This is a genomic window from Polynucleobacter sp. JS-Safj-400b-B2 (assembly GCF_018881975.1).
Taxonomy (GTDB): Bacteria; Pseudomonadota; Gammaproteobacteria; order Burkholderiales; family Burkholderiaceae; genus Polynucleobacter.
This window is the reverse complement of the sequence record NZ_JACVPJ010000014.1, coordinates 1-52,565: the sequence shown is the minus strand read 5'-3', so window position 1 is coordinate 52,565 and position 52,565 is coordinate 1. Positions and strand designations below refer to the sequence as shown.

Genomic DNA, 52,565 nt, shown 5'->3' with positions numbered 1-52,565 from the left:
AACTTGGGTGAGTGGGTACGTCTTGGTCGTCTTGCCATTTACTCTCTCTACTTTCTGGCCCATAGGGCCCATCAAAATAGCAGAGAATTCACTTATCGGGGTGTTCAGATTTGCTGAGCCACTTCTAACCCTGGTAACTGAGCTTAAGAAGAACGGTTATGACACATTTGAATACAAGCGCTATTCGAACCCAGAAGTCACTGGATTTATCAAAGATGGTGAGAAGTATTCTGTCTCTTTATACGAAGCAAGTACAAAGCTTGATAAGCCAATTAAAAAGAAGAAAACTTGGTCGCACAACGGTACTAGTCATGACTACTATGAAACCATTGAATATGGATCGGGTGGCAAATTAGAGCTTCATCTATCTCATGATGATCTTTACGGCAGAAGAACGATTAAAGATACATCCAGGGCTAGCTTAGAAAGTCAGTTAGGAAAGGCTTTAGTTATTTTTAGCGAAATAGCTGTTGAGGCTAAGGCAGCCAGAGAGGAGCGAGAAAAGCGCGAACTTGAGCAGAAGATTCGAACTCAAAAAAGACTAGACAGAGCTTGGGCTATTAAAGTCAAAGAATGGAAGTGGGAGCAGTTAAGTACTATTTCTCAAGAATGGGATCAACTACAAAAGATTAGAAGATTCATTGCAGAGGTTCAATCTAACGAGAGTATTCGCAATGCAAATGAAGACCTTAAGGATTGGCTGACGTGGGCAAAAGAAGAGGTAGATCAAAGAGACGCTATTAAGATGGCAGAGGAGGGTGAGCCTCTACCCGGGCAAGGTGAGCCAGATCGCGATGGCTTTAAGGTTGCCTATGATTGGATGGATGAATATGACGACGAAGAGGATGATGAGTAAATCCAAAGCCTTCTGCTCTCATAACCAGAGAACCTAAACTCAACCTAAAGCACACAAAAAGCTAGCTTTTGAGACTAAAGGTGAGGTTTGGTCATTTGAGCGTTACTTTAAGTAACGCTGGGCATGCTCGAAAGTGTGTAGGCAATTACTGCACATTTTCAATGGTTATCACATTAAATGTTGAGATCTATCAACGGGGTGACTTTCTTGTTTGCGCTTGCAGCAAATGCTCCGATATCGTGCCATCTTTCTAAGTTTTATGCATATTTTTGGTGCATATGCCTATTTTTGGTGACTGATCGGATTTGCACCATTGTGAAACATCCTTTAATGGATAAAGGCATTAAATATTCCTGCCCATTTGACTAATTAACCCAAGAGGAGTGAGATGAAACGTAGATCTATTCTGAAGTTATCAACTTTAGCTGCAGCTTTAAGTTTTGCAGGTTTGAGCCATTTAGCAATGGCTCAAAGCAAGGAGCCAATCAAAGTCGGCGTCTTGCATTCTTTATCGGGAACGATGGCTATATCTGAGACATCCCTAAAAGATGTAGCTTTGATGGAGATTGAGGCAATCAATAAAGCTGGAGGTGTTATGGGTCGTAAATTAGAGCCCGTAGTGGTTGACCCAGCTTCCAATTGGCCATTGTTTGCTGAGAAAGCTAGACAATTACTTTCTAAAGATAAGGTCGCAGTCGTATTCGGTTGCTGGACCTCAGTTTCTAGAAAGTCAGTTCTACCAGTATTTGAAGAATTAAATGGATTACTTTTTTACCCAGTGCAGTATGAGGGTGAAGAAATGTCTAAGAATGTGTTCTATACAGGTGCGGCTCCAAACCAACAAGCAATTCCTGCGGTTGAGTATCTGATGAGCAAAGAAGGTGGTGGTGCTAAGCGTTGGGTACTGTTAGGTACTGACTATGTTTACCCACGAACAACTAACAAGATTCTTCGTGCGTTCTTAAAATCTAAGGGCGTAAAAGAAGAGGACATTCAAGAAACATACACACCATTTGGTCACTCCGACTATCAAACTATTGTTGCTAATATTAAGAAGTTCTCACAAGGCGGTAAGACAGCGGTTGTTTCAACCATTAATGGTGACTCAAACGTACCTTTCTATAAAGAGCTAGGTAACGCAGGCTTGAAAGCTAAAGATGTTCCTGTTGTAGCCTTCTCTGTTGGTGAAGAAGAGCTTCGCGGTGTTGATACTAAGCCATTGGTTGGTCATTTAGCTGCTTGGAATTACTTCATGTCAGTGAAAAACCCAGTAAATGAAGCTTGGATTAAACAGTGGTCAGAGTATTCGAAAGCTAAAGGACTACCTGGTGCAAGCAAGCCTATCACTAATGACCCAATGGAAGCTACAAGTACTGGTATCAAGATGTGGAAGGCTGCCGTTGAAAAAGCTGGAACTACTGATGTGGCAGCAGTTAGAAAGGCAATGATTGGTCAAAAGGTACAAACACCTAGTGGATACTTAGAAGAAATGGGTAGTAACCACCATCTCTATAAGCCAGTCATGATTGGTGAAATCAAGGCGGATGGTCAGTTTAATGTGATCTATAAAACTCCAACCACTATTCGTGCAAAACCATGGAGTCAATATATTGATGGTAATGCAGGCAAGCCTGATGAAGTGAAGTAATTCTTAAAAGTAATTAACCTCCCCTCCGGGGGAGGTTTTCCAATACCTCAAATGAAATTTTCTATTTTTTCAAAATTAATCCCATCGATTGCTTGCCTGTTGTTCTGTGGAATTGCTTTTGCAAAAATTAATGTGACAGATTTAAAGCCTCTATTTACTGATAACTACGATGCCAAAGTTAAAGTAGTTCAGTATTTATCTAAAGAGGGCAGTCCCGAAGCCTTAGAAATTCTTCAAGCCTTGAGCGCTGAAAGTCTTTTTTTATCCCCTCAGGGAGTAGTTATTCAAAAAGGCGATCAATATCTTGATGCGCTTACTGGGCAAAGTGCTTCTGTTAAGTCTGATGAATTACAAAATGTCATTCTCAATAATCAATTGCGTGGAAAGGTTGATAATTCATTACTAGGTTTGCAGTTGGCATCCACAGATCCTGAAATTCGGACTAAAGCGGTTGATGCCTTGCTGAAAGATCCTGAGCTAGATACCCTTCCTTTGGTTGAAAAATTACTGGCTACCGAGAATGACCCTGCTCGCAAAGCAAAAGTTGAAAAGCTTTGGGCGATGCTGGCTTTGCAGTCTGATAATCAAGAATCTAAATTAAAGGCTATTGAGCTGCTTGGCGATAGTGGCGATTCAAAAGTAGCAGCTTTATTGGCGCCACTGACAAAAGAGGGTGGAGTAGTTCAAGAAGCTGCTGAAAAGGCGCTAGCCAAGATTAAGAAATCTGAGTTTAGTGGTGAGATTCTGGGCAATGTCATAGCAGGCTTTAGTTATGGCAGCATCCTTTTGCTTTGCGCATTAGGTCTAGCCATTACTTATGGCTTAATTGGCGTCATTAATATGGCTCATGGTGAGTTCCTCATGGTGGGTGCCTATGCAACCTATGTAGTTCAAGGCTTCTTTAGGCAATACGCCCCAGGCTATTTAGATTGGTACTTATTATTTGCTATGCCAGTAGCTTTTCTGGCAGCTGCATTAGTTGGTATTTTGATTGAGAGAACAGTCATTCAGTTTTTATATGGCCGTCCGCTAGAGACCTTGCTTGCCACATTTGGCGTTAGCTTGCTGATGATCCAATTAACGAGAACTATTTTTGGCGCCCAAAACGTTGAAGTAGCGAATCCCAGCTGGATGTCTGGTGCTATACAAGTGCTACCAAATTTAGTTGTTCCTTATAACCGTATCATTATTTTTGCTTTTGCTATCGCAGTAGTCATCGTGACTTGGCTGGTTCTGAATAAAACGCGACTAGGGCTTTTTATCAGAGCAGTAACTCAAAATAGAACCATGGCAGCATGTGTGGGTGTTAAAACGGTTCGTGTTGATATGTATGCATTCGCTTTTGGTGCTGGTATTGCTGGATTGGGTGGGGTTGCGCTTTCACAGATCGGTAATGTTGGCCCCGATTTAGGTCAAAGCTATATTGTTGACTCCTTTATGGTGGTAGTACTTGGTGGAGTAGGACAACTTGCTGGCACTATATATGGCGCATTTGGTCTAGGAATTACAAGCAAGTTGCTTGAGCCATTTATCGGCGCCGTATTAGCTAAGATCGCCATCTTAGTATTTATTATCATCTTTATCCAAAGACGTCCTCAAGGCCTCTTCGCATTGAAAGGGAGGAGCGTTGATTAATATGGATATCAGAAAACTTGCCCCTTCTTCAAGCTTCGGATTACAGGTCCCGGAACGGGAATCGATTCTAAGTAAGCGTGCCTATATTGCTTTAGTTGCACTAACGCTTTGCGTTGTGATAGGTGTTCCCATTTTTTCATTAGTAGTTCCGGAGACTAGTATTTTTTATATGTCTTCTTATGCGCTCACTTTAATTGGCAAGATTATGTGTTTTGCAATTGCTGCCTTAGCGCTTGATTTGGTATGGGGTTATTGTGGGATATTAAGCTTAGGCCACGGATTGTTTTTTGCGATCGGTGGGTACATCATGGGCATGTACCTTATGCGCCAGATTGGTACTGATGGAGTCTATAAAAGTGAGTTGCCAGATTTTATGGTCTTCTTGGACTGGAAAGAGTTGCCTTGGTTCTGGAAGGGCAGCGATCACTTTTGGTGGATGCTCTTGATGTTAATTTTAGTGCCTGGAATTATTTCTTGGATATTTGGATACTTTGCATTCCGCTCCAGAATTAAAGGTGTGTATTTCTCCATCATTACCCAGGCCCTTACTTATGCAGCCATGCTCTTGTTCTTCAGAAATGAAACTGGCTTTGGTGGCAATAATGGGTTTACTGACTTTAAGCGTATTTTGGGCTACTCCATTAGCGCCCCAAGCACTCGTGTCACACTGTTTATTGTTACCTTTTTGATTTTGTTGGGAAGTTTTATTCTGTGCAGAGCTCTAGTCACATCTAAGATGGGCAGAGTCATTACAGCAGTTCGTGATGCTGAGTCACGACTGATGTTCTGTGGTTACAACCCCTTAGGATTCAAACTCTTTATTTGGGTGGTATCTGCTATCTTATGTGCGATTGCAGGAGCCCTGTTTGTTCCTCAAGTTGGAATCATTAACCCAGGCGAGATGTCTCCAACGAACTCAATTGAGATGGCCATCTGGGTTGCAGTCGGCGGGCGCGGTACTTTACTCGGCCCAATTATCGGTGCATTTACCGTAAGTGGAGCTAAAAGCTTTTTCACGGCTAACTTTGCAGAGTACTGGTTATTCTTCTTGGGCCTCATGTTTGTATTGGTAACCTTATTCTTACCCAATGGTTTATTGGGCATCTATCACCAATTGCTGGGTAAGAAAGGTGGTTCTAAATGAGTGCACACTTTCTTGAAAAAGGAATCGATACCTCACATACAGGAATACTGTATGTGGAAGATTTGTCAGTCAATTTTGATGGCTTTCAGGCTATCAATAAACTCTCAATGACAATAGATGTTGGTGAATTACGTTGCGTGATTGGTCCTAATGGCGCTGGTAAAACAACTTTGATGGATGTAATTACCGGCAAAACCCGTTCAACCATTGCAGGCATTGAAGGCTCTTTATATTTAGGGTCAACTATTGATCTCATGGCAATAAATGAGCCTCAGATTGCCCAGATTGGTATAGGGCGTAAGTTTCAAAAGCCTACTGTCTTTGAGCAGCATCCTGTCTGGGAAAATCTAGAGTTAGCAATGGCGGGGGATAAGTCATGGCATCACTCATTAGTGGCTAAATTGGATTTAGAGGGACGTCACTTAATAGAAGCGGTTCTAGCGCTTACTCAGCTTGAGTCAGAGGCCTACCATGAAGCTGGTCTTCTCTCTCACGGTCAAAAGCAACGCCTAGAAATAGGCATGCTCTTAATGCAGCAGCCTAAACTCTTATTACTTGATGAGCCTGTAGCTGGCATGACGGATGAAGAGACGATGCGTTTAGCTCAATTACTGAATTCTTTACGGGGCCAGTGCTCAATGATGGTCGTAGAGCATGATATGGAGTTTGTTGCTGCATTGGCAGGCGAAAAAGGGAAAGTTACTGTCCTTGCTGAGGGTTCAGTATTAGCTGAAGGTACTTTAAATGAAGTTAAGCGCGATGAACGTGTTATCGAATCGTATTTAGGGCGTTAATCATGTTAATCGTCAAAGACCTCAATCAATATTATGGTGGTAGCCATATATTGCGCAATATCAGTTTTGAAGTTCCCAAAGGGCAATTAACCAGTTTGTTAGGTCGTAATGGAGTAGGTAAAACCACTTTACTCAAATCGCTGATGGGTGTTGTCAAAATCAAGACTGGCTCGATAATCTGGGATAGAAAAGAGCTAGCTAGCTTATCTCCTTGGTCTCGAGTCGATGCTGGCTTTGCGTATGTTCCTCAAGGGCGAGAAATTTTTCCAAGACTGACAGTAGAAGAAAATCTACTCATTGGTGCTGCAAAATTTTCAAGCTCTAAAGATGTTCCCGGATATATTTACGAGCTCTTTCCAATCCTGTCCGATATGAAAGCACGACGAGGCGGAGATTTATCAGGTGGGCAGCAACAGCAGTTAGCCATTGGTCGTGCGCTGATGTCACAACCTGAGTTAATTATTTTAGACGAGCCTACAGAGGGTATCCAGCCTTCGATCATTCAGGATATTGGCCGCTGCCTTCGTAAGCTAGTGGATGAGATGGGTATTACAGTTTTACTAGTAGAGCAGTATTACGACTTTGCCAAGGAGCTCTCTGATAACTATATCGTGATGAGTCGCGGCGAAGTTATCGCCCAAGGAAGAGGTGCTGATATGGGTGTAAATGATGTTCAGGGCATGATTTCGGTTTAAAGTGGATGCTGATATCCACTAAGATGGTTTAACCATATGTTTTTGGCTCCGGACAACGCAGTTAAGCAACTATTTAGGTCACTAAGTCCTAGTTGGCTTGCTAAGCTGAGCCTATCTTATGAGCGCACTCCAATTGGTACAGTGCTTAAGAAAAGTTTGCATGAGGGACCGCTGCGAGTACAAAAGGCTTTATATCCTGAGGGTGATGACATATGTCATTCGATCATCATTCATCCGCCGGCAGGAATTGCAGGTGGTGATACCTTAGATATTGATGTCTCTATTGGTGCAGACTGCCATACAGTCTTATCTACACCGAGCGCAACCAAATGGTACAAATCATTTAAAAATCCAGCCACACAAAGTATCCAGTTTGAATTGGGCGAAGGTGCCAAACTAGATTGGCTTCCTCAAGAAAATATATTTTTTAAGGGGGCAAATTCGAATGTCCTTACAAAATTGATTCTTCCATCTAGCGCCTCATATATTGGTTGGGATGCAATGATGCTTGGTCGCCATGCCTCTGGTGAGGAGTGGTCTAGTGGGCATATTCATGTGCTTAACGAAGTTAGGCGTGATGGTAAGTTGATTTGGATTGAGAATGGGCATATTGATGCACAAGATATTTATTCCAAGTCTTTGCCTCAGCTGGGACCATGGCCTATTTGTTCTACCTTATTGGCTATAGGCCCTCGTTGCTCAAATGCATTGGTTGAGCAATTTTCTGCGATGATGCCCTGGACTGATTCATTGCGGGCTGGAGTTACATTCATGCCGCAAGGGATTCTAGTAGTGCGGGTAGTATCAAGTGATATTGAGAGCGCTAGAAACTTGATGGTGGATATATGGACTAAGTTACGGCCTATAGTCCATGGTGTGAACGCTCAGCCATTACGGCTTTGGGCTTCTTAGAATTGTTATTGAGGTGAGATATGGAATTAACTCCGCGCGAAAAAGATAAGTTACTCATATTTACTGCAGCTCTGCTGGCTGAGCGGCGTAAGGCTAGAGGCTTGAAGTTGAACTATCCAGAATCAATAGCCTTAATTAGTGCTGCAATTATGGAAGGTGCTCGTGATGGCAAGACAGTTGCCCAGCTAATGCACGAAGGTCAAACCATACTGAGTCGTGATGACGTGATGGAAGGCATTCCAGAAATGATTCCTGATATTCAGATAGAGGCTACGTTTCCCGATGGAACAAAATTAGTTACTGTTCATAACCCGATTGTTTAGGAGCTTACACAGATGAACGCTTATATGAAAAACGTATTGTTAAGTTTGGTTGCATTGACAGGCCTGTTGTTTTCTAATCTCGCTTCTGCCCACGAGGGGCATGATGTGACCCTGAGTTTTATGTCGGGCCTACTCCATCCCTTTAGTGGTCTGGACCACTTGCTGGTGATTTTGCTAGTAGGATTCTGGAGTGCATTTGTATTAAAAAAGATCTGGTTTGGACCATGTGTCTTTCTCCTCGGGATGTGTATCGGTGTTCTTGCTGGTTTTATCGGCTTACCTCTTACTTTCTTTGAATTCGGAATTGCAGCATCCGTGATTGCTATTGGCTTATTGTTATTAGCCAAGAATCAATATTCACCTCAATCAATTCTGTTGTTAATTGGGGCCTTTGGCGTATTTCATGGGTTTGCCCATGCGGAGCTATTCTCAACTGCCTCGGTTGGTTCCTTATTAGTTGCACAAGATATAGCAGGTTTACTATTGGCAACCGGGATTTTGCATTTATCCGGAGCCTTGTTGGTTAAAGCTTTAAAAGAGAAAACATCTATCTTTGCCAAGATTGCTGGCTTTTCAAGCTTAATGTATGGCCTGTTATTGATGGGCCAAATGACTCTTGCTCTTATTGGCGGGGCTGCTGTATGAGCTCCTTCAACACAGTAGATAACCAACGATTCATTCCTGGACAGATGTTTGTTGAACCAGGTGATATTGAATTGAATGTGGGTCGCAGGACGCTTTCTATAGAGGTATCTAATAGTGGTGATCGCCCCGTTCAAATTGGTTCACACTTTCATTTTTATGAGGTAAATGATTCATTATTATTTGATCGTGAAATGACCAAGGGAATGCGTCTAAATATTGTCGCGGGTACTGCTGTCCGTTTTGAACCTGGTCAAAAACGTACGATAGAGCTAGTTGAGATAGCTGGCGATAAGAAAATTTATGGCTTTGCTGGTCGCGTCATGGGAGGCGTGTAATGGCTAAGATTGGTCGACAAGCCTATGCTGAGATGTTTGGTCCTACCGTTGGTGATCGCTTAAGACTTGCTGATACAGGTCTCGTGATTGAGGTAGAAAAAGATTTTACGATTTATGGTGAAGAAGTGAAGTTTGGCGGTGGCAAGGTCATTCGTGATGGCATGGGGCAGAGTCAACGCGAGTCAAAAGATTGCGCAGATACAGTCATCACCAATGCAGTGATTATTGATCACTGGGGGATTGTAAAAGCCGATATTGCTATTAAAAATGGTCGAATCTCGGATATTGGTAAAGCAGGTAATCCTGATATTCAGCCTGGCATTACTTCAGTCATTGGCCCAGGAACAGAAATTATTGCTGGCGAAGGAATGATTGTGACTGCTGGTGGTATAGATACACACATTCACTTTATTTGCCCGCAACAAATTGAAGAAGCTTTAATGTCTGGTGTGACTACTATGATTGGTGGCGGTACAGGCCCCGCAACAGGAACCTTTGCGACTACTTGCACTCCTGGTCCATGGCATATTCAAAGAATGTTGCAGTCCATTGATGCGTATCCAATGAATATTGGTCTTTTGGGTAAGGGCAATGCTAGTTTGCCGGCTGGCTTACGTGAGCAAGTCGATGCGGGCGCTATCGGATTAAAGCTACATGAGGATTGGGGAACCACTCCTGCTGCAATTGATTGTTGTTTGAGTGTTGCTGATGAGACAGATACTCAAGTGGCTATCCACACTGATACTCTCAACGAATCTGGGTTTGTCGAGACGACATTAGCAGCATTTAAAGGCCGAACAATTCATACCTACCATACAGAGGGTGCTGGAGGTGGTCATGCCCCTGATATTATTCGCGCTTGTGGCGAATCAAATGTATTGCCATCCTCAACTAACCCAACTAGACCATTTACTGTTAATACACTGGATGAGCATTTAGATATGTTGATGGTGTGTCATCATCTGGATGCTTCTATTGCTGAAGATATCGCATTTGCGGAATCTCGTATTCGTCGCGAGACTATTGCTGCTGAAGATATTTTGCATGACTTGGGTGCTTTCTCAATGCTCTCATCGGACTCTCAGGCGATGGGTCGTGTTGGTGAAGTGATTATTCGTACTTGGCAAACTGCTGACAAAATGAAGGCACAACGTGGCTTATTGCCAGGTGATTCTAATCGTCACGATAACTTTAGAGTGAAGCGTTATATTTCAAAATACACTATCAATCCTGCGATTACTCACGGAATATCGCATGTTGTGGGTTCTATTGAAGTTGGTAAGTATGCTGATTTAGTATTTTGGAAGCCCGCTTTCTTTGGTGTTAAGCCTTCATTGATATTAAAGGGTGGCTCCATTGCGGCTGCCGCAATGGGTGATCCTAATGCTTCTATCCCAACCCCACAACCTGTACATTACCGCAATATGTTTGCTGGTATTGGCCAAGGAATTCGCCATAGCTCATTGACATTTATTTCGCAATCAGCAATGCATGCCAATATCCGTGATACCTATGGATTAGAGAAGCAGGTTGAAGCGGTTAAAAATTGCCGTTCTATCACTAAAGCCGACATGATTCATAACAACTGGCAACCTAATATCACTGTTGATCCAGAAACTTACCAAGTTATTGCTAATGGTGAGTTGTTGACCTGTGAACCGGCAAAAGTATTGCCAATGGCTCAACGTTATTTCTTATTTTAGGAAAGTAAATGGCAGAACCAATTCGTATTGAGAAAATCATTCCCAAGGGAAGAGGTTTGGCTAAAGCAGTTTTAGCTAGAGCCTTTGAACTCAAGCTGCCTTTTGAAATGCGTAATAAAAGCCGCTTTTCAGAAAAGCTTTCTGATGGTCGTGAACTACATTTTTTTCTGCCACGAGGCAATGTATTGGCAAGCGATGATGTTGTGATTGGTGATGATGGAACCATGATTCGCATTTCTGCGGCAGACCAAGAGGTGGTAACGATTGTTTCTGCTGATTTACAACAGTTGACTAGAGCAGCCTATCACCTGGGTAATCGACATATACCCGTGCAGATAGGGAAGGGATTCTTGAGGATTGAGCCCGATTCAGTGCTTGAGGGAATGATTCATCAATTAGGGCTAGAGCTTAAGCAGGAGTTGGCTCCATTCGAGCCTGAAACGGGTGCATACGGTGGAGGGCATCGTCATAGTCATGCAGAGACTTTTGATAGTGACTATGCATTAGCGCAAAAAGTTTTTATTGAACATGAAAAGCCACATGTTCATGGGCCAAATTGCTCTCACCATAGTCATGGCGACCACGATCATTCTCATGACCATTGATTTAAACGAAATTACTGCATTAATGCAGTTGGCTTCACCTGCATTACCAATTGGCGGGTATAGCTACTCTCAGGGTTTGGAGGCCGCGATTGAATCTGGTATGGTCAAGGATGCCTTAACTGCAGAGGCATGGATCAAAGATGTGTTTTTAGGTGTGTTTGCCAGATCCGAGGCGCCACTTTGGTTTCTGAGCTATGAAGCATGGGCCAATCAAGATATCGATGCAGTAAGCCATTTGAATGAGTATTTCTTAGCAAGTCGCGAGACCTCTGAGCTTAGGGCGGAAACCGAGCAGATGGGTTGGTCTTTATTGCAGGTTGCTCAATCTTTGAACTGGGGTGGCGAATACCTTAGTCAATTATCATCAATGAGGCCTTTATCGCTTTTAACTGCCCATGCCTATGCTTGTTTTCATTTAAATATCCAGTCTAAAAATGGTCTCGCTGCATATGCATTCTCCTGGATTGAAAATCAAGTAGCCGCCTCGCTCAAAGCCATACCCTTAGGTCAAGTAGCGGGACAACAGGTTCTGACGAAGATTCGACTGCTGCTTCCTAATATGGTTGAAGAGGCTGAACAAAGGGCTAAGTCGGGTTTATCAATGATTGATAATTTTTCACCGATGCTGGCTATTCTGTCTTCAAGACACGAAATACAATATTCCCGATTATTCCGTTCATAAATGAAATCAAAATATGAGAACTAAAAAGAATCCTCCCTTACGAGTTGGTATTGGTGGTCCTGTTGGATCAGGTAAGACAACATTGCTGGAGATGCTCTGTAAGGCAATGCGTGACCAGTATGACTTAGTCGTAATTACTAATGACATCTACACTAAAGAAGATCAACGCTTGCTTACTGTAGCGGGGGCGCTTGAGCCCGAAAGAATCTTAGGCGTGGAAACAGGCGGTTGTCCCCATACAGCTATTAGGGAAGATGCTTCTATTAATCTGGAAGCAGTTGATCGGATGCAAAAACAGTTTCCCAATGTAGACATTATTTTTATTGAGTCAGGCGGGGACAACTTGGCTGCTACTTTTAGTCCAGAGCTCTCGGATTTAACTATTTATGTGATTGATGTAGCGGGAGGGGAGAAGATTCCTCGTAAAGGTGGTCCAGGCATTACACGCTCAGATCTATTGTTTATAAATAAGACCGATCTCGCCCCTTATGTCGGAGCATCTTTACCAATCATGGAGTCAGATGCCAAAAAGATGCGCGGCGATAGGCCTTTTATTATGGGTAGCATTAAATCTAGCAACGGCCTAAAGCAAATCATTTCCTTTATAGAAGAAAAGGGAATGCTTAAGCATTAGTTTTATGATTTTTCTTCAATGTTTTTGTATTGGTCTACTAGGATTTTTTATTAGTTCTTTTGTGATGGCCCATGGCGTTGCAGGAAATAGATATTTTCCACCCACTATTGTTGTAGAGGACCCATATGTCGCAAATGAGGTCCACTCAGTAATAGGAAGAACGGCCAATATTGAGGCTGGCAATACCAATACTGATTCTGGAAATATTGCTTTAGCAGGTATTGGCATTGAGCCTCTAAATGGTTTTGGAATTGCGGTAAACGGCCTATATCGTTCTCCCAATGGAAATCTAACGCCACAATCGAGTGGTTTTGATAATCTTTATTACGTTGTTAAGCAAGAGTTGCATATTAGCGATCCCCATGAATTTGCTCTATCAATTGGGGTTTTGGGGCAGGGTGGTAGAACAGGCAGTAAGAACGGAGATACTTACTCCACATATGCGCCAACGATTTTCTATGCAAAAGGATTTGGAGATTTACCGGATTTCCTTTCATTACTAAAGCCATTGGCTGTAACTGGAGTCTTGGGTTATCAAATCCCTACTAATCAATCCCAGCCAAAAGTGTTTAATTGGGGATTTACAGTTCAATACAGCCTTTTATATCTTGATAATTTTGTCAAACCTACCGGCTGGAGTAATTTTTTTAATCGCTTAGTTCCTGTGGTTGAGTTCCCCATGCAGTCATGCTTAACAGCTCGTTGCTCTGGTCAGGTGATCGGCTCTATCAATCCTGGAGTAATTTGGGTTGGTGAGCAATTCAATATATCTGCTCAAGCAGTATTTCCAATTAATAGTCAGTCTGGCACAGGAAATGGAGTCCTATTTCAACTCCATAAATATCTTGGTAAGGATTGATCGGCATTTTATGTATATGATGAGTTAGGCGAGATTAACCTCGTTGAAACTCCTAAAGTAACGCCTACTAATTTATAAAAAACGGTTTGGAGCAACGAAGTGCGAAACGGTTGCTCCAAAAATCCTTTGGTTTTCGAAACCAAAGACCGAGAGGCCACTTCCTTTAAATCCATGAATTTGCTTACACATTTGCTTACACACCGACACTGACCACCCGCAGAGTCCCTGTTTATAAGGGTCTACCTTGGGTGTCTGCTCTCATAATCCTTTGGTCCCAGGTTCAAGTCCTGGTGGGCCCACCAGCAATATCAATGACTTAGCGTGAGAGCGCTAGGTCATTTTTCATTAATGTGTAGTTGGTGTGTAGCAAATATAACCGCTAGACCCCAATAGATATATGGCTCCAGCTTGGAGCAATCAACTACTTGTAGGTTGTGTAGGGTTGCTGAAAGCTGCTTACGGTCGACATCGGCCAAAGGGAAAGGGAATATAAATTCCTGTGTAGGTAATGTCGCTTAAAACGACAAACTTATAGCCAGCCCGATCGCTTGAAGCGCCAGTACAAAAATGAACAAGTAAATACAATAAGGCCGACGGCAAGTGGATATCCATAATCCCACTTTAATTCTGGCATCAGTTCAAAATTCATTCCCCAAATCCCTGCAAATGCAGTTGCCACACCGAATATCGCCGCCCAAGATGCTAGGCGTTTTTGAATATTATTTTGCTCAAGTGCAATCGCGGATAAGCTGACCTGAATTGCGGTACCGATGGCATCTCGAATACTCTCAATGACAGAGTTAATACGGGTTAAATGGTCTAAGATGTCTCGAAAATACTCGGTGCTATTGGCACAAACAGGTGGAACTCGCCCACTGGTGAACTTACCCACCGCCTCCATCAAAGGAGTTACAGCATGTTTCACAATCATCACTTTTCTTTTGAGCTCAAACAGTCTTTCAATATTTGATTTAGTAGAACGTTCATCAAAAAGAGTGTCCTCAATGCTCTCAAGCTCAAGCTCAAGTCTTTCCATTATCGGAAAGTAGCGATCTACTACAGCATCAATGAGGGCATACAGAACAAAACCTGAGCCCTGGCTAAGTAGTTCAGGCTCTTGTTCGCAGCGCTCTCTTACACCTAAAAACTGGACATCGGATCGATTTCGTATTGATAGGATGTAGTCAGATGCCGCAAAGATATCTAACTCTCCAACCGAAATGTCCTCATCGTATTTTAAAATCTGAATCACAGCAAATAGACTATTCCCGTACTCTTCAATCTTAGGTCTTTGATGCCCAAGTAAGGCATCTTCAACAGCCAGTGGATGAAGGTCAAACTCCTCTTCCATCTTGGCAATTTCGCCTACAGTTGGATCTAGTAGCGCCACCCATACAAAAGAATCTTTGTCTGCTACATGATCACTAATCAGGTCGATATCAATATCAGCGACTTTTCGACCATTTTTATAAGAAGCGCAATTAATTAGCATAGTTAGAAATGATTAGTTAATGGGTTATTACTGCATTAAATTTCTCTATGTGCTCGAACGCCGAAAATATTGATCAGACTAAAAGCAGAGTTATATGCTGGTAAAGCAAGGGCGCAATGACTTAATTGATATCAACATGATATTACACTGGGCATCACATGAAAAAAGACCCCAATAAATAACTAGACCATAGAAATAACATACTATCCATATGACTTCTATGGATAGTTTAGATAAAGCAGTGCTGATTAAAATATTTGACTAAAGAGCCAGAATAAGAATCCAGATAAGAACATAGCTACCGGCAAAGTTAAAATCCAAGCGAGTGCAAGACTGCGAATGGTGTTGCCGCGTATCCCTGAGCCGTTCGCAACCATTGTTCCAGCTACACCAGAAGATAATACTTGGGTAGTTGAGACTGGCAATCCATACACGTCAGCCGCGCCAATTGTCATCATGGCAACTAATTCTGCAGAGGCCCCTTGACCATAGGTGAGGTGGGTTTTACCAATCTTTTCACCGACGGTAATCACAATGCGCTTCCAGCCAACCATGGTGCCTAGGCCTAAAGCAATTGCCACGGCAATTTTTACCCACAGAGGAATGAACTTAGTGGATTCATCAGTTTGTTCTTTGAATGCCTTTAAGTTATCAACCGTATCTTTATCTAACTTAGAAAACTCTGGTGTATTCTTCTCTAGCCAGCGAATCGTTTCTGAAGTTAGGTACATATCATTTCTGACGTTTGCAACGGCATCAGTAGGCAGGCCAGCAAAAGTACCACTCTCCTTTACTTGGGTTGCAATAGCCGCTGTCATGCTCGATAAAGCAGGTATGACACTGGCATTCATGTCACGCGTACGCACAAAGGTTGAGAGCACTTCGCGATCATTAGTGCCCTCTGTTGCCTTGGCAGCTGGAGCTAATTCATTAAGCTTCATTGAGGTTTTTTCTGCTAAGGCGACATAAGCGGTAGATTGATTCGCGGTCATGGCACTGTTTAAAGCATAAGCCGTTGGAAAGGAGCCAATTAAGATCAGCATGATTAGCCCCATTCCCTTCTGACCATCATTTGATCCATGAGCAAAGGAAACACCAGTGCAAGTTAATACTAGTAATCCACGAATCCAAGCTGGTGGAGCCTTACCCTTTTTAGGCTCTGTAAACAACTCTTTATTTTTAATCAACACTTTTATGGCATATAGCAAAAGAGCTGCAGCAGCAAAACCAATTAGGGGTGAAAGCAATAAGGAGTAGCCTATTTTTGTGGCTTGAGCCCAATCCACACCGCTAGTGCCGTCACGGCCATTCATCATGGCATTAGCAACGCCTACGCCAATAATTGAGCCAATTAATGTATGGGATGAGGAGGCGGGCAAGCCTAGCCACCAAGTTCCTAAGTTCCAAATAATTGCTGCAATTAATAGAGCAAAAATCATGGCAAAGCCAGCAGAGGAGCCAACCTGCAAAATCAGCTCAACAGGCAGGAGGGAGATGATGCCGAAAGCAACTAAACCGCTTGAAAGCAGCACGCCCAAAAAGTTGAAGAATCCTGACCAAACCACTGCCAAATTTGGGGGCATTGAATTTGTATAAATTACAGTAGCTACCGCATTGGCCGTATCGTGAAAACCGTTTACAAACTCGAAGCCAAGTGCAATTAATAGGGCAACACCCAATAGGAAAAATGGTAGCCAGTTTGTAACTGTTTGACCATGAGAAGTCACTTCTAAATCATGAGAAATACTAAAAACGGTATAAAGTAAGCCAGATATCAGTAGTCCAACGAAAATAATGATCGTGAATAAACTGGGCCTGGTATTAAGGTTGGGCCGAGCAAACTCGTCATGGTGTTTATGGTGGTCGCTGTCATGGCTTGAGCTCATAAATCCTCCTGTATTTGGGAATTAATATGCTATTGATTAATCAAGACAGTTTGGTGAATACGCCTAACTATCTGAATATATTAAAAAAAGATCGAATACATATTAAATTAAGACCAGATCATCGTTAGAGGGTAGATCAAACAAAAGACCGAAGAAAATTCCTAGAGGGATAGTCATGTCAGGCTAAGTAGTGCAGATGGTTACAGACTACCAAGACCCCAAACTTAAGCACCCAAACTAATACAAAATCAACCTCTCGGTTGATATTTATTTGAGCGTTACCTATCGGATCGCTGAAAAGTATCGACTCTTACGACCAGCAAGTTTAAAGATCTGCAATTATGGGTTTGTAGTAGTTTTAACATCACTCTAAACCTGCCAAGAAACGAATGTTGCTTAGGCTAACGTCAACCATTGGTGGTCGAATAGTGTGCAATATAGAATTGAAAGTCATCTTCTGAAGTGCGCAATATGAAACCTAGATGACGCATTAACAAAAGCATACCTACATTTTTTTTGTTTATAAGCCCGTAAATTGCAGATAATCCATTTAATCGTGCGCAGTCAAGAATAGCCTGCATTAAATGAGAGCCAATACCTTCGTGATGGTGATCATCGCTCACTGAAAGTGAAAACTCTGCTTCTAGTCCATTAGCATCTTGAATAAAGCGGGCAATTCCAGCTAGTGTTTGGGTGTCGTCTGAATTCATTACTATAGCAACTAGAGCAAAGTCACCTGGCTTGTTGGCATGGATGATTTCATGGAGTAAAGCCTCGGGCAAGGTCGACATTGCATGTGCATAACGAAAGTATCGACTTTTGGTAGATAAGTGCTCGAATAAATCAAGCACCCCAGTCCGATCGCCGAGTGTGATTGGGCGAATTTCATATTGACCAATGACCTGCCCCTCGCGAAGTAGTGGCCAGTTTTTAATAAAAGATGAATTTAGTGCTTTTAACTGATTATCCATATGCGTTTTCATCAATAAATATTTTAAAACTGGAATTACCCTACTGTACTAGAGCTAGAGGGCAGATGTGTGTCACTAATTGGTCAAATATTATTAATCTCTTTGTAATAAATGCCCCGTAGAGTTGTTCGTCCGTGCTTGGTGAATCTAAAAATTGGAGTTAGTGATGTTGAATGATATAAATGATTTGAACTTTATTAAATCAACAAGCTCACGATTTGACAAGCTAGTAAATAAATCGCAGGATACACTCAAGCAAAGCGCTGAAGCTGCTAGAACCGTTTCAGATCTTTCTGCATTACATATTCAAAAGCTCTCTAAAACAATTCGTCATGATTCTAAAAAAATTGAGCATCTCGTTGAGCGTGCTAAGGCAGAAACACAAGTATTAAAAACTGCCACTTTGAGTGACTGGTTGCAAATGTACACTGCCTATGTACGCGATTCAGTCCAGCGTCAGGCCTTAGTATTTGATGCTCTGCGTAAAAGAGGGAATGTATATACCGACCATATTGATTCTGGGATGCCACCAGTATTAGATTTTCAGTATGAGGTCATTGTGGATGGTAGAGACCTTAACCCTCCAGTAAATTATTTACTGCTAAAGATTACGCCTCCAGCAGGTATAGTAATTGATCCTGAGCGTGCCCCAGTGTTGATTATTGACCCGCGCGCTGGGCATGGTGCTGGTATTGGTGGTTTTAAACCGGATAGCCAGGTGGGTGATGCCTTTGATGATGGTCATCAAGTCTACTTTTGCGCTTTTCGACCTATGCCAGAGCCGAGCCAAACTATTGCACATGTTCGTGATGCAGAAATCTTTTTCCTTGGCAAGATTGCAGAGGAACATCCGCATTCACCAAAGCCTATCTTGGTAGGTAATTGTCAAGGAGGTTGGGCGGCGATGTTGGTGGCTGCAAAGTCCCCTGGATTAGTGGGCCCAATTGTTTTAAATGGATCACCAATGTCTTACTGGGCTGGTATGGTTGGAGAAAATCCGATGCGCTACACTGGCGGTTTACGAGGCGGTTCTTTACCTGCTTTACTAATGGCGGATTTGGGAAATGGTTTGTTTGATGGTGCCGCGCTGGTACAAAACTTTGAATCTCTAAATCCAGCTAATAGTTTCTTCAAAAAATATTACAACTTATATGCTCATGTCGATACTGAGGCAGAGCGATTCATAGAGTTTGAGCGCTGGTGGGGCGGATTTTGTTTCATGACTGAAGCAGAAATTCGTTGGATTGTAGAGAATTTATTTATTGGTAATAAGTTAGCTAGTGGCGAAGCAATTTTAGATGGTGAGCGAGTTGACTTAAGAAAAATTGAATCGCCAATTATTGTTTTTGCTTCGCATGGAGACAATATCACTCCACCACAGCAAGCTTTAAATTGGATTCCAGATCTGTATTCGAGTGCCGAAGAAATCAAAGCACTTGGACATCGTATCGTATACATGCTGCATGATTCTATTGGACATTTAGGCATATTTGTTTCAAGCAAAATAGCGGGCCGTGAACATGAAGCCATCACTGACACCGTACGTGCAATTGAGGCACTCTCGCCAGGACTGTATGAAATGATTCTTGAAGATGATGAAGAGCGCGTACATATTCGCTTTGAGCCAAGAAGCATTGATGATATTTTGCATTTAGATCACAACCGCGAAGAAGAGCCTTTATTTGCTGAGGTAGCACGCATGTCGAAAATCAACTCTGAGACTTATCAGAGAATTGGGCGCCCATTAGTAAAGGCTTTAACCACAGATGAATCAGCTCAGTTGATGCGTAATTTGCACCCTTTGCGTACGCAACGATTGGTATTCTCTGATAAAAATCCTTTTATGCCGATGTTCGATTCTTTGAGTAATCAAGCGAGTCAAAACAGAGTCAAACTTAGCCCTGCAAATCCATTCCTCGTTGCTGAAAAAATTAGTGCAGAGATTTTTGAAATGCAACTGAATCTCTATCGTGATGTACGAGATGCCTGGGCAGAGAGCTGCTTTTTTGCAATGTATACCTCACCAATCTCAAGGGCGATATTTCATCCGACCGCAGAAGAGCACCCCCTCCATTCTGAGATTGACGTTATGAAAATGCCAGAAATTCAGGCGGCTCTAGCTAATATTGAGAATGGTGGCTTGGCAGAAGCTTGCGTCCGTATGCTGCATCTTTTGAATAAAGCCCGTGGCTATGTGCGACGCACCCGTCTTGAGCGTGAGCTGCAGGTACTGAAACGTCAAGATTTATTTCCAGATTTGAGTGATCAGGACATTAAAAAAATACTGCATCAACAATCTTTGATTGTAGATTTTGACCAAGTCAATGCATTAGCTACTTTGCCTTTGCTGCTCAACACCCCCGAGAGTCGTCAGACTGCTTTAGATTTAGTGATGGAGATTGCAGGTCCTAGAGAAAAAATGCATGCGGCTGCATTGAAAGAATATGGTCAATTTGAGTTACTCTTGTCATGAATACCTCAGTCTATGATTTAAATAATCATATTTGGTCTGATCTTCAGATTGGAGATGAGGCCTCAATTGAACACACGGTCACGGCAAGAGATCTCTATCTTTTTGCGCATGCTTCGGGAAATTTAAATCCAAACCATATGCCTCATCAAGCCGTAGCTCAAGAAGGGAGTCAAGAGGGGGGTGCTGGAGTAGTGGCACCGTCGATGTGGATAGGAGCATTAATATCTAGCGTTTTAGGTAATATCTTGCCGGGCCCCGGAACCTCTTACCGGAAACAAAGCTTTGATTTTGTCGGTCATGCACAGATTGGAGATCAGCTGAAGATTCATGTCAAGATTATCGAAAAGTTAGAGTCACCCAAAGCCTTATTTGCAACTGAGGTGACTACTAGTAAGGGCGAGATAATTGCCACGGGGATTGCAGAGGTCGATGCTCCACTGGAAAAAATTGCTCTATCGCCAGATCAATTGCCTGGCCTACTGTTGGAGGAGCATAACCATTTTGAGCGCATCATCAAGGCAGCGCAAAATCTTCCCCCCATGCCAACAGCGGTGGTTTGTCCTGATGATGCTAAATCCCTTGGTGGAGCATTGATGGCTATGCAGGCGGGACTCATTCTGCCCATTTTGGTTGGTTCACGTGAGGCCATTGAAGCAGCTGCGAATGAAGCTAATGAAGACATTCGTGAAATCGAAATCATAGATATTGCCGATCATAAATTGGCTGCTGCAACTGCAGTCGCCTTAGTCCATCAGAAGAAAGTCAAAGCGATTATGAAGGGAAATGTTCATTCAGATGAATTGCTTTCACAAGTGGTTAAGAAGGATGGTGGTTTACGTGGCGCGCAACGGATTTCGCATGTCTTTGTATTAAATGTACCGACTCTAAGTTACCCATTATTTATTAGTGATGCTGCAATTAATATTGCACCAGATTTAGCTACTAAGGTTGATATTACTCAAAATGCTATTGACCTCGCCCGTGCTTGTGGAATTGCCCTGCCTAATGTAGCTATCTTATCAGCTGTAGAGACAGTACATTTTAATATTCCCTCTTCAATGGATGCTGCTATTTTGGCAAAGATGGCAGATCGTGGCCAGATTCGTGGCGGCTTAGTGGATGGCCCCTTGGCCATGGACAATGCAATCGATCTGAATGCTGCCCAGACCAAACATATTAACTCACCAGTTGCTGGCAAAGCTCAAGTATTGATTGTGCCCAATTTGGAAGCAGGCAATATGTTGGTAAAGCAACTTACATTTATTTCGCATGCCCAACCCGCTGGTTTGGTCTTAGGTGCCAAGGTACCAGTGATGCTTACCAGCCGTGCTGATAGTGAACATGCACGCATGGCATCTTGTGCCCTAGCCTTGCTATATGACGCATATCGCCAAAATGGTGCGTCGGTCTTTACACACTAGTTTTACTCGAGTGCCGAATTGAATACAGCACGCATCCCAGCAATTCTGATAATCAATTCAGGCTCTTCGTCAATTAAATTTGCAGTGTTCGATGATGCTAATTTATCTGAGCTAGTAAAGGGTCAGATAGATGGAATTGGCTCACATGCTAGCTTTAAAGTAAAAAGTCCGGATCAGCGTATTCAAGAGACAATCACCTGGCCTAAAGAATTGGCACCACAGGATCATAATGCGGCCCTAAAAGTTATTTTGGAATGGCTGCATCATGCTTTATCGAATGTACATATTCTGGCTGTGGGCCATCGTGTTGTTCATGGGAGCGCTAAATATCTTGAGCCCGTGATGATCAATGATGCTGTAATTCATGAGCTTGAATCATTTTATGCGCTTGCTCCCTTGCATGAACCCCATAATATCGCTGGTATTAAAGCTGCTCGAGAAGTCTTTGGCGATATTCCACAGATTGCCTGTTTTGATACCGCTTTTCATCGAAGTCAGTCTTTTATTAATGATACCTACGCCTTGCCACGTACTTTTTATGAGGAAGGTGTTAGGCGTTACGGTTTTCATGGTTTGTCATATGAGTATATTAATAGTTATGTGCAGCAATACTTACCCGCTTATTTTGGCAAGAAAACCGTTGTAGCACATCTTGGTAATGGCGCATCTTTGTGTGCAATTGAGCGCGGCCATGCAGTCGCAACCACTATGGGGTTTTCACCTTTAGATGGCATTCCAATGGGGTCACGATCTGGTCAAGTTGATCCTGGGGTATTGCTCTATTTAATGCAATATAAACAGTGGGATGCCCAAAGGATCTCCGATTTGCTCTACAAGGAATCTGGTCTAAAAGGTATTTCAGGTGGTTTATCAAATGATATGCGGACACTTGAAGCTTCTAATACCTTTGAGGCTAAGGAAGCTATTAACTATTTTGCACAACATGTCCAGCAAGAAATCTTAAGTTTAGCGGCTGTCATGAAGGGGCTAGAGGTATTGATATTTACTGGTGGTATTGGGGAGAATTCTGTCTTCATTCGGGGTCAAGTGATACAGGAACTGCAATGGGTTGGGATTGAACTTGATACAGCTGCAAATGATAGTGGTGCAGAGATCTTATCAAATATTTCATCCAAAGTAGTTTGTTTACGTATTGCTACCAACGAAGAATTGATGATTGCTAAACATACGCACAATTTATCAACTGCGCTGCCCTCTGAATCTTTGGATACTAAAACAAGATGAAAATTGCTAAAAACGTAGATGAAATCATCCGCTGTATTTTGCCGGGCTCAACCTTGATGATTGGTGGATTTATGGGCGTGGGTAGCCCACATCGTATGATTAATGCCCTGGTTAAATCCGGCCAAGCGAATTTAACTGTGATCGCAAATGATACGGCGATGCCAGGAGTTGGTATTGGGAAATTGATTTCTAGTGGGCAGATTTCACGGGTGATCACCAGTCATATTGGTTTAAACCCAGAGACACAAAAAAAGATGTTTGCTGGTGAAATCCAAGTTGAATTGGTGCCGCAAGGCTCGTTAGCAGAGCGAATTCGTTGTGCTGGTTATGGTTTAGGAGGGGCTTTAGTCAAAACAGGTCTCGGTACACTTGCTGCAGAAAATAAATCTACCGTAATAATTAATAATGAGACCTGGTTATTAGAGTTGCCTCTGTTTGCCGATTTTGCCTTAATACATGCACATCAAGCAGATTACTTCGGCAATCTCAGTTACCAACTCACAGCAACTAATTTTAATCCAGTGATGGCTATGGCGGCCAAAAAAGTTTTTGCAGAAGCAAATGAAATATTACCAGTGGGGATGATTACGCCAAATGATGTAACAACCCCCGGAGTTATTGTTGATGAACTCATTGCAGTTGAACGGATCTGATAATTTATGAATGCACAAGAAATCATTGCCCGCCGAGTAGCACTAGAGTTACGCGAAGGAATGTTAGTCAATTTGGGTATTGGATTACCTACAATGGTGGCCAATCATATTCCAACAGGACTTAATGTATTTTTACAATCAGAAAATGGTTTGATTGGTTTGGATGCGAGGCCTCCAGAAGGCATGGAGGACGATGACTTAACCGATGCCGGTGGTGGTTATGTTACTGCTATACCAGGGGCTACACGCATTGATAGTGTGATGTCATTTGGTCTGATACGCGGTGGGCATTTAGACATCACGGTTTTGGGCGGTCTACAAGTCGATGCCAAGGGTTTATTGGCTAATTGGATGATTCCAGGGGTACTTGCTCCCGGCATGGGTGGGGCAATGGATTTGGTAACAGGCGCGAAACAAGTTATTGTTGCCATGCAACACACTGCTAAAGATGGCGCGTCCAAGATTGTTCCCGAGTGTACTTGGCCTTTAACCTCGATTCGTCCTGTGAGTCAGATCGTGACCAATCTTGCATTTATTGAGGTGACTCCACGCGGTCTCTTACTAAAGGAAACTGCTCCAGGTGTCTCTGTTGAAACAGTGATCAAAGCCACCGCTGCGTCATTAATGATCTCCCCAGCCGTTTGTGAGATGGTTTTATCAGGTAGTTTAACTAGCTAGGTCTCAAAGTCATGACAATAAAATCAATCGGTGTTATCGGCGCGGGCATTATGGGCAATGGCATTGCTCAGGTATGTGCTACTCATGGTTTGGAAGTGACTATGATTGATATCAATGATGCGGCGCTCGAAAGGGGTATGGATACCATCACGCGCAGTTTAGAACGTATGGTTAAAAAAGGCGCTCTCTCTCAAGATAATCTGGCGCAGGCACTAAAGCGAATCGCAGTGAGTACTGACTATCAAAAGTTAGTGAACTTAGATTTAGTGATTGAGGCAGCCACTGAAAATCAATCTTTGAAAGAAAAGATCCTGCATGAGGTAGATAGCCTAGTATCAAAAGAGACCATTATTGCTACCAATACATCATCATTGTCTATTACTAAATTGGCAAGCTTGAACTCAAATCCAGAACGTTTTATCGGGATGCATTTTTTTAACCCAGTACCACTAATGAGTTTGGTTGAGGTGATCTGTGGTTTGCAAACCAGTACTACGACCCGAGATAGCGTGATTGCATTTGCCCGTGAGATTGATAAACATCCCATAGCTGTAAAGAATGCGCCGGGCTTTGTTGTGAATCGTATTTTATTGCCAATGATTAATGAAGCCTTCTTTGTATTAGGAGAGGGAATTGCCTCTCCTGAAGATATCGATGAAGGTATGAAGTTGGGCTGCAATCAACCGATTGGCCCCTTAGCACTGGCCGATTTGATTGGATTGGATACATGCTTAGCGATCATGGAGACCTACTTTAACAGCTTCAATTACTCTAAATACCGACCTGCACCACTCCTACGAGAGCTAGTGGCTGCAGGATATCTTGGTAGAAAAACCAGTCGCGGTGTGTTTCAGTATTAAATAGAATTAGAGGTGTACTTCTCAGCTTGTCCTAACCACTGAACGCCATTAGTTTCTAATGTAATGTAGAGACTAATCAGCCCTTTTAGGGTATTTGTCGCGGGTTTGACTGCAGTTATATCAGCGTTACCTTAAGTAACACTTGCTCTTCTAAAAAGTACTTTGGAGCAACGAAGTGTTAGATGGTTGCTCCAAATATCCTTTGGTTTCGAAAACCAAAGAGTGGGAGACCATTTCCTATAAATCCATGAATTTGCTTACACATTTGCTTACACACCGCTACTGAACACCCGCAGAGCCCCTGTTTATAAGGGTCTACCTTGGGCTTCTGCTCTCATAATCCTTTGGTCCCAGGTTCAAGTCCTGGTGGGCCCGCCAATGAAATCAACGACTTAGGGAGAGATTCCTAGGTTGTTTTTCTTTCTGTGCAACTAAGTGTGCGAGCGATTTCCGCGCATCTTCCGCTACAACCCCAATAGATATATAGGTCAGTCATCCTTAAATAAGTCATCGAAGAAATTTCCAATCGAAAAAAAGACTCAGCAAGTTGTTACTAATGAGTGCCTTATTGATTTGATAGTATGAGCTTATGGATAAAGAAATAGAAGATCATGAATCGCAAACGCCTGATAAACAAGCGGCCGCTAAGAAGAGTACGTTAGTGAGCGTCGTTGTTAATATTGGCTTAACTGTTTCTCAAGTGTTTGCAGGTATTGTTTCTGGCTCTCAAGGCTTGATTGCAGATGGCATTCATTCTGCGACAGACTTGGTTGCTGACTTTGTAGTGCTCTTTGCTAATCACCATAGCGCTAAAGACGCAGATGATGACCACCGCTACGGCCATCAGCGCTATGAAACTGCTGCCTCTTTATTTTTGGGTATTTCATTATTGGCTGTTGGCGCTGGGATGCTTTTCAAGGCAGGAGAAAAGATTGTCAATCCAGTGCCGGCTGGACAAATTCAAATCCTGGCTTTGTATGTAGCTTTGGCATCCTTAGTCGCCAAGGAAATACTCTTTAGATATATGTTGGCAGTGGCTAAGCGAGTTCGATCTTCAATGCTGGTTGCCAATGCATGGCATGCGAGATCGGATGCAGCCTCTTCATTGGTAGTATCTATTGGTATTGTTGGCGCCTTATTGGGGCACCCAATTTTTGATGCTATTGGCGCTCTAGTGGTTGGCTTAATGGTGGCAAAAATGGGCTGGAAGTTTGGCTGGGATGCCCTACATGACTTGATGGATAGGGCGGTATCGGAAGAAGAGCATCGTCAGATAGAGGAGATTATTAAATCCACCGAAGGCGTTAGAGGCTTTCATGATCTGCGAACTCGTAAGATGGGCGACATGATTTTGGTGGATGTTCATATTGATGTGGATGCAAATGCTACTGTTAAAGTTGGACATGACATTGCCTTAAACGCTGGTAATCAAATTAAAAAACAATTGCCAGTACTTAATGTGATGACGCATATTGACCCTGTTTAGAATATGCTGTTCCTATTTAAAACCTTAATTTCCGCCCTAGTGATTGTGGCAGTTGTTGAAATTAGTAAGCGTAGTTCTGTCCTGTCTGCATTTCTGCTGGCTTTACCTATCGTCTCGGTTACAGCTTTCATATGGATCTATTATGAATCCCAAGACAAGCTTAAAATTGCTGATATCAGTTACGAGACTTTTTGGTATGTGATTCCAACTTTACCAATGTTCCTATTGCTGAGTTGGCTATTGAGAAATGAATATAACTTCTATTTGTCTTTATTCCTTTGCTGTGTTCTAACGGCTGCATTATTTGCTATTACGCAATATCTCTTGCTAAGGACGTAGTGTGAGAAGCATAAATATCGTCCTTTTCTTGAGCTTATTCACGAGCTTGATTTTCTAGATCATTCAACACATCATTAGGATGAGATAGCAAGCAAAGCCCAGTATTCAATACCAATCAACAATGCCATGGAAAAAACTTACAACATTGATATAAATATCCATACGCTGGATTCTCTGTTTAGCGAGCTAGATCCAAATCCGTTTAGGCGCCGAGATCTTGATCCTCGAGCAGTGCATCATATTTTGCAGTGGGCTAGTGATGCACCACCACAAAGACCTATTATTTTGATATTGCATGTAGCAAGCGATGAACCTAGTTTAGCAACCGAGTCAGATGTCGAGCAGGCAGTAGATAATTATTTTGAATATGAAGCGGAATTAATTGAACGCCAACATAATCGCAATCGAAATAGGATGCTCAAATGGCTAGGTGCTGGCATTGCCATCATGACTGTTCTGTTAACGATCAAATACTACAGTTTGCAAATTTGGCCTGACAGTTACTTCAGTACCGTTATTTGTGAGGCTTTTGTGATTATGGGTTGGGTCTCTTTATGGGTGCCCATAGAACGTTTGGGCTATGACGGTTTGTTAGTCCGTGAGCAACTTAACCTTTATCGTCGTTTGGCTACTATGAGCGTTCGCTTTGCTTGAACTTAGGTCAAAATAGCATTCAAAAGGCGTTGAATTTTTTCGTCCTCCTCGCTACGGTCATCTACAGGAATATAGTTATTTTGTGCCTGAACAAATTCAAAAGCGTCGCGTAAATCTGCATTTTGTAGCGAAATCTGATGTAGGCAGGCGATTTGAACCTCTGATGTATCGAGAAAGTAGAGCTGATTTAGGAGTTGGTTAACCACCTGCTTATCTGCAACGATCTGTAACGCACTTTTATCTAAGTTAGATGTAAGTTCTTGAGCGCAGGCCTTAGCATTCGTAAATAGGGTTTCAATTAGCTCATTCATCTTGACCATATCAAACCCCGGCTCACACAGCTGAATGATTTCAGTCGAGATAGTTTTCATGGGTAATTCGTATAAAGAGTTGTTTTGCATGGCAAATTCTCCTGGAGAAGGTTGGCTTTAACAATTTTTGCTATTTTTGTACCTTAACAGCCTAAAACGAAGTTTGTGTGACTAGCTAAAAATGCAATTTAGAGGCCCAAACGGAGAGATGGTGCACAAAAGCGTCACATATCAGTAATCTTTAGTATTTATTGTCTTGTAAATGTCGATTGAAAATATTAAAAATTCACCCTCCAGTCGTTCGAATACTGAAAATCTTGCAATAGCCCCCTCGGGTATCTGGGATCTGGTGCTCCTACCGATTATTTTGCTGATTCTGTTGGTATTAGGCTTTGGTGCGGAGGAGATGGCTAAGCCATTTCTAGTAGGTACGCCTATCGAGCTATCCTTGGATGCAGCCAATTTACCCTATTACTTGTTACGCACTATTTTGCGTATGTTTATTGCGCTTGGGTTTTCAGTGGCGTTTGCTTTTGGCTTTGCCCTTCTTGCAACTCGCTCTAGGGCGGCAGAAAAAGTCTTAGTGCCGATTTTGGATATTTTGCAGTCAATTCCAGTATTGGGATTCCTCTCGATCACTGTCACCGGCTTTATAGCTCTATTTCCAGGAAGCTTATTAGGCGTAGAGTGCGCTGCAATTTTTGCAATTTTTACAGCGCAAGCCTGGAACATGGCGTTTAGCGCTTATCAAAGTTTTAAAACAATTCCTGCGGAGTTGGAAGAGGCTTCTCGAATCTTTAAGCTATCTCCTTGGCAGAGGTTCTGGAGGCTTGATATTCCGGTATCGATGCCAGGAATGTTGTGGAACATGATGATGTCGATGTCCGGTGGCTGGTTCTTTTTGGTGGCGTCTGAGGCAATTACTGTAGCCAATCAAGACATTAAATTGCCTGGTATTGGGTCTTATATTGCCTTAGCTATTGATGAGCGTGATTTAAGTGCCATTGGTCTGGCAATTGTGACTATGCTGATTGGTATCACGCTCTATGATCAACTTTTCTTTAGACCTCTCGTTGCTTGGGCGGATAAATTTCGTTTTGAAGAGGGTGATGGCGAGGTAGCCCCAAAGTCTTGGGCTCTGAATTTTTGGCGTCGCACTATATGGCTGCAGCAATTGGGCTTAGGAGCAATCAAATTATTGGAAGGTAGCTTTCGTTTCTTTAGAAAGCGCACTGATGGCACAGTTGCGCCCTCTGTAAAACTCATTCCCGCACATCACTTTGCCCGTGGTTGGGATATCTTGGTAATGATCGTCGCATGCTTGGCAGTAATCTATTTGATCAAGTACATTCATACCGAGGTAGGGTTAAGTGAGATTCTCCATATTTTATATTTAGGGATGCTGACCTTGATACGCGTGGTTGTCTTGATTGCAATCGCGATTGTTATTTGGGTTCCAATTGGGATCTGGATTGGACTTAATCCTCGAATTGCTGAACATTCTCAGGCGGTAGCGCAATTCTTAGCAGCCTTTCCAGCAAACTTGCTTTTTCCAATTGCTGTTGTCGGTATTTTGCATTTCAATTTAGACCCTAATATCTGGCTTTCACCACTAATTATTTTTGGCACGCAGTGGTATATCTTGTTCAACGTGATCGCGGGTGCCTCCACTATTCCGGTTGAGTTACGTTATGCCGCTGACAACTTGGGACTCAAAGCATGGACTAAATGGCGTCGTTACTACTTACCAGCGATATTCCCAAGCCTAGTAACTGGTGCGCTCACTGCTACAGGGGGGTCTTGGAATGCCAGTATCGTCTCTGAGTATGTCACTTGGGGTGATACCACTCTAAAAGCCGAAGGACTAGGCGCCTATATTGCGGAGATGACTACAGCTGGCGACTTTCCACGAATTGCTTTAGGTATTGGCGTGATGTGCATTTTTGTCATTGGTTTTAATCGCTTTATTTGGCGCCGCCTTTATTTGCTCTCCGAAAAGGGCTTGAACTTTTAACCTGTTAGGAAAGTTTTTACGAATGTCCCTCCCCCTGCTTAAATTACGCTCTGTAAATAAATCCTTCAAGTCGGCCGATGGTTCGGATAGGCTGATTTTAGAAAATGTTGATTTCACTCTTAATGAGGGTGAGATAGTGGCGCTTTTGGGCCAATCTGGGTCTGGAAAATCAACTCTGTTGCGCATTATGGCTGGCCTAATTTCGGCAGACTCTGGAGAGGTCGAATATGCTGGTAAACAGATTTATGGACCAGTCAACGGCATTAGCATGGTATTTCAGTCCTTTGCTTTATTCCCTTGGTTATCGGTTCAGCAAAATGTTGAGCTTGGTCTTGAGGCACGTGGAATTGCCCCTGATGTGCGCGCCAAAAAAGCCAAACAAGCCATTGAATTGATTGGTTTAGAGGGTTTTGAGGGGGCGCTACCAAAAGAGTTATCTGGTGGTATGCGACAACGGGTGGGTATTGCTAGAGCTATCGTATTGGAGCCCGAGGTACTATTAATGGATGAGGCATTTTCCGCTCTTGATGTGATGACGGGTGAGCATTTGCGTGACGATATCTTAGAGTTATGGCAATCAGGAGATTTGCCAACAAAATCACTTTTAGTTGTCTCTCACAACATTGAAGAAGCGGTCATGATGGCTGATAGGGCTTTAATCTTTTCTTCAAACCCTGGACGCGTTCGCTTTGAGTTACCTATTGAGCTAGAGCGTCCGCGAGAGCCCAAAACTTCAGAGATACATCATTTAGTAGACTGTATCTACACCGAAATGGTGACCCCGCAAAGACGTTTAGCAGATGGTCAGTTAGATTATGGCTTGCCTACTGAGCGCAGCCCATACCCACGCGCCAATGTTGCATCAATTGAAGGACTAATGGAGCGTTTAATTGATCCAGAATTCTTAGGTCGTGCAGATCTACCCAAGATTGCTGAAGCGGCGGAGATGGGAGATAACGCGTTCATTAATGCCGTAGAAGATCTGACACTACTCGAATTTGCTATGGTGAAAGACGGTGACTTGATTGCTACCGAATTGGGGGCAATTTTCGGGAATGGCGATAGCGAAATAAGAAAGCACATGCTTGGGCAACAGGCTTTACAAACGATTCCATTTATCAGTGATCTCTATCGAGAGCTTAAGAGCGCCCCCTCTAAGAAAGTCCCATTTGATGTGCTGACTAAATCTTTAGGCCTGTCTTTAAATAAACGAGATGTGAAGAAGACGCTAGATCTTATTTTAGAGTGGTCAACTTATGGCGACTTAATTGATCTGGACTTTAAGGCACGTAAGGTATTTTTGCACGCTGAAAGTCCTGTAAAAAATTAGTTTAAATCGTGAAATTTATAGCGATCAACAAGTCATGCCTCATTTGATAAATTTAATTTTTGCTTTGATTGCTCTTTTTTTAATGAGTAGGGCTCAGGCATTTGAGCCATTAAATACTGATGATGCAGGGACGGTAAAAAAAGATGGCAATCAAATTGAAATGTATTTTTACTCTATCAATAAGGTTAACCAGCCTACAGGACCAGGCCAGGACATCTCGAGCCCTGGTGAAGAATTTCTGGGGCCAGGCTCTACTAAATCATTTCCTTTTACGTACACTCGTGGCATCGCTGAGAATGTTGAGATTGCCATTGGAACGCAATATAACGCTACCCCACGTGCAAGCGATTACTCACCGTATAGCAACTACACACTTAATGCAAAGTGGCGTTTTTGGGGTGAAGAGGGCGATAGCTGGAACTTCGCAATAAAACCCATCTTGCAATTTCCAGTTTCCAAGCAGCAACAAGTAGTTGGTTTTGGGCAGGCAGCATTCAATTACGGCGCAACATTCATTACCTCGTATTATTTAAATGAATCACTGGAGGCGCATGTAAATGTAGGTTATATGCGTAGCCCCTATAACGTAAATTATTTAAATGGTGGCAGTGCAGGCCCTTTAAGATTAAATATCTACTCTGCTTCGATTGCCCCAGTATGGAATGTCATGGATGGATTTCGTCTCGCTCTCGATTTTGGTGTGCAAACCAATCCACCCGCAACTGAACAGCAGTCCACAATGTACGGCATGGTTGCAGCAATTATTGGGCTATCTGAAAGTGTTGACTTTGGTATTTCAATGATGCGCAGTGCGCAAAACACCGGTTATGTCTTGGTGGGTAATGGGCCGAATTCAACTCGTTTAGATACTGGAATTACCTGGCGATTTTAATGACATCTTGATTGGTAGGATCGTCATTTGTACATTATGGCCTTCTATCCCGGTTCAAGCAAACTCTACACAGTTTCAATGGCAGTACTTAAGGTAATCCGCATGTAAAGAATTAATTCGTATCTCAATCATGCTGGAGGCGGAAACCTGGAATCGAACCAGGGTAGTGAGATTTGCAATCTCATGCATAACCACTCTGCCATTCCGCCGCAATCTCTTTATAACTGAAAAAAGATTTTTTAGTTATGTTTGGGTTGGCAATTCTTATATGCAATAGGGGCCACTAACTTGTCATGAAATCTTCATCTAAATGACTTGTTTAGACCTTAAATTAATCACAAGATGTAGTTGGTAATTTTTTTTGAGGGGGCAAAAATGAAAAAATTTAATTACATTGCAATAGCACCTACATTTTTTATTTGGCAGTGCTGTAGAGGCATCTAGCTTGGAAAAATACGATCCATTACCTCCGGCTGAGAAAGCAGTTTCCTATTTCAATCAAGCGCATGCGCAGGATGATGCATACTAAATGGAGAATAAATTGATAATTAAAGACTTTATGAGTCGTAAACCACGCTTGAGCTTCTTTGCCATTTTCACAGCATGTATTGGTATTGGTCTTATCGTTACTCAAGTGCAGGCCAATATTGCAGAGCCTTCTGTGGCATCCAGAAATAATCCACATTACTTGCCAGATGAATTTAACCCAAAGCTACAAAGAATCGAAGATAAAATTCAGATGGTTAAGCTTGAGATAAAAGAGGCAATTAGGAAAGCAAACGGAGAGATTGCTCAAGATCCCGAGACAATCCATAGCATTGCATTTAAAGGAAAAACATCTAGTTCAAAGCCTACTTATGACTATACAACTGGCAGTTCAAACTAACTGATCCCATCCAAGTTGCATCTAAAAGCCGTCCAGGTGGCGGCTTTTTTACTTCATATTTTGGTGTAATTTAAGTAATTTTGTCATTAAGAATCTATACAGTAAGAAGATTGAAGGCTAATGAGCCACCAAATTCTTGGTGGGTAGAGTTGATGAAGAAAAAGATTTTTGATTTGTTGTTAGTAATTAAGGCGGAGGTAATTAAGTCGGCGCAGCCATCGTCTCGGCAGATTGCATCTGTAGCGACTGCGGATATTCAAGATTTTGAAATCGCAATATCTGAACCTGAGCTAACATTTGTGCCTCTTGAGGATAATCCAGCGCGAATGTTGGACGCTGAATCAGTTAGTTCTGCCCCAGAGACTCATTATTTTCAGATAGAAGATGATCGGCATCCTCGAAAAATTGCCTATACAGTTTCGGGGAATATGAATGCAGAAAACATTCTTATTTGCTTGCCGGGATTGCTAGAAACGAAGGCATCCTTTGCATCAATTCATGCCTACTTTTTAAGGTTTGAAAACTGTAAGGTCATTAGCATTGATTTTTCAGGGAGGGGGGAGTCTGACTACATTGATCAATATGGGGCCTACAAGATGTCTTTATACCTCTCGGATGTTGGTAAGTTAATTCAAGGCACTATTTTGACTGCAGCAAAGACGCATCAAAGACTCAGCATTTTTGGTACCAGTATGGGCGGTGTTTTAGCGATGTATCTTACAAAGATTTTTGATAAAAAAATTAACTCTATCGTTCTAAACGATATAGCATTAACAGTTAATTGGACTGCTTTATATACCCTCTATAAGTCTATGAAAAATGAGCTGGGCTTCAAAGAGGTTCGAGAGCTTGCCAAAGAGTTGAGTGTTGACGAAAAAGCAATCGCTGATGTACAACTTCCTGGACATTTTGATCTCTCATATCGTGCAGATGTGTGGGGCATGAATTTTCATGAAGCACTAGAGGGTTTTAAAGGTAAAGTTGGACTGGTCTATGGCGGGGAATCTAAGATATGCACTGAGCAACGTGTTCACGAGATCAAGGCGTTTATTCCTCGGTTAAATACCCTCAAGGTTCTAAATGCGGGACATCCAGTACCAGTTGACGATCTAGTATGTGACTTTGTACATTCGCAAATGGGTCTAAGACCTGTTAGCCGCCCTAAAATCTAGTGAACTAAAGCGTCGATTTAAGTGACGATTATTGATGTAGGTCAAGAATATGTCTAAAGACATAAACTAACCTTAATTATGTATTTTTTAGAAGAAACATCAATATGAGCGCATTAAAAGATGCTATCGAGAAATTAAGAGAAACTGGATCTATTGGACTGGAAGATTTTAGAAATCTCAAGATGAAAGATGTGGAAGTCCTCATTGATGAAATCCAATACTGGTGCCTGTATGGCAACGGCAAACCCGAGAAGTTGGGTAAGAAACATAAAGAACATTAAAGCCTAATCTTCCGAATCTTCACTGCTGTCATGAACCCTGTATTCCACTTTAATTTTCTTAAGCACTGGATGCAAAAGGGAATTAGCATCCTTGGGAGATGAGTCAGTTAAACAGCAGTAGCCATAAAAGGGAATAGGCTCTTTTTCAACAAGTTCGCGATCTTCAGTAGTGAAGGTGGTCATCAAAACTCTCCCTAAATAAATTAGAAGTGGTTACCTATGGGCTGTTAGAGCAAGCTGAGGAGACCGGAAAGGAGCAGAATTGCTCTTCATTTCCCATAAGTAGCCTTTATTCTTGATGAATAAATGTGACAAATCTATCGTTCACTGAAATATTTTTTAGTAATTTTAAATAGTGAAATTGTCATATATGGGCTTGATATACAGGCCTCAATTATGACGAAAGTGGTTGCAATAATTCATATAAATGTCACATGAAAGATGGAGCATCTCATTTAAGTTCAATGCCAAATTGAAGGGGAGAAAAATGCTAGATCAAAACCTAAATGACCAGGTTATTAATTTAAGAAGAATGGCTGCAGAGCATTTTCAAAAAGCAGCATGGAATCAATTGTTGGCTTTAGATAATTACCAGAAGAATAATTTCATAGCGGCTGAACGTTTTGCCCAACTCTCTTTTGATGATCAAATGAATGGGGTAGAGTGCGCAGAGCTGGCCGATGCAGAGACACTTATATTTCTAGATCTCAATATTGAGGAAGAATATTGAGCATTAACAATGCATACCTCCAACTGGGTGGTTCTTTTGTGAGGCGAGCATTTCTTTTATGCTTGTTAATCAGTGGCCAATCTTGTTTTGCTATCACTGAGCTAGCTCCCTATGATTTGCAGGTATTAGTAGAAAAATTAGGCGCCAGCTTTAAGGTGCAAGCTAGCTACATAGCGCCAATTAGCCAGTGTGAGGCATATACCTTTTTGACAGATTATGAGGATGTAAAAACTATTCCAGGAATTGTCGAGTCCAAGGTGCGCAGAAGAAATGGTAATAGGGTTACTGTAGAAAGGCTCATTGAGGAGCGAGTACTATTGTTCCCCATTCAATTGCGGTCTGAAGTGGAGTTTACGGAACTACCAAATCAGGGTTTAAATTTTATTCAGATTAAAGGTAATAGCAAAGCCTATTCTGGGACATGGCGACTGCATACCAATGAGAAGGGTGTATTGGTGCGATATGCCAGCATCATCGAGCCAGATTCTGTAATTCCGAATGGGATCATAGAATACTTCATGAGAAATAATATTCGGAAGAGTTTCGAAATGATGGCTGAGGGGATGGAGCGCAGCCGCGACACTCTGAGTTTGGCATGTAGATAGCTTATCGTTCTAGCGAATATTCAAATAAAGCTTCACCCATACGAATGTTGTCCCCCAAATTTAAGCTTGGTAGCAAGCGATAATTTTTTGGAGCAAAAACAATAATAGTTGAGCCATGCTGAAACCAGCCTAATTCCTCTCCGCGAGTGACGGCAACGTCGCAGTCAATCTCATTGGGGCCTTTGTACTGTAGATGGAAGAGGAGATTAATGCAGTGCATGCGAATGCTGGCAACCAGAATGGCTGCGACAGGCACCAGCGTCAGAGTTGCGTTTTCAATTCCTTTACCTGGATGGTCTATTTCACATTCAATTACAGCTCTTTCATTCTTGCAAAAGAGTCGTTCAACTCGCTTTAGTGCAATCGGGTTGACATTCCAAGTATCACCAGAGATATAAGTGATTTTTCTGATTCGCATTGCCGTTGGAGCATGAAAGCGGTGGTACATGCTTGAAGTGAGTCGCAAGGTCACATATTCACACCCCTCATAACCCTGGGCCAATTTCTTGTTGGGTATCAGGTCTTCTAAGGCGTAAGGAAAGCCTTTGGCTTGAAAAATTTCACCATTGCTCACTGTGCCGAATGCGCCAATCAGAGCATCACACGGGCTCACTAGATGATTCAAGTCTTGATTGATTGGTCTTGCATTGGTCTTAAGTTCACGCGTAAAGCAGGCATGCATACTTTTAAAGTGTTGACTCTTAGCCTCCGATAGATCAAGTGCAGAAAAGAATTTCCAAACCTGTATGGAGACATAAGCAATGACTGGGTTTTCAATCTGACTAAACCAGCCAATAAAGCGAGTAAGCGTATTGCGGGGAATACGATTAGTCAAAAGAAAATTGAGGTCTTCTTGGGACAGAATGCTTTGGATGGTCTTTTTCATTGACATAATTTTGTCAAACAAATGAAGTAAAAGTGTCAAGAAAGAACAATTGGAGTATTTATGAATAGTTGGGTTGCATTAAGTATATTCGGAGCAGGGTTTGGAGTGTGGATTGTTCGGAAGGTCTATACAAGATTACAGCTATCTAAGGCTAAGCATCCCTCATTGGCTGGACACTCACGCATGGCAAAGAGAGTAGCCCGTTTAATTCCTTTTTACTCCTTTAATCGAGACTCTTTTTTTAAAGTTGATGGCGCTCCAGATAATATCGCCTCTTTAAGGGAGGCTGGTTTTATGCGCTTATCGCATATCTATCAGGAGCGTTTTGCAAAATCAGTTGCCCTGACAAATCAAGCGGCCAAAAATATATCGGATCTGCAATTTACGGGGAGGTATCGAGTACCCTTTCAATTTAGCCCTTTTGTTAGCGAGCATTTGAAATCTGGTAGCTTTATGCAGTCCTCATCTGGGGTTACCTTGACTGATTTAGATGGCAATATCTTTTATGACTTAACTGGGTCATATGGCGTCAATGTTCTCGGATATGACTTTTATAAAAAGGCCATTGAAGATGGAGCTAAACGTGTGTCTGAGCTGGGGCCTGTTTTGGGGTTTTACAACCCCATTGTTGCCGACAATGTAAAGCGTTTGACAGCCATTTCGGGATTAGATGAAATATCCTTTCATATGTCTGGTACAGAGGCTGTAATGCAGGCGGTACGGTTGGCACGTTACCATACAAAGCGTAGCCATGTGGTGCGTTTTAATGGTGCCTATCACGGTTGGTGGGAAGATGTTCAGCCTGGCATAGGCAATCCACTCCCTCCCAGGGAAACCTACACACTGAAGGAGATGGATCAAGATACCTTGCGGGTGCTGCGTAATCGAAAAAATATTGCCTGCGTATTGGTTAATCCACTGCAGGCTATGCATCCGAATAAAGGGGCGCCTGGCGATTCGTCTCTATTAGATAGCTCTCGTACTGCGCATTATGATCGCGCTGCCTATACCAAATGGCTCGAAGAATTAAGGGAAGTTTGCACAAAGAATGGAGTTGTTCTCATTTTTGATGAGGTATTCGTAGGATTTCGTTTGGCTCAGGGCGGCGCTCAAGAATACTTTGGCGTTCGGGCTGACATGGTGACATATGGTAAAACCTTAGGCGGTGGCTTGCCGATTGGCGTAGTGTGTGGACGAAGTGATTTGATGAAGCGGTTTAGAGAAGAAAAGCCAGCTGACATCTGTTTTGCGAGAGGAACATTTAACTCGCACCCCTATGTGATGGGAGCGATGCAAGTATTTTTAGAGCAACTTGAAACTCCAGCTATCAAAAAAATGTATGAAGATTTGGATGAAGTTTGGAATCGTCGCGCTAATCTCTTTAATGAAAAATTAATTTCATTGGATTTGCCAGTCAGGGTTGCGAATATGTCTAGTATTTGGACCGTCTATTTCACAGAGCCAAGTCGCTACAACTGGATGTTTCAGTACTACTTAAAAGAACAAGGCCTAGCGCTAAGCTGGATTGGTACAGGGAGATTTATCTTCAGTCTGAACTATAGCGATGCAGACATGTTAGCCGTTCTAGAGCGCTTTATTGCTGCAGCCCAATCCATGAAGCAGGATGCTTGGTGGTGGAATGGAAATGGGCTAAGCAATAAAGCGATTAAGCGTCAAATCATCAAAGAAATGCTATTTAGAAAAAATACTACCCAACATGCATCTACATTAGGAGTTGATTGAGCCCAGGTTTTCTTCGTTGAGCTCAAGGTGGTTCATAGGGTCGATGAGTTGTCCGCGCAATAAATACAAGGGTGCCGTCGCATAAATTTTTGCATCATGGAATGGGTCCGTGATAATTTTTGTCATCCATGCCAAGGCTGCCTCAACATCATGAATGAAAAAGAGGTGGAAAGTGCGGAAAAGTACGCCACCAACACCAAGCCAGAGCCATAAGAGACCGGTTTGTCGAATAAAGCCTTCGGTATTTGTGAAGGTATTAAAAGCGATAAATTTTTGCAGGAATACTGGATTGAAATACACCAATACTGGGATTGCCGCCCAAATGGATAAAAGAACAATTTTTCTATTGAGGTTGTAGCCCACTTTAATTTCTTCCTTGTACTCATGGGTGGCTTTATTAATCTCGTCATATCCTTTTGGTTCAAAAAAGAAATGGCCGCTTTGGCGAGTGGTCATTGCAACCAACCAAGCCAACAAAGAAGCTGCAATAGGATCGGTAAATAATAAAAAGTAGGCAGTTAAAAAGCTCAAAGCGCTAACAAAGTGTAGCGATTGATTGATACGGCTATGGTGATAATAACGATGATCATCCCAGCGCTGTTTTTTTAGGGTTTCAAGAAATTGAATCAATTTTGGATCCTCTGAATATTGAAGTGTTACATTACAAAAATATGAATATGACCATATTTACAATTTATTTGTGACAACTTTAAGACATATAAAAAAGATCCCATTGTCATAAAACTGTTATTTTCTTCGAGAATACTCAGAGCCAATGACATCAAATACTTTGGGAGAAAATAGTGACTTAAAGCCGAATGTATCGGTGAAAGTTGCTATTGTTACGGAAACATATCCTCCAGAGGTTAATGGAGTAGCTAGCACGATTGCTCGATTCATTAAGGGTCTTGAGGAGATGGGGCATGACATCACACTCATCCGGCCTCGCCAGGGATTAAAAGACAAGCCTAAAAAAGAATCTCATTTCAAAGAACTGCTGACACTGGGAATGCCTATACCGGGTTACAGCTCTCTAAGGATGGGTCTACCTCAAAAAAATATGCTACTTAAGCAATGGGCAGCTGATAGGCCTAGTCTTGTCCATATAGTTACCGAAGGTCCCCTCGGTTGGTCAGCACTAGAGGCAGCTAAAAAATTAAATATTCCGATTTGTTCAGATTTCCGAACAAATTTCGATGCGTATTCAACCCACTATGGAATGAGCTTCCTAAAAAACCTGATTCAAAGGTATCTTCGTTACTTTCATAACAATAGTAACTTCACAATGGTGCCAACTCAGGAACTCAAAAATCAGTTACTCAGCAATGGATTTGAGAGGCTCAAAGTACTGGCTCGAGGAGTGGATACTGAATTATTTAATCCATCAAAGCGTTGTCAAGAATTACGAAATCATTGGGGAATCAAGGACCATGAAAAAGTGGTCTTATGTGTCGGTAGACTTGCTTCAGAGAAAAATTTACAAGTCACTGTAGAAACATTTAAAGCAATGTCACAAGTTAATCCAAATCTGAAAATGGTATGGGTTGGCGATGGACCTGAAAAAGGGTCCTTAAAGTTAAGCTGCCCTGATAGCATCTTTACTGGGGTTCAGAGGGGTGAATCGCTTGCAAGCCATTATGCTAGTGGTGATATCTTTTTATTTTCTAGCCTAAGCGAAACATTTGGCAACGTAACAATCGAGGCAATGGCTAGTGGGCTAGCTGTTTTGGCGTATGACTATGCAGCAGCTAGGCAATTTATAGATCATGGTATCAATGGATTTTTAGCCAGCCCAAATGAGGCCAACTCATTCGTTGCAGCAGGCCTCGAGTTAATAAAAGATGATGTTAATTTAGAAAATTTGAGAGCCCATGCAAGGCAAACAACCCTGGAAATTTCATGGGATCAAGTTACTAAAAAATTAGAAAACAATTATCACGATTTAATACTAAATTCCCATTCAACAGATAAGCTGGCATCATCGCCTGTTTTAAGAGAAATTTTTATTAAGCAATGAATCGTATTTTCTATACGATAGCTTTCTCACAGTTTTTATCATCACTAGCAGACAACGCATTACTCATAGTATCCATTGCTCTTTTATTTTCAATGCAAGAGCCGGATTGGGTATCCCCTTTACTCAAGATTTCTTTTGTAATGCCTTATGTTCTTTTTGCTCCATTTGTAGGTGCTTTTGCAGACTCAAGGCCTAAAGGTCAGGTGATGTTGATTTCTAACGTGCTAAAAGCTTGTGGCTGCGGCCTCATGCTTTTTGGGATACATCCATTATTGGGGTATGGCATCGTTGGTATAGGTGCCGCCTTATATGCGCCAGCAAAATATGGAATTTTGACTGAGCTACTACCATCAGATAAGTTGGTAGCTGCAAATGGATGGATGGAAGGCCTCATCATTGGTTCAATTATTTTTGGAACCTTATTGGGAGGATTTCTAATTAGTGATTTTCTGCATGATTATTTCCAACTGGTTAATCTAGATTTCATAAGAGGTGATATTTCAAGCTCTGCAGCAATGGCTATTTATTTGATTTCAGCCATTTATACTTCGGCTGCTTTACTAAATGTACCCTTATTAAAGGTAGGATTTAGCTATCAAAAGTTGAACCTACATTATGGTAATTTAGTACGGGATTTTTCTACTTGTTTTGTGAGCCTATGGCGAGATCGGCTAGGTAAACTTTCCCTAACAGTGACTACCTTATTCTGGGGGGCTGGAGCAACCCTTCAATTCCTAATGTTGAAATGGGCTGAATATGCCTTACATATGAATCTCTCTGAGAGTGCTGCTTTACAAGCCGTTTCTGCAATCGGGGTTGCAGCAGGGGCTGTATATGCGGCATGTAAAGTCTCTCTGAAGAATTCTGCTAACGTATTGCCTTACGGCGCACTGATGGGCTTAGTAGTCTGTTTAATGGGTGTGTATAACGATGGGCTTTTACCGCCAATCGTCCTCTTTCAAGTACAGTCAATCCAATTAAGCCTGAATGATTTGCCCGCTTATTTTTTATTAATCCTGTTAGGCTGGTTATCAGGTTATTTTGTAGTTCCAATGAATGCATTATTGCAACACCGAGGTCATTCACTGATGGCAACTGGCCAATCTATCGCCGTTCAGGGTTTTAGTGAGAACTTAGCAGTGTTGTTTATGCTCCTCGTCTACTCTATTCTCTTGTCGATAAACATCAGCTTGCCGCTCATCATTATTGGTTTTGGTGGAACTGTCTTTTTGGCTATGACGCTGATCATGTATCAGTATTTTGGGTCAAAAAATAGCGCTCTAAATGCGATTTCCTAAAAAATTAAGCCCTTTACTTGTAGCAACCATACTTTTAACCAGTATGTCGGGATTTGCACAAGAAATTCAGTTCGGGGTAAGGCCATATTTTCTAATTGATGCTATGAAAGAGGGTCCCTTAAAAAGTAAGTTAAGAAGTTGTGCTGGGATGACCCCTCGTCAATCTTTATTTTCAATTGCCCACCGTGGCGCTCCTTTGGAGTTTCCCGAGCATACAGTTCAGTCAAATAAGGCTGCGGCATTGATGGGAGCCGGTATTTTTGAATGCGACGTTACTTTTACTAAAGATAAGCAATTAGTTTGTCGACATGCGCAAAATGATTTACAGGGAACAACGAATATTTTGCTAACAAGCTTGCAGGAAAAGTGTGCAAAACCATTTATTCCGGCCAATGGTATAAAACCTGCGTTAGCGGAGTGCCGGACAACTGATATCACTCTAGGCGAATTTAAAACCCTGCGTGGCAAGATGGATGGGTTTAATAAAAACGCTAAGGATATTCAGTCCTATATGGCAGGAACACCATCTTGGAGAACCGAACTATATTCCGACGCTGGGGGTACTTTATTAACACATCAGGAATCTATAGCTTTATTTAAACAATTTGGCGGTAAATTTACTCCTGAACTCAAAGAGGCAGTAGTGCCCATGCCTTATTTAGGCCTTACCCAAGAGCAATATGCACAAGCACTTATTGATGAATATAAGCAGGCCGGGGTTTCTCCTGATGACGTTTTTCCACAATCGTTTAATTTAAATGATGTGATGTACTGGATTCAAAATGAACCAGAGTTTGGAAAGCAGGCAATTTATTTGGATGGTAGATATGAGCAGAATGGGTTCAATGCTACTAAGCCTGAATTGTTAAAGCCAACCATGCAAGAGCTTTATGCAAAAGGGGTGCGTTATATTGCTCCTCCTATATGGGTCTTATTGACAACGAATAGCATTGGAGAAATTATTCCATCGCCTTATGCAAAGGCAGCAAAAGATGCGGGATTGAATATCATCACATGGTCATTGGAGCGTGATGGCCCTATGAATAAGGGGGGAGGTTGGTATCACCAATCCATAAAATCAGCCATTTACTCCGACGGCCAAATTTACGAGGTTTTAGACGTACTAGCTAGGCAAGTTGGAGTTAAGGGAGTATTTTCAGACTGGCCTGCAACAGTTACTTACTATGCTAACTGTATGGGGCTTTAGTAAAAGAACTACTTTGGAGTAAGAAGGTGTTAGATGGTTGCTCCAAAAAATCCTTTGGTTTTCGAAACCAAAGACTGATAGAGATCTTCTATTAAATCCATGAATTGCTTATCCATTTACTTGCACATCTACACTAACCACCCGCAGAACCTGTATTGCTAGGAGTCTACACTGGATGTCTACCTTCATAAGTGCTTGTAACGCTTCTTAGTAAGTAATCACTTCGACTTAGCTCCCCGATATTCTGTAATCTAGTTTGTTATCTCATTACTTGGTTGAGCTTGCATCACTAGCCATTCTTTTGGTGTAAGGCCTTGGCGTTGCTGAAAGCTTCTTGCAAATGAGGTGGTAGAGGAATATCCCAAGTTTTTATGTAGAGTTTTGATTGGTTTCCCATCTAAAAGATACTTGGTAGCCAGGTTTATGCGCCACTCTGTTAGATAGTTCATTGGCGGAACACCTACTTTTTCTTTGAAGTACTCTGCAAATCTTGAGCGTGACATATTCGCTTCCCTTGCCAAAGTCTCTAATGACCAGTTTTGACTTGGATGCTCGTGAATAGCTTGAACGGCTTTTGAAATCTTTGGGTCTGCCAAACCTGAGATCGCACTATTCTCGATCAAGTTTTCCTGAATGGCATAGCGATACATCCTGATGACCAAGTAGTCCATCAAATGGTTGAGAGCCTCTGTTTTCCCGCAGCGATTATCAAATGCCTCAAAGTAGAGTAGTTCGAGCAGCTTATTAAACTCTGCCATTTGAGATAGTGGTATGACCAGGCAGTCTGGTAAGCCTAGAGTAAGGGGATTATTTAATCCATTGCCAATAGCTACGGTTGCACAAACCATATCCACACCATCCTCATCAATTGATTTAAACGTATGTGGGGTTGGCCTGGAGAAAAAGACTAGGCTGGGTTCAGCTATGTCAATGGATCGATCGTTAAGGATGATTTCAAGAGGTGCTTTTTTAATAATATGGATGTGCCCTACATTTTCAGAAATATCAAAGGCATGCTGGCCACATAAAGTTCCATGTCCAAAGACTTTGGACTTAATTTGAAAGTTACCAAGAAGGGCTGAGAGTCGATCTATTTGGGACTAATTGTATTAATAATTGGATTTTAAATTACTATTAATACCATATTATAGAAATTGGCAAAACAGTGCAACTGATATTTGCCAACCCAACTAGGAATACAAATGAAAGCAATACAAGTACCAACGTATGAACAAGTTAGTGAGCCTAATAAAGCTATATTTGATCAACTAAAGAAGGGCTTATCTTTTGTTCCAAATCTATATGCCACTTTTGCTCATTCAGAAACAGCGCTAGGTACTTATCTAGCTTTGCAGAATGCAAAGAGTTCTTTATCTTCAAAAGATCGCGAAGTCATTAATTTAATTGTTAGTCAGGTCAATGATTGCGAATATTGTTTAGCCGCCCATACGGCCCTAGGTAAGATGGTCGGGTTCACTCCTGAAGAAATTATGGAGTTACGTAAGGGAACTGCTTCATTTAATCCAAAACTAGATGCTCTAGCCAAGTTGGTAAAAAGCATTACTGTTGAGCGCGGCCATCCGAATCAAGCGCTAGTTCAAGCTTTCTTTGATGCTGGATGGACTGAAGCGAATTTAGTGGATGCTATTGTTGTCATTGGCGACAAGATTATTAGCAATTATTTGCACGGTACAACTAAAGTGCCGGTAGATTTTCCAGCATCGCCAGCATTAGTTTAATTTGAATCTACCCCTTAAGAGGGTAGCAACAGCGCAGGAGATCTTATGTTGAAGTTGTATGCGTTTGCCACACCAAACAATCTTAAGCCAGTCATCATGATGGAAGAACTTGGGTTGGAGTATGAATTACATTCAGTCAATATTCGTCAAGGCGAACAAAAGGCTGATGCGTTTCAAAAGCTCAATCCCAATGCCAAGGTTCCTGTGCTTGTTGATCCTGAGGGCAGAAGTAAAGAATTTGTATTAACAGAGTCGGCCGCAATCTTGGTGTACTTGGCAGAGAAGTATGGCAAGTTTATGCCGGCAACTGTTGAAGAAAAGGCTCGTGTATTTGAGCAACTGTTCTTTCATGCTGCTGGCATAAGTCCTGCTTTTGGTAATTCAGGCTTCTTTCAGAAATTAGCTTCTGAAAAAGTTCCCATGGCAATTGATCGCTTTCATGCAGAGGCTAAACGCTTAACTGGATTGTTAGATACTATTTTGGCAAACAAAGAATATGTTGCTGGTAATGAATATACGATTGCTGATATGGCTCACTTTGGCTGGATGTGGCGCAGTACCTTTGCTGGCATTGACTTAGCGGATTATCCAAATGTAAAGCGATGGTACGATCAGGTTGCTAGTCGCCCAGCAGTCAAGGTAGCAATTTCAAAATTAGAGGCTTTAGTGCCTCCAACCACTTAAGGAATTGTGATGACGGATATGTATTCATATGAGCCGAAAAACGGGCATGGCTTACCGCATGATCCATTTAATGCCATCGTTGGTCCAAGGCCGATTGGATGGATCTCAACACAAAGTAAGGCTGGGGTTATTAACTTAGCCCCCTATAGTTTTTTCAATGCCTTTAACTATGTCCCGCCAATTATTGGTTTTTCTAGTGTTGGCTATAAAGACACTTTAAGAAATATTGAAGAGACTGGTGAGTTTGTATGGAACTTAGTCACATCCGATTTAGTAGATGTTATGAATCAATCATGCGCCCCATATCCGCCTGAGGTTAGTGAGTTTGAGGCCACAGGACTTGAGCAAGCGAAATCAACATTGGTCATCCCCCCAAGGGTTGCTAAAGCGAAGGTTGCGTTTGAGTGTAAATGTACCGAGATCATTCAGCTCAAAGGTATTTCAGGTGAAAAGGCGCAGACATGGTTGGTGCTTGGTGAAGTTGTAGAAATTCATATTGCTAAGTCTTTATTAAAAGAAGGAATCTACGAAACCTCAGAGGCTGGTCATGTCCTTAGGGGCGGCGGCCCAGGCGACTACTTCACTATTAGCAAAGAACAACTCTTTAAGCTGTATAGACCACAATAATTATTAAATGACCTACAAATACTAAGTGAGCCGATAAATATGAATAAAGTAGCTTTGATCATTGGAGCGGGGCCTGGTATCAGCGCTGCCTTTGCTAGAGAGCTCGTGGCTGCGGGCTATACCGTTGCATTGGCATCGCGAGATATGGAAAAGCTCAAGCCTTTAGCTGAGTCTATCGGCGCATATGCATTTAAGGTCGATGCCAACTCTATAGAAGATATTCAAAAGCTATTTTATTTTGTGGAGAACGCTTGGGGTGAGCCAGAGCTTGTTTTATACAACCCTAGTGCAAGGGTTAAAGGCGATATTCTTTCCTTGAATCCCAATAAAGTATCAGAGGCTGTCCATACAACAGCGATTGGCGCCTTTACTGCAGCTCAAGAGGCTGCCAAGAGAATGATCCCCAGAAATCATGGAGCGATCTTCTTTACTGGTGCTACCGCTAGCGTTAAGGGGTTTGCGAATTCATCTGGATTTGCGATGGGAAAGTTTGCCGTCCGAGGATTGGCTCAATGCTTAGCAAGAGAGCTAGCCCCACAAGGCATTCATGTGGCTCACTTTGTCATTGATGGTTCTGTAAAGGCTGATCCTGCGAACGATGCAATGACGGCAGATGCAATTGCTAAAACCTATATGGCGATATTGAATCAACCTAAAGCTGCCTGGACTTGGGAAATTGAATTGCGTAGTAAGGATGAACATTTCTAAAACAAGAAATATTGGAGACTAAATGTATAAACTCGTAGCCTTTGATGCCTATGGAACATTGTTTGACGTGTATTCCATGGGTCAGCTGGCAGAAGAATTATTTCCGGGGCATGGCCAGCCTTTTGCTTTGATGTGGCGCGATCGTCAAATTGAATACACCCGCCTGGTAACTATGAGTGATCCCAATCCCAATGGTAGTAAGCACTACCTACCATTTTGGGAGCTAACCATTCGATCGCTTCGATATGTGTGTAAACGAATGGACTTAAATCTAACCCCCGATTACGAGAAGCGACTGATGGATCAGTATGCCAAGCTTACTAGTTTTGACGATAGCCTAAATGTGCTCAAGACAATTAAGCAAAAAGGTATCTCTACCGCGATTCTTTCTAATGGCAGTAGAGAGATGTTGGCCACGGTAGTGGAGAGTAATGGCTTGAAGCCATACTTAGATAAGGTGGTCACTATTGAAGATGTGCGCCTATTTAAAACTGCGCCCCAAGCATATGAGCTTTTATTAAAAGCATTTCCGGTCAAGAAAGAGGAGATTCTGTTTGTTTCAAGTAATGCTTGGGATGCTCTAGCGGCCAAGTGGTATGGCTTTGATGTCTTTTGGGTAAATCGACTTGGGCACCCATTTGAAGAAATTGGCGAAAAGCCAAACTATGAAGGTACTTCATTAACCAAAGTTTTAGAAGTCATTTAATCAGGAAGTTAGGAAAAAATTATGCTCAAACTATATTTTCACCCATCACCAAATCCAATCAAAGTAGCCCTCTATTTAGAGGAGACTAATACACCTTATGAGATTGTTGTAACTGATACCCGTAAGGGCGATCAGCACAAACCAGAATTTAGAGCAATCAATCCCAATGGTAAAACGCCAGCTTTGGTCGATGGCGATATTCATGTTTTTGATAGCACAGCGATCATGCTGTATTTGGGTGAGAAGATTGGTAAGTTCATGCCAGCTAAAACACCTGAAGCGCACGCCGAGTTTTATTCATGGCTCATGTTTCTCGCAACAGGAATTGGCCCTTACTGTGGACAGTTGGTCCACTTTAAGCACTTCGCACCAGAGCCTAAGGAGTATGCAGTAAATCGCTATGACTTTGAGGCATGGCGTCATTGGGAGATCTTAGAGGCGCGTTTATCTAAACAACCCTACATGTTGAATGAATACGGGATCTTAGATATGTCTGTATGGGCATGGGCAAGAATGATCCCCTTTTTCTTGGGTGAAGGCGCTTGGGAAAAATTACCAAGTATTAAGCGTCTATTGGATGAAATTAACGCTAAGCCAAGTGCCCAGGCTGTTGAGGCGATTAAGACCAAGTTCACTTTCAAAACAGAGGTCGATGAGGAATCAAGAAAGAACCTTTTCCCAAGCAACGAACGACTCAAGAAATAAGGCAAAGACATGATTGATCTGTACTACTGGACTACGCCTAATGGGCATAAGATTACGATGTTTTTGGAAGAGGCAAATGTGCCTTATGAGATTTTTCCAGTCAACATCAGCAAGGGCGAACAGTTTGAGCCTAGCTTTTTAGCGATTGCTCCCAACAATCGTATTCCAGCAATCGTAGATAAGGATCCAATCGATGGTGGCGCCCCTATTGCCATATTTGAATCAGGCGCTATTCTTTTGTATTTGGCAGATAAGCTCAAGCAATTTATTCCACAGGATCTAAGGGGTCGTAACTTAGCTCTTCAATGGCTCTTTTGGCAAATGGGTGGTTTGGGTCCGATGGCAGGACAGAATCATCACTTTGTTCAATATGCTCCTGAGAAGATTCAATACGCCATGGATCGCTATGTCAAAGAAACATCTCGTTTGTATGGAGTACTGAACAAACAGTTGTCAGATGGTAGGGACTTTATCGCTGGCGACTATTCGATTGCGGATATGGCTTGTTACCCATGGGTGGTTCCCCATGTTCGTCAGCAACAAAACATTAAAGAATTTCCATTTCTCTATGCTTGGTTTGAGAGAATCCGTTATAGACCAGCGACCCTCAAAGCTTATGAGTTAGCAAATACGATCAATACTGCTCCGACGGTTAGCGAAGAAGCAAAGAAACTATTGTTTGGACAGGACGCCAAGACGGTGAAGTGAAATATATCCAATGCCTATCTACGACATACTTGAAAAGAACTATGAGGCATTTACGCAGATGCCACACCACCCTGCATACTTAATGCTGGGTTTGGTACTCATTAGTTTTTTATTTGAGGATGTAGCAGTTGCAGCTGGGGTTGCTTTCTCTACCGCAGGATCTTTGCTTTGGAGTGAATCTTTTTTGGCAGTCTGGTTTGGAATTGCCATTGGCGATCTCTTGCTTTATGCCGCAGGATATTTTTCAAGGAGAATCCCATTTCTAAAGAGGCGTTTTGTCGATGGTATTGCAAATGACAATAGATTACTTGGTAAGCATAAGTTAGCTGGAACCATTTTTCTTGCTCGCGTGACTCCCGGCTTAAGGTTGATTAGCTATGTTTACTTAGGGCTAAAGCATGTCAATTTATGGACTTTTACCTTTTTAGTAATGTTTGCAGTATTAGTTTGGACCGCAAGCCTCTATTTGGGCAGCATCTATTTAGGTTCTGTAATCGCTGAAGCTTTACCAATACCTAAGACATTAGCAGTAGCTTTGCCTTTATTGATTCTTGCCTTGATCACGTTTATCTATCCATGGATCAAATCTCGGCGGAGAAAAACCTAATGCTTCAGATACTAAACAGACAAAACGTCAACAGAGAAAAAAGAAGTAACTCATTGAGTTACTTTGAATTTTGGCCTGCATGGTTTTTCTATTTACCTGTATATCTCTATGTTATCTATTTGATGATTCGCCACCGTAGCATCATGCTGCCAACAGCAGTCAATCCCAATTTAGCAGGTGGAAAGTTCGTAGGGGAATCGAAGGATGAGATCTTAAATACGGTCGCTCAATTTCTTCCGGAATATTCAGTTAAACATTGCCTTGTCAGAAATGCCTCAGAAATTGATGATGCGGAATTATTAAAGGTAGTTGAAGGCCAGTTAGCAGATAAAGACATCCAATATCCACTTGTTACGAAGCCTGATTTGGGTTGTCGTGGGGCTGGAGTGAACTTAATACATGACCGTCATGATCTGAATACGTATATTCAAGGATTCCCGCCGAATGAGGCTTTTATTTGCCAAGAATTTATTCCCTATGAAGCAGAGGCGGGAGTCTTCTACTGCAGAATGCCTTGGGAGAAGAACGGCAAGATCATTTCTCTCACGTTAAAGTCTTTTCCAAAAGTAATTGGGGATGGCAAACATACTATAAGAGAGCTCATTGCGATGGACCCAAGGGCCAGAGAGCTAACTCATATCTACTATCCGCGTCTTCAGAGCAAGCTCGATTTAATTCCTGCAGTATCAGAAAAAATAAGCTTGGTCTTTGCTGGAAATCACAGTAAAGGCGCAATCTTTCAAGATGGCAGGGATAACATTAACCAAACTTTGACAGAAACTTTTGATCAAATATCTAAAAGACTTCCTAATTTCTACTTTGGACGCTTTGATATTCGCTATCAGAATTTATCCACGCTTGAAAAAGGCTTAGATTTCAAAATTGTAGAGATTAATGGCGCGAGCTCAGAATCTACTCACATCTGGGATGCTAATTACAACCTTAAGGATGCCTACAGAGATTTATTTCACCAATTTCATCTCTTATTCATAATAGGGGAGTACAACCAAAAGCATGGGGTTAAAACCCAGTCTATAAAAGATTTTTATCAATCCTATTTGCTTGATAAAAAATTAAGCAAGCTCTATCCTAGAACACATTAATGAAGCCAATTTCTAAAGCTAACGAAAAGTTGGTTGGATATACGATATCCACCTTGCAGTCATTGGGTAAGTTAGCCAATTTTTTTAATCAAAATAATCAGGCCGACTATCACGTTCCGATCGGCAGTCATATTCGTCATATTATTGAACACTATGAGGCTTTAATTTTTAGACAGTTGCCTTCAGTAAATTATGATTTACGCCAGCGAGATCAGTTACTAGAGAAAAGCCCAGCTGAAGCACTTCTTAGAATTTCAAACTTGTGCAAAAAGTTACAAGAGATCAATTCAGTAGTAATAGAGGAATCCATTGAGGTAGCCTCCTCAGGTGGTTTGCTTGGAGAACTCCTCTTTTCGCATCAATCAAGCACGGCCCGGGAACTTTGTTTCTTAAATAGTCATGCAATCCATCATTTGGCGATTATTAAGCCATTTTGTAAACAGCATGACATACCTCTGGATGAGTATTTTGGCTTTGCTCCCTCAACCATTGCTTATCTTGAATCTCAAAAATTGGAGACCTAATGAAATCATTGCTTTATAAAATTGCGACTATTGGAATATTGCTCTTGTCTTTTCAGGCGAATGTATTTGCTGCGCCCCCTATTAATACTCTTAGCGGCGGCTTATTCGATCGGCAAACGGGTACTGCCATTCGGGGGTATGACCCTGTTGCTTACTTTACCGATAACAAGCCCGTTAAAGGTAAGGATGATTTCTCTACAGACTGGGATGGTGCAAAGTGGCTATTTGCCTCCAAGGCGAATCTAGATTTATTTAAAGCAAATCCGCAGAAATATGCACCACAGTACGGAGGCTATTGTGCCTATGGTGTAGCGGTAGATAATCTTGTAAGCATTGAGCCAGATAAATTTACCATCATCAATGGAAAGCTCTACTTAAACTACGATGCTGATGTCCAGAGTACATGGCGAAAAAGTCCTGAAAAGTACATCGCTGACGCTGATAAAAAATTCAATGTTTTACTCAAGAAGTAATACATTAATACTTAAACATAAAAGGAGTTGATATGAACTTTATTAAAAAAAACTGGGCTTGGATTCTGACAATTTATGTGTCATTTGTTTTTATTCAGTCTTTATTTTTCAAATTTACAGGTTCGGCTGAAACTGTTTATATCTTTGAGGGTAAGTTAGATCCATGGGCTGCCTCATTAGGCTTTCCAGGTTTGTTTGCACCAGGCGGTATTTTTTCAGCAAAAGTAGTAGGTTGTTTTGAGTTGATTGCCTCAACTCTATTAATTGTTGGAGCGTTTGTTTACAAGAAAAATCCTTGGGTTCAAATTGCGGGTGCCGTAATGGGCTTAGGCGTCATTAGCGGAGCGATCTTCTTTCACCTTTTTACCCCCCTTGGTATTGCAGTAGTGAATACAGATGGTACAAGTGATGGTGGACAGTTGTTTACTTTGGCCTGCGGAGTTTGGATTGCGTGCGCTTGGTTGTTTCTAATCAATCGTAATGTTTGGTTGGCGCTCATTAAGAAGTAATGATGTTGAGCATTTAAGGGGGTACCTCTTAATAGTTTGTTAAATTCACTACACAAAACACTGCACACCGATAATGAGGCGTTGTAACCCCTTGAAATCCTAGTGGTTTTCTTTGGATATCTACTCTCATAATCCTTTGGTCCCAGGTTCAAGTCCTGGTGGGCCCACCAATGAAATCAACGACTTAGGGAGAAATTCCTAAGTCGTTTTTCTTTCTGTGCAACAAGGTGTGTAAGCAATCTCCACACATCTTCCGCTGCAACCCCAATAGATATATAGGTCTGCCATTAGAGCAACGAACTAATTGTTGCCCATGATTTGTAAGTGCTCAAGGACTGCTATCGGCCTTGGATTCAACCGGTCAACGCAACAGATTGGGCAAAACGTTCTGCCGGTGTTTGATAGTTTAGTGTCTTTCTAGGGCGCTCATTCAGTTTCCTAGCTATGGCATTAAGCTTAGCCTGTGAGTAAT

56 protein-coding genes, 1 tRNA gene and 1 pseudogene are annotated in these 52,565 nt (G+C 42.0%); 48 read left to right on the top strand and 10 right to left on the bottom strand.

Annotated elements, in window-relative coordinates:
* The 15 genes from ICN48_RS11875 to ICN48_RS11805 all read left to right on the top strand — a co-directional run.
* The coding region (locus tag ICN48_RS11875; protein WP_216153895.1) for a hypothetical protein at nt 1–856 on the top strand (856 nt) is incomplete at its 5' end.
* Between the two features lie 388 nt (nt 857–1,244).
* Nucleotides 1,245–2,504: an urea ABC transporter substrate-binding protein gene (gene urtA, locus ICN48_RS11870; protein WP_216153894.1), complete on the top strand. Its 1,260-nt coding sequence runs from the start codon at nt 1,245–1,247 to the stop codon at nt 2,502–2,504.
* 51 nt (nt 2,505–2,555) lie between these two features.
* Nucleotides 2,556–4,139 (top strand): urea ABC transporter permease subunit UrtB, encoded by a 1,584-nt coding sequence (gene urtB, locus ICN48_RS11865; protein ID WP_216153893.1) that lies wholly within the window; start codon nt 2,556–2,558, stop codon nt 4,137–4,139.
* A gap of 1 nt (nt 4,140) precedes the next feature.
* Nucleotides 4,141–5,283 carry an urea ABC transporter permease subunit UrtC gene (gene urtC / locus ICN48_RS11860; protein WP_216153892.1) on the top strand — a complete coding sequence of 381 codons (1,143 nt, stop codon included), beginning with the start codon at nt 4,141–4,143 and terminating at the stop codon, nt 5,281–5,283.
* Entirely contained in the window at nt 5,280–6,077 is a 798-nt protein-coding gene (gene urtD, locus ICN48_RS11855; protein WP_216153891.1) for an urea ABC transporter ATP-binding protein UrtD, read from the top strand. Before urtC ends, urtD begins: the two co-directional genes overlap by 4 nt.
* A gap of 2 nt (nt 6,078–6,079) precedes the next feature.
* Nucleotides 6,080–6,772, top strand: coding sequence for an urea ABC transporter ATP-binding subunit UrtE (urtE, locus tag ICN48_RS11850; protein ID WP_216153890.1), 693 nt, complete (start codon nt 6,080–6,082; stop codon nt 6,770–6,772).
* Nucleotides 6,773–6,808: 36 nt separating this feature from the next.
* Nucleotides 6,809–7,684 carry an urease accessory protein UreD gene (locus ICN48_RS11845; RefSeq protein WP_216153889.1) on the top strand — a complete coding sequence of 292 codons (876 nt, stop codon included), beginning with the start codon at nt 6,809–6,811 and terminating at the stop codon, nt 7,682–7,684.
* A gap of 20 nt (nt 7,685–7,704) precedes the next feature.
* A complete protein-coding gene (locus ICN48_RS11840) occupies nt 7,705–8,007 on the top strand; it encodes an urease subunit gamma (protein ID WP_216153888.1) in 303 nt (100 codons plus the stop codon).
* 24 nt (nt 8,008–8,031) lie between these two features.
* Nucleotides 8,032–8,652 carry a HupE/UreJ family protein gene (locus ICN48_RS11835; protein WP_216153887.1) on the top strand — a complete coding sequence of 207 codons (621 nt, stop codon included), beginning with the start codon at nt 8,032–8,034 and terminating at the stop codon, nt 8,650–8,652.
* A complete protein-coding gene (locus ICN48_RS11830) occupies nt 8,649–8,987 on the top strand; it encodes an urease subunit beta (RefSeq protein WP_216153886.1) in 339 nt (112 codons plus the stop codon). Before ICN48_RS11835 ends, ICN48_RS11830 begins: the two co-directional genes overlap by 4 nt.
* A complete protein-coding gene (gene ureC / locus ICN48_RS11825; protein WP_216153885.1) occupies nt 8,987–10,690 on the top strand; it encodes an urease subunit alpha in 1,704 nt (567 codons plus the stop codon). Before ICN48_RS11830 ends, ureC begins: the two co-directional genes overlap by 1 nt.
* 8 nt (nt 10,691–10,698) lie before the next feature.
* Nucleotides 10,699–11,295, top strand: a complete 597-nt coding sequence (gene ureE / locus ICN48_RS11820; RefSeq protein ID WP_216153884.1) for an urease accessory protein UreE — start codon at nt 10,699–10,701, stop codon at nt 11,293–11,295.
* Nucleotides 11,285–11,977, top strand: coding sequence for an urease accessory protein UreF (locus ICN48_RS11815; RefSeq protein ID WP_216153897.1), 693 nt, complete (start codon nt 11,285–11,287; stop codon nt 11,975–11,977). Before ureE ends, ICN48_RS11815 begins: the two co-directional genes overlap by 11 nt.
* Before the next feature lie 13 nt (nt 11,978–11,990).
* Nucleotides 11,991–12,611 carry an urease accessory protein UreG gene (ureG, locus tag ICN48_RS11810; protein ID WP_216153883.1) on the top strand — a complete coding sequence of 207 codons (621 nt, stop codon included), beginning with the start codon at nt 11,991–11,993 and terminating at the stop codon, nt 12,609–12,611.
* 4 nt (nt 12,612–12,615) lie between these two features.
* Nucleotides 12,616–13,470, top strand: coding sequence for a hypothetical protein (locus ICN48_RS11805; protein WP_216153882.1), 855 nt, complete (start codon nt 12,616–12,618; stop codon nt 13,468–13,470).
* A 529-nt stretch (nt 13,471–13,999) separates the two neighbouring features.
* Here the strand turns inward: ICN48_RS11805 and corA are convergent.
* The 3 genes from corA to ICN48_RS11790 all read right to left on the bottom strand — a co-directional run bounded on the left by corA (nt 14,000) and on the right by ICN48_RS11790 (nt 17,819).
* Entirely contained in the window at nt 14,000–14,962 is a 963-nt protein-coding gene (corA, locus tag ICN48_RS11800; protein ID WP_216153881.1) for a magnesium/cobalt transporter CorA, read from the bottom strand.
* A gap of 248 nt (nt 14,963–15,210) precedes the next feature.
* Nucleotides 15,211–16,848: an inorganic phosphate transporter gene (locus ICN48_RS11795; RefSeq protein ID WP_216153880.1), complete on the bottom strand. Its 1,638-nt coding sequence runs from the start codon at nt 16,846–16,848 to the stop codon at nt 15,211–15,213.
* A 407-nt stretch (nt 16,849–17,255) separates the two neighbouring features.
* Complete coding sequence (locus tag ICN48_RS11790) at nt 17,256–17,819, bottom strand: GNAT family N-acetyltransferase (RefSeq protein ID WP_216153879.1); 564 nt, start codon at nt 17,817–17,819, stop codon at nt 17,256–17,258.
* A gap of 166 nt (nt 17,820–17,985) precedes the next feature.
* Here ICN48_RS11790 and ICN48_RS11785 point away from each other — a divergent pair, with 166 nt between their 5' ends.
* The 9 genes from ICN48_RS11785 (at nt 17,986) to ICN48_RS13960 (ending at nt 27,628) form a co-directional block, all read left to right on the top strand.
* Nucleotides 17,986–20,292, top strand: a complete 2,307-nt coding sequence (locus ICN48_RS11785; protein ID WP_216153878.1) for a DUF3141 domain-containing protein — start codon at nt 17,986–17,988, stop codon at nt 20,290–20,292.
* On the top strand, nt 20,289–21,713 hold the full coding sequence (locus ICN48_RS11780) for a bifunctional enoyl-CoA hydratase/phosphate acetyltransferase (RefSeq protein ID WP_216153877.1): 1,425 nt from the start codon (nt 20,289–20,291) through the stop codon (nt 21,711–21,713). The genes ICN48_RS11785 and ICN48_RS11780 overlap by 4 nt, the downstream gene beginning before the upstream one ends.
* Nucleotides 21,714–21,731: 18 nt before the next feature.
* Nucleotides 21,732–22,958, top strand: a complete 1,227-nt coding sequence (locus ICN48_RS11775; protein ID WP_216153876.1) for an acetate/propionate family kinase — start codon at nt 21,732–21,734, stop codon at nt 22,956–22,958.
* Nucleotides 22,955–23,611, top strand: a complete 657-nt coding sequence (locus ICN48_RS11770) for a CoA transferase subunit A (protein ID WP_216153875.1) — start codon at nt 22,955–22,957, stop codon at nt 23,609–23,611. The genes ICN48_RS11775 and ICN48_RS11770 overlap by 4 nt, the downstream gene beginning before the upstream one ends.
* A gap of 6 nt (nt 23,612–23,617) precedes the next feature.
* Nucleotides 23,618–24,289, top strand: coding sequence for a 3-oxoacid CoA-transferase subunit B (locus ICN48_RS11765; RefSeq protein WP_216153874.1), 672 nt, complete (start codon nt 23,618–23,620; stop codon nt 24,287–24,289).
* A gap of 11 nt (nt 24,290–24,300) precedes the next feature.
* Nucleotides 24,301–25,149, top strand: a complete 849-nt coding sequence (locus ICN48_RS11760; protein ID WP_216153873.1) for a 3-hydroxybutyryl-CoA dehydrogenase — start codon at nt 24,301–24,303, stop codon at nt 25,147–25,149.
* A 589-nt stretch (nt 25,150–25,738) separates the two neighbouring features.
* A complete protein-coding gene (locus ICN48_RS11755; protein ID WP_216153872.1) occupies nt 25,739–26,635 on the top strand; it encodes a cation diffusion facilitator family transporter in 897 nt (298 codons plus the stop codon).
* Nucleotides 26,636–26,638: 3 nt separating this feature from the next.
* Nucleotides 26,639–26,974 (top strand): DUF3147 family protein, encoded by a 336-nt coding sequence (locus ICN48_RS11750; protein ID WP_216153871.1) that lies wholly within the window; start codon nt 26,639–26,641, stop codon nt 26,972–26,974.
* Between the two features lie 126 nt (nt 26,975–27,100).
* On the top strand, nt 27,101–27,628 hold the full coding sequence (locus ICN48_RS13960) for a hypothetical protein (RefSeq protein WP_255539559.1): 528 nt from the start codon (nt 27,101–27,103) through the stop codon (nt 27,626–27,628).
* Nucleotides 27,629–27,630: 2 nt separating this feature from the next.
* Here the strand turns inward: ICN48_RS13960 and ICN48_RS11740 are convergent, their stop codons facing one another.
* A complete protein-coding gene (locus ICN48_RS11740) occupies nt 27,631–27,999 on the bottom strand; it encodes a hypothetical protein (protein ID WP_216153870.1) in 369 nt (122 codons plus the stop codon).
* Nucleotides 28,000–28,201: 202 nt separating this feature from the next.
* Here ICN48_RS11740 and ICN48_RS11735 point away from each other — a divergent pair, with 202 nt between their 5' ends.
* Genes ICN48_RS11735 through ICN48_RS11725 form a run of 3 tightly spaced genes read left to right on the top strand, consistent with a single transcriptional unit; the run spans nt 28,202 to nt 32,175 of the window.
* Nucleotides 28,202–29,953 (top strand): ABC transporter permease subunit, encoded by a 1,752-nt coding sequence (locus tag ICN48_RS11735; RefSeq protein WP_216153869.1) that lies wholly within the window; start codon nt 28,202–28,204, stop codon nt 29,951–29,953.
* A gap of 22 nt (nt 29,954–29,975) precedes the next feature.
* A complete protein-coding gene (locus tag ICN48_RS11730) occupies nt 29,976–31,283 on the top strand; it encodes a nitrate/sulfonate/bicarbonate ABC transporter ATP-binding protein (RefSeq protein WP_216153868.1) in 1,308 nt (435 codons plus the stop codon).
* Between the two features lie 34 nt (nt 31,284–31,317).
* A complete protein-coding gene (locus ICN48_RS11725) occupies nt 31,318–32,175 on the top strand; it encodes a hypothetical protein (RefSeq protein WP_216153867.1) in 858 nt (285 codons plus the stop codon).
* A gap of 134 nt (nt 32,176–32,309) precedes the next feature.
* On the opposite strand, the gene ICN48_RS11720 is transcribed toward ICN48_RS11725, so the two are convergent.
* Nucleotides 32,310–32,384, bottom strand: a tRNA-Cys gene (locus tag ICN48_RS11720).
* A gap of 350 nt (nt 32,385–32,734) precedes the next feature.
* On the opposite strand from ICN48_RS11720, the gene ICN48_RS11715 reads away from it, so the two are divergent.
* From ICN48_RS11715 to ICN48_RS11705, 3 genes are all read left to right on the top strand, one after another.
* Entirely contained in the window at nt 32,735–33,061 is a 327-nt protein-coding gene (locus ICN48_RS11715; RefSeq protein WP_216153866.1) for a hypothetical protein, read from the top strand.
* 152 nt (nt 33,062–33,213) lie between these two features.
* A complete protein-coding gene (locus tag ICN48_RS11710) occupies nt 33,214–34,233 on the top strand; it encodes an alpha/beta fold hydrolase (RefSeq protein WP_216153865.1) in 1,020 nt (339 codons plus the stop codon).
* A gap of 104 nt (nt 34,234–34,337) precedes the next feature.
* Nucleotides 34,338–34,514 carry a hypothetical protein gene (locus ICN48_RS11705; protein WP_216153864.1) on the top strand — a complete coding sequence of 59 codons (177 nt, stop codon included), beginning with the start codon at nt 34,338–34,340 and terminating at the stop codon, nt 34,512–34,514.
* Between the two features lie 3 nt (nt 34,515–34,517).
* Here ICN48_RS11705 and ICN48_RS11700 read toward each other — a convergent pair whose 3' ends face one another.
* Nucleotides 34,518–34,697, bottom strand: a complete 180-nt coding sequence (locus tag ICN48_RS11700; RefSeq protein WP_216153863.1) for a hypothetical protein — start codon at nt 34,695–34,697, stop codon at nt 34,518–34,520.
* 304 nt (nt 34,698–35,001) lie between these two features.
* On the opposite strand from ICN48_RS11700, the gene ICN48_RS11695 reads away from it, so the two are divergent.
* Both ICN48_RS11695 and ICN48_RS11690 read left to right on the top strand, forming a co-directional pair.
* Complete coding sequence (locus tag ICN48_RS11695) at nt 35,002–35,244, top strand: hypothetical protein (RefSeq protein WP_216153862.1); 243 nt, start codon at nt 35,002–35,004, stop codon at nt 35,242–35,244.
* A complete protein-coding gene (locus tag ICN48_RS11690; RefSeq protein ID WP_216153861.1) occupies nt 35,241–35,849 on the top strand; it encodes an SRPBCC family protein in 609 nt (202 codons plus the stop codon). The genes ICN48_RS11695 and ICN48_RS11690 overlap by 4 nt, the downstream gene beginning before the upstream one ends.
* Before the next feature lies 1 nt (nt 35,850).
* On the opposite strand, the gene asd is transcribed toward ICN48_RS11690, so the two are convergent.
* Nucleotides 35,851–36,735, bottom strand: coding sequence for an archaetidylserine decarboxylase (asd, locus tag ICN48_RS11685; RefSeq protein ID WP_216153860.1), 885 nt, complete (start codon nt 36,733–36,735; stop codon nt 35,851–35,853).
* Between the two features lie 60 nt (nt 36,736–36,795).
* Here asd and ICN48_RS11680 point away from each other — a divergent pair, with 60 nt between their 5' ends.
* Nucleotides 36,796–38,478 carry an aminotransferase class III-fold pyridoxal phosphate-dependent enzyme gene (locus ICN48_RS11680; protein WP_216153859.1) on the top strand — a complete coding sequence of 561 codons (1,683 nt, stop codon included), beginning with the start codon at nt 36,796–36,798 and terminating at the stop codon, nt 38,476–38,478.
* On the opposite strand, the gene ICN48_RS11675 is transcribed toward ICN48_RS11680, so the two are convergent.
* Nucleotides 38,464–39,108 (bottom strand): hypothetical protein, encoded by a 645-nt coding sequence (locus ICN48_RS11675; protein ID WP_216153858.1) that lies wholly within the window; start codon nt 39,106–39,108, stop codon nt 38,464–38,466. The two genes, ICN48_RS11680 and ICN48_RS11675, sit on opposite strands and share 15 nt — an antisense overlap.
* Before the next feature lie 145 nt (nt 39,109–39,253).
* Here ICN48_RS11675 and ICN48_RS11670 point away from each other — a divergent pair, with 145 nt between their 5' ends.
* The 3 genes from ICN48_RS11670 (at nt 39,254) to ICN48_RS11660 (ending at nt 43,000) form a co-directional block, all read left to right on the top strand.
* On the top strand, nt 39,254–40,495 hold the full coding sequence (locus ICN48_RS11670) for a glycosyltransferase family 1 protein (RefSeq protein ID WP_216153857.1): 1,242 nt from the start codon (nt 39,254–39,256) through the stop codon (nt 40,493–40,495).
* Nucleotides 40,492–41,793, top strand: coding sequence for a lysophospholipid transporter LplT (gene lplT, locus ICN48_RS11665; RefSeq protein ID WP_216153856.1), 1,302 nt, complete (start codon nt 40,492–40,494; stop codon nt 41,791–41,793). Before ICN48_RS11670 ends, lplT begins: the two co-directional genes overlap by 4 nt.
* Before the next feature lie 148 nt (nt 41,794–41,941).
* Complete coding sequence (locus tag ICN48_RS11660; protein WP_255539558.1) at nt 41,942–43,000, top strand: glycerophosphodiester phosphodiesterase family protein; 1,059 nt, start codon at nt 41,942–41,944, stop codon at nt 42,998–43,000.
* 251 nt (nt 43,001–43,251) lie between these two features.
* Here the strand turns inward: ICN48_RS11660 and ICN48_RS14125 are convergent, their stop codons facing one another.
* On the bottom strand, nt 43,252–44,094 hold the full coding sequence (locus ICN48_RS14125) for an AraC family transcriptional regulator (RefSeq protein WP_370624224.1): 843 nt from the start codon (nt 44,092–44,094) through the stop codon (nt 43,252–43,254).
* 108 nt (nt 44,095–44,202) lie between these two features.
* Here ICN48_RS14125 and ICN48_RS11650 point away from each other — a divergent pair, with 108 nt between their 5' ends.
* From ICN48_RS11650 to ICN48_RS11595, 12 genes are read left to right on the top strand one after another with little or no spacing between them, the layout of a single operon-like run.
* Nucleotides 44,203–44,739 carry a carboxymuconolactone decarboxylase family protein gene (locus tag ICN48_RS11650; protein WP_216153853.1) on the top strand — a complete coding sequence of 179 codons (537 nt, stop codon included), beginning with the start codon at nt 44,203–44,205 and terminating at the stop codon, nt 44,737–44,739.
* 45 nt (nt 44,740–44,784) lie between these two features.
* Entirely contained in the window at nt 44,785–45,423 is a 639-nt protein-coding gene (locus tag ICN48_RS11645) for a glutathione S-transferase family protein (RefSeq protein ID WP_216153852.1), read from the top strand.
* 9 nt (nt 45,424–45,432) lie between these two features.
* Complete coding sequence (locus tag ICN48_RS11640; RefSeq protein WP_216153851.1) at nt 45,433–46,050, top strand: flavin reductase family protein; 618 nt, start codon at nt 45,433–45,435, stop codon at nt 46,048–46,050.
* 39 nt (nt 46,051–46,089) lie between these two features.
* On the top strand, nt 46,090–46,758 hold the full coding sequence (locus tag ICN48_RS11635) for an SDR family NAD(P)-dependent oxidoreductase (protein ID WP_216153850.1): 669 nt from the start codon (nt 46,090–46,092) through the stop codon (nt 46,756–46,758).
* 22 nt (nt 46,759–46,780) lie between these two features.
* Entirely contained in the window at nt 46,781–47,464 is a 684-nt protein-coding gene (locus tag ICN48_RS11630) for a haloacid dehalogenase type II (RefSeq protein WP_216153849.1), read from the top strand.
* A gap of 21 nt (nt 47,465–47,485) precedes the next feature.
* Nucleotides 47,486–48,169 carry a glutathione S-transferase family protein gene (locus ICN48_RS11625; RefSeq protein WP_216153848.1) on the top strand — a complete coding sequence of 228 codons (684 nt, stop codon included), beginning with the start codon at nt 47,486–47,488 and terminating at the stop codon, nt 48,167–48,169.
* Between the two features lie 9 nt (nt 48,170–48,178).
* A complete protein-coding gene (locus ICN48_RS11620) occupies nt 48,179–48,877 on the top strand; it encodes a glutathione S-transferase N-terminal domain-containing protein (RefSeq protein WP_216153847.1) in 699 nt (232 codons plus the stop codon).
* A 10-nt stretch (nt 48,878–48,887) separates the two neighbouring features.
* Nucleotides 48,888–49,484: a DedA family protein gene (locus ICN48_RS11615; protein WP_216153846.1), complete on the top strand. Its 597-nt coding sequence runs from the start codon at nt 48,888–48,890 to the stop codon at nt 49,482–49,484.
* Between the two features lie 53 nt (nt 49,485–49,537).
* Complete coding sequence (locus tag ICN48_RS11610; protein ID WP_216153845.1) at nt 49,538–50,587, top strand: ATP-grasp domain-containing protein; 1,050 nt, start codon at nt 49,538–49,540, stop codon at nt 50,585–50,587.
* Complete coding sequence (locus tag ICN48_RS11605) at nt 50,587–51,111, top strand: hypothetical protein (protein ID WP_216153844.1); 525 nt, start codon at nt 50,587–50,589, stop codon at nt 51,109–51,111. Before ICN48_RS11610 ends, ICN48_RS11605 begins: the two co-directional genes overlap by 1 nt.
* Complete coding sequence (locus tag ICN48_RS11600) at nt 51,111–51,584, top strand: YHS domain-containing (seleno)protein (RefSeq protein WP_216153843.1); 474 nt, start codon at nt 51,111–51,113, stop codon at nt 51,582–51,584. The genes ICN48_RS11605 and ICN48_RS11600 overlap by 1 nt, the downstream gene beginning before the upstream one ends.
* Nucleotides 51,585–51,616: 32 nt before the next feature.
* Nucleotides 51,617–52,093 carry a hypothetical protein gene (locus tag ICN48_RS11595; RefSeq protein ID WP_216153842.1) on the top strand — a complete coding sequence of 159 codons (477 nt, stop codon included), beginning with the start codon at nt 51,617–51,619 and terminating at the stop codon, nt 52,091–52,093.
* Nucleotides 52,094–52,446: 353 nt separating this feature from the next.
* Here the strand turns inward: ICN48_RS11595 and ICN48_RS11590 are convergent.
* Nucleotides 52,447–52,565, bottom strand: a pseudogene (locus ICN48_RS11590) (IS30 family transposase); the annotation flags it as partial.

What these genes read in the sequence shown, in the direction of transcription:
- urtA (WP_216153894.1), top strand. Translation starts at nt 1,245, where the DNA reads ATGAAACGTAGATCTATTCTGAAGTTATCAACTTTAGCTGCAGCTTTA.
- urtB (WP_216153893.1), top strand. Translation starts at nt 2,556, where the DNA reads ATGAAATTTTCTATTTTTTCAAAATTAATCCCATCGATTGCTTGCCTG.
- urtC (WP_216153892.1), top strand. Translation starts at nt 4,141, where the DNA reads ATGGATATCAGAAAACTTGCCCCTTCTTCAAGCTTCGGATTACAGGTC.
- urtD (WP_216153891.1), top strand. Translation starts at nt 5,280, where the DNA reads ATGAGTGCACACTTTCTTGAAAAAGGAATCGATACCTCACATACAGGA.
- urtE (WP_216153890.1), top strand. Translation starts at nt 6,080, where the DNA reads ATGTTAATCGTCAAAGACCTCAATCAATATTATGGTGGTAGCCATATA.
- ICN48_RS11845 (WP_216153889.1), top strand. Translation starts at nt 6,809, where the DNA reads ATGTTTTTGGCTCCGGACAACGCAGTTAAGCAACTATTTAGGTCACTA.
- ICN48_RS11840 (WP_216153888.1), top strand. Translation starts at nt 7,705, where the DNA reads ATGGAATTAACTCCGCGCGAAAAAGATAAGTTACTCATATTTACTGCA.
- ICN48_RS11835 (WP_216153887.1), top strand. Translation starts at nt 8,032, where the DNA reads ATGAAAAACGTATTGTTAAGTTTGGTTGCATTGACAGGCCTGTTGTTT.
- ICN48_RS11830 (WP_216153886.1), top strand. Translation starts at nt 8,649, where the DNA reads ATGAGCTCCTTCAACACAGTAGATAACCAACGATTCATTCCTGGACAG.
- ureC (WP_216153885.1), top strand. Translation starts at nt 8,987, where the DNA reads ATGGCTAAGATTGGTCGACAAGCCTATGCTGAGATGTTTGGTCCTACC.
- ureE (WP_216153884.1), top strand. Translation starts at nt 10,699, where the DNA reads ATGGCAGAACCAATTCGTATTGAGAAAATCATTCCCAAGGGAAGAGGT.
- ICN48_RS11815 (WP_216153897.1), top strand. Translation starts at nt 11,285, where the DNA reads ATGACCATTGATTTAAACGAAATTACTGCATTAATGCAGTTGGCTTCA.
- ureG (WP_216153883.1), top strand. Translation starts at nt 11,991, where the DNA reads ATGAGAACTAAAAAGAATCCTCCCTTACGAGTTGGTATTGGTGGTCCT.
- ICN48_RS11805 (WP_216153882.1), top strand. Translation starts at nt 12,616, where the DNA reads ATGATTTTTCTTCAATGTTTTTGTATTGGTCTACTAGGATTTTTTATT.
- corA (WP_216153881.1), bottom strand. Translation starts at nt 14,962, where the DNA reads ATGCTAATTAATTGCGCTTCTTATAAAAATGGTCGAAAAGTCGCTGAT.
- ICN48_RS11795 (WP_216153880.1), bottom strand. Translation starts at nt 16,848, where the DNA reads ATGAGCTCAAGCCATGACAGCGACCACCATAAACACCATGACGAGTTT.
- ICN48_RS11790 (WP_216153879.1), bottom strand. Translation starts at nt 17,819, where the DNA reads ATGGATAATCAGTTAAAAGCACTAAATTCATCTTTTATTAAAAACTGG.
- ICN48_RS11785 (WP_216153878.1), top strand. Translation starts at nt 17,986, where the DNA reads ATGTTGAATGATATAAATGATTTGAACTTTATTAAATCAACAAGCTCA.
- ICN48_RS11780 (WP_216153877.1), top strand. Translation starts at nt 20,289, where the DNA reads ATGAATACCTCAGTCTATGATTTAAATAATCATATTTGGTCTGATCTT.
- ICN48_RS11770 (WP_216153875.1), top strand. Translation starts at nt 22,955, where the DNA reads ATGAAAATTGCTAAAAACGTAGATGAAATCATCCGCTGTATTTTGCCG.
- ICN48_RS11765 (WP_216153874.1), top strand. Translation starts at nt 23,618, where the DNA reads ATGAATGCACAAGAAATCATTGCCCGCCGAGTAGCACTAGAGTTACGC.
- ICN48_RS11760 (WP_216153873.1), top strand. Translation starts at nt 24,301, where the DNA reads ATGACAATAAAATCAATCGGTGTTATCGGCGCGGGCATTATGGGCAAT.
- ICN48_RS11755 (WP_216153872.1), top strand. Translation starts at nt 25,739, where the DNA reads ATGGATAAAGAAATAGAAGATCATGAATCGCAAACGCCTGATAAACAA.
- ICN48_RS11750 (WP_216153871.1), top strand. Translation starts at nt 26,639, where the DNA reads ATGCTGTTCCTATTTAAAACCTTAATTTCCGCCCTAGTGATTGTGGCA.
- ICN48_RS13960 (WP_255539559.1), top strand. Translation starts at nt 27,101, where the DNA reads ATGGAAAAAACTTACAACATTGATATAAATATCCATACGCTGGATTCT.
- ICN48_RS11740 (WP_216153870.1), bottom strand. Translation starts at nt 27,999, where the DNA reads ATGAAAACTATCTCGACTGAAATCATTCAGCTGTGTGAGCCGGGGTTT.
- ICN48_RS11735 (WP_216153869.1), top strand. Translation starts at nt 28,202, where the DNA reads ATGTCGATTGAAAATATTAAAAATTCACCCTCCAGTCGTTCGAATACT.
- ICN48_RS11730 (WP_216153868.1), top strand. Translation starts at nt 29,976, where the DNA reads ATGTCCCTCCCCCTGCTTAAATTACGCTCTGTAAATAAATCCTTCAAG.
- ICN48_RS11725 (WP_216153867.1), top strand. Translation starts at nt 31,318, where the DNA reads ATGCCTCATTTGATAAATTTAATTTTTGCTTTGATTGCTCTTTTTTTA.
- ICN48_RS11715 (WP_216153866.1), top strand. Translation starts at nt 32,735, where the DNA reads ATGAGTCGTAAACCACGCTTGAGCTTCTTTGCCATTTTCACAGCATGT.
- ICN48_RS11710 (WP_216153865.1), top strand. Translation starts at nt 33,214, where the DNA reads ATGAAGAAAAAGATTTTTGATTTGTTGTTAGTAATTAAGGCGGAGGTA.
- ICN48_RS11705 (WP_216153864.1), top strand. Translation starts at nt 34,338, where the DNA reads ATGAGCGCATTAAAAGATGCTATCGAGAAATTAAGAGAAACTGGATCT.
- ICN48_RS11700 (WP_216153863.1), bottom strand. Translation starts at nt 34,697, where the DNA reads ATGACCACCTTCACTACTGAAGATCGCGAACTTGTTGAAAAAGAGCCT.
- ICN48_RS11695 (WP_216153862.1), top strand. Translation starts at nt 35,002, where the DNA reads ATGCTAGATCAAAACCTAAATGACCAGGTTATTAATTTAAGAAGAATG.
- asd (WP_216153860.1), bottom strand. Translation starts at nt 36,735, where the DNA reads ATGAAAAAGACCATCCAAAGCATTCTGTCCCAAGAAGACCTCAATTTT.
- ICN48_RS11680 (WP_216153859.1), top strand. Translation starts at nt 36,796, where the DNA reads ATGAATAGTTGGGTTGCATTAAGTATATTCGGAGCAGGGTTTGGAGTG.
- ICN48_RS11670 (WP_216153857.1), top strand. Translation starts at nt 39,254, where the DNA reads ATGACATCAAATACTTTGGGAGAAAATAGTGACTTAAAGCCGAATGTA.
- lplT (WP_216153856.1), top strand. Translation starts at nt 40,492, where the DNA reads ATGAATCGTATTTTCTATACGATAGCTTTCTCACAGTTTTTATCATCA.
- ICN48_RS11660 (WP_255539558.1), top strand. Translation starts at nt 41,942, where the DNA reads ATGACCCCTCGTCAATCTTTATTTTCAATTGCCCACCGTGGCGCTCCT.
- ICN48_RS11650 (WP_216153853.1), top strand. Translation starts at nt 44,203, where the DNA reads ATGAAAGCAATACAAGTACCAACGTATGAACAAGTTAGTGAGCCTAAT.
- ICN48_RS11645 (WP_216153852.1), top strand. Translation starts at nt 44,785, where the DNA reads ATGTTGAAGTTGTATGCGTTTGCCACACCAAACAATCTTAAGCCAGTC.
- ICN48_RS11640 (WP_216153851.1), top strand. Translation starts at nt 45,433, where the DNA reads ATGACGGATATGTATTCATATGAGCCGAAAAACGGGCATGGCTTACCG.
- ICN48_RS11635 (WP_216153850.1), top strand. Translation starts at nt 46,090, where the DNA reads ATGAATAAAGTAGCTTTGATCATTGGAGCGGGGCCTGGTATCAGCGCT.
- ICN48_RS11630 (WP_216153849.1), top strand. Translation starts at nt 46,781, where the DNA reads ATGTATAAACTCGTAGCCTTTGATGCCTATGGAACATTGTTTGACGTG.
- ICN48_RS11625 (WP_216153848.1), top strand. Translation starts at nt 47,486, where the DNA reads ATGCTCAAACTATATTTTCACCCATCACCAAATCCAATCAAAGTAGCC.
- ICN48_RS11620 (WP_216153847.1), top strand. Translation starts at nt 48,179, where the DNA reads ATGATTGATCTGTACTACTGGACTACGCCTAATGGGCATAAGATTACG.
- ICN48_RS11615 (WP_216153846.1), top strand. Translation starts at nt 48,888, where the DNA reads ATGCCTATCTACGACATACTTGAAAAGAACTATGAGGCATTTACGCAG.
- ICN48_RS11605 (WP_216153844.1), top strand. Translation starts at nt 50,587, where the DNA reads ATGAAGCCAATTTCTAAAGCTAACGAAAAGTTGGTTGGATATACGATA.
- ICN48_RS11600 (WP_216153843.1), top strand. Translation starts at nt 51,111, where the DNA reads ATGAAATCATTGCTTTATAAAATTGCGACTATTGGAATATTGCTCTTG.
- ICN48_RS11595 (WP_216153842.1), top strand. Translation starts at nt 51,617, where the DNA reads ATGAACTTTATTAAAAAAAACTGGGCTTGGATTCTGACAATTTATGTG.